The sequence below is a fragment of the Methylomagnum ishizawai genome, from assembly GCF_900155475.1.
Classification (GTDB): domain Bacteria; phylum Pseudomonadota; class Gammaproteobacteria; order Methylococcales; family Methylococcaceae; genus Methylomagnum; species Methylomagnum ishizawai_A.
The window spans coordinates 1-54014 of the sequence record NZ_FXAM01000001.1; the positions used below are offsets into that span (position 1 = coordinate 1).

62 protein-coding genes and 2 pseudogenes are annotated in these 54014 nt (G+C 63.5%); 13 read left to right on the forward strand and 51 right to left on the reverse strand.

The window, feature by feature from the left end; all coding sequences use genetic code 11:
• Both B9N93_RS25890 and B9N93_RS25895 read left to right on the forward strand, forming a co-directional pair.
• On the forward strand, positions 1-333 hold a 333-nt coding region (locus B9N93_RS25890; RefSeq protein WP_217807238.1), incomplete at its 5' end, for a hypothetical protein.
• Positions 334-901: 568 nt separating this feature from the next.
• A complete protein-coding gene (locus B9N93_RS25895) occupies positions 902-1453 on the forward strand; it encodes a HupE/UreJ family protein (protein ID WP_254899305.1) in 552 nt (183 codons plus the stop codon).
• 24 nt (positions 1454-1477) lie between these two features.
• On the opposite strand, the gene B9N93_RS00010 is transcribed toward B9N93_RS25895, so the two are convergent.
• The 7 genes and pseudogenes from B9N93_RS00010 to B9N93_RS00035 all read right to left on the reverse strand — a co-directional run bounded on the left by B9N93_RS00010 (position 1478) and on the right by B9N93_RS00035 (position 6426).
• Positions 1478-1834 carry a cupin domain-containing protein gene (locus tag B9N93_RS00010; protein WP_085209703.1) on the reverse strand — a complete coding sequence of 119 codons (357 nt, stop codon included), beginning with the start codon at positions 1832-1834 and terminating at the stop codon, positions 1478-1480.
• Positions 1835-1882: 48 nt separating this feature from the next.
• Positions 1883-2077: a hypothetical protein gene (locus tag B9N93_RS00015; protein ID WP_085209705.1), complete on the reverse strand. Its 195-nt coding sequence runs from the start codon at positions 2075-2077 to the stop codon at positions 1883-1885.
• Positions 2074-2382 (reverse strand): sigma-70 family RNA polymerase sigma factor, encoded by a 309-nt coding sequence (locus B9N93_RS00020; RefSeq protein ID WP_176225063.1) that lies wholly within the window; start codon positions 2380-2382, stop codon positions 2074-2076. The genes B9N93_RS00015 and B9N93_RS00020 overlap by 4 nt, the downstream gene beginning before the upstream one ends.
• Before the next feature lie 16 nt (positions 2383-2398).
• A pseudogene (locus tag B9N93_RS26770) lies at positions 2399-2653 on the reverse strand (sigma factor); the annotation flags it as partial.
• Positions 2654-2942: 289 nt separating this feature from the next.
• Positions 2943-3089, reverse strand: coding sequence for a hypothetical protein (locus B9N93_RS25225; protein WP_176225064.1), 147 nt, complete (start codon positions 3087-3089; stop codon positions 2943-2945).
• Between the two features lie 49 nt (positions 3090-3138).
• Positions 3139-5088, reverse strand: a complete 1950-nt coding sequence (locus B9N93_RS00030) for a hypothetical protein (protein ID WP_085209711.1) — start codon at positions 5086-5088, stop codon at positions 3139-3141.
• 291 nt (positions 5089-5379) lie between these two features.
• Positions 5380-6426 carry a lytic transglycosylase domain-containing protein gene (locus B9N93_RS00035; RefSeq protein ID WP_085209713.1) on the reverse strand — a complete coding sequence of 349 codons (1047 nt, stop codon included), beginning with the start codon at positions 6424-6426 and terminating at the stop codon, positions 5380-5382.
• Between the two features lie 283 nt (positions 6427-6709).
• Between B9N93_RS00035 and msrP the strand changes: the two genes are divergently transcribed.
• On the forward strand, positions 6710-7642 hold the full coding sequence (msrP, locus tag B9N93_RS00040) for a protein-methionine-sulfoxide reductase catalytic subunit MsrP (protein ID WP_125468768.1): 933 nt from the start codon (positions 6710-6712) through the stop codon (positions 7640-7642).
• A 108-nt stretch (positions 7643-7750) separates the two neighbouring features.
• A complete protein-coding gene (rimO, locus tag B9N93_RS00045) occupies positions 7751-9064 on the forward strand; it encodes a 30S ribosomal protein S12 methylthiotransferase RimO (RefSeq protein ID WP_085209716.1) in 1314 nt (437 codons plus the stop codon).
• Positions 9065-9108: 44 nt separating this feature from the next.
• Here rimO and B9N93_RS00050 read toward each other — a convergent pair whose 3' ends face one another.
• A complete protein-coding gene (locus tag B9N93_RS00050) occupies positions 9109-9591 on the reverse strand; it encodes an FKBP-type peptidyl-prolyl cis-trans isomerase (RefSeq protein ID WP_085209718.1) in 483 nt (160 codons plus the stop codon).
• Between the two features lie 88 nt (positions 9592-9679).
• Positions 9680-9880, reverse strand: coding sequence for a hypothetical protein (locus tag B9N93_RS00055; RefSeq protein ID WP_085209720.1), 201 nt, complete (start codon positions 9878-9880; stop codon positions 9680-9682).
• 124 nt (positions 9881-10004) lie between these two features.
• On the opposite strand from B9N93_RS00055, the gene pcnB reads away from it, so the two are divergent.
• The 3 genes from pcnB to panB are packed head-to-tail and all read left to right on the forward strand — an operon-like array spanning position 10005 to position 12736.
• A complete protein-coding gene (gene pcnB, locus B9N93_RS00060) occupies positions 10005-11444 on the forward strand; it encodes a polynucleotide adenylyltransferase PcnB (protein ID WP_085209722.1) in 1440 nt (479 codons plus the stop codon).
• A complete protein-coding gene (gene folK, locus B9N93_RS00065; protein WP_085209724.1) occupies positions 11422-11946 on the forward strand; it encodes a 2-amino-4-hydroxy-6-hydroxymethyldihydropteridine diphosphokinase in 525 nt (174 codons plus the stop codon). Before pcnB ends, folK begins: the two co-directional genes overlap by 23 nt.
• Positions 11939-12736, forward strand: a complete 798-nt coding sequence (panB, locus tag B9N93_RS00070) for a 3-methyl-2-oxobutanoate hydroxymethyltransferase (RefSeq protein ID WP_085209726.1) — start codon at positions 11939-11941, stop codon at positions 12734-12736. The genes folK and panB overlap by 8 nt, the downstream gene beginning before the upstream one ends.
• A 35-nt stretch (positions 12737-12771) precedes the next feature.
• Here panB and B9N93_RS25230 read toward each other — a convergent pair whose 3' ends face one another.
• Entirely contained in the window at positions 12772-12918 is a 147-nt protein-coding gene (locus B9N93_RS25230; RefSeq protein WP_176225065.1) for a hypothetical protein, read from the reverse strand.
• A gap of 59 nt (positions 12919-12977) precedes the next feature.
• On the opposite strand from B9N93_RS25230, the gene B9N93_RS00075 reads away from it, so the two are divergent.
• Both B9N93_RS00075 and B9N93_RS00080 read left to right on the forward strand, forming a co-directional pair.
• Positions 12978-14165, forward strand: a complete 1188-nt coding sequence (locus tag B9N93_RS00075) for a DNA phosphorothioation-associated putative methyltransferase (protein ID WP_176225066.1) — start codon at positions 12978-12980, stop codon at positions 14163-14165.
• Complete coding sequence (locus tag B9N93_RS00080; RefSeq protein ID WP_176225067.1) at positions 14162-14398, forward strand: hypothetical protein; 237 nt, start codon at positions 14162-14164, stop codon at positions 14396-14398. The genes B9N93_RS00075 and B9N93_RS00080 overlap by 4 nt, the downstream gene beginning before the upstream one ends.
• An 18-nt stretch (positions 14399-14416) precedes the next feature.
• Here the strand turns inward: B9N93_RS00080 and B9N93_RS00085 are convergent, their stop codons facing one another.
• The 7 genes from B9N93_RS00085 to B9N93_RS00115 form a co-directional block, all read right to left on the reverse strand.
• Positions 14417-14623, reverse strand: a complete 207-nt coding sequence (locus tag B9N93_RS00085) for an AbrB/MazE/SpoVT family DNA-binding domain-containing protein (protein ID WP_085209731.1) — start codon at positions 14621-14623, stop codon at positions 14417-14419.
• A 101-nt stretch (positions 14624-14724) separates the two neighbouring features.
• On the reverse strand, positions 14725-14946 hold the full coding sequence (locus B9N93_RS00090) for a hypothetical protein (RefSeq protein ID WP_085209733.1): 222 nt from the start codon (positions 14944-14946) through the stop codon (positions 14725-14727).
• 160 nt (positions 14947-15106) lie between these two features.
• A complete protein-coding gene (locus tag B9N93_RS00095; protein WP_085209735.1) occupies positions 15107-16075 on the reverse strand; it encodes an HNH endonuclease in 969 nt (322 codons plus the stop codon).
• Entirely contained in the window at positions 16072-16485 is a 414-nt protein-coding gene (locus tag B9N93_RS00100; RefSeq protein WP_254899307.1) for an HIT family protein, read from the reverse strand. The genes B9N93_RS00095 and B9N93_RS00100 overlap by 4 nt, the downstream gene beginning before the upstream one ends.
• Positions 16486-16568: 83 nt before the next feature.
• Complete coding sequence (glmS, locus tag B9N93_RS00105) at positions 16569-18401, reverse strand: glutamine--fructose-6-phosphate transaminase (isomerizing) (RefSeq protein ID WP_085209738.1); 1833 nt, start codon at positions 18399-18401, stop codon at positions 16569-16571.
• Positions 18402-18404: 3 nt separating this feature from the next.
• Positions 18405-19775, reverse strand: coding sequence for a bifunctional UDP-N-acetylglucosamine diphosphorylase/glucosamine-1-phosphate N-acetyltransferase GlmU (gene glmU / locus B9N93_RS00110; protein ID WP_085209740.1), 1371 nt, complete (start codon positions 19773-19775; stop codon positions 18405-18407).
• 208 nt (positions 19776-19983) lie between these two features.
• Positions 19984-20766: a hypothetical protein gene (locus B9N93_RS00115; RefSeq protein WP_125468769.1), complete on the reverse strand. Its 783-nt coding sequence runs from the start codon at positions 20764-20766 to the stop codon at positions 19984-19986.
• A gap of 183 nt (positions 20767-20949) precedes the next feature.
• Between B9N93_RS00115 and B9N93_RS24335 the strand changes: the two genes are divergently transcribed.
• Complete coding sequence (locus B9N93_RS24335) at positions 20950-21576, forward strand: PEP-CTERM sorting domain-containing protein (RefSeq protein WP_125468770.1); 627 nt, start codon at positions 20950-20952, stop codon at positions 21574-21576.
• Between the two features lie 38 nt (positions 21577-21614).
• Here the strand turns inward: B9N93_RS24335 and B9N93_RS00125 are convergent, their stop codons facing one another.
• The gene (locus B9N93_RS00125; RefSeq protein ID WP_085209746.1) at positions 21615-23150 is read right to left on the reverse strand and encodes a class I adenylate-forming enzyme family protein; all 1536 of its coding nucleotides are present in this window, start codon (positions 23148-23150) and stop codon (positions 21615-21617) included.
• 200 nt (positions 23151-23350) lie between these two features.
• On the opposite strand from B9N93_RS00125, the gene B9N93_RS00130 reads away from it, so the two are divergent.
• Positions 23351-24652: an AMP-binding protein gene (locus tag B9N93_RS00130; protein WP_085209748.1), complete on the forward strand. Its 1302-nt coding sequence runs from the start codon at positions 23351-23353 to the stop codon at positions 24650-24652.
• Position 24653: 1 nt separating this feature from the next.
• Here B9N93_RS00130 and B9N93_RS00135 read toward each other — a convergent pair whose 3' ends face one another.
• The 15 genes and pseudogenes from B9N93_RS00135 to B9N93_RS26775 form a co-directional block, all read right to left on the reverse strand.
• The gene (locus B9N93_RS00135; protein WP_085209750.1) at positions 24654-25928 is read right to left on the reverse strand and encodes a cation:proton antiporter; all 1275 of its coding nucleotides are present in this window, start codon (positions 25926-25928) and stop codon (positions 24654-24656) included.
• Positions 25925-26644, reverse strand: a complete 720-nt coding sequence (fabG, locus tag B9N93_RS00140; protein ID WP_085209752.1) for a 3-oxoacyl-ACP reductase FabG — start codon at positions 26642-26644, stop codon at positions 25925-25927. Before fabG ends, B9N93_RS00135 begins: the two co-directional genes overlap by 4 nt.
• Positions 26644-27078, reverse strand: coding sequence for a hotdog family protein (locus B9N93_RS00145; protein ID WP_085209754.1), 435 nt, complete (start codon positions 27076-27078; stop codon positions 26644-26646). The genes fabG and B9N93_RS00145 overlap by 1 nt, the downstream gene beginning before the upstream one ends.
• A complete protein-coding gene (locus B9N93_RS00150) occupies positions 27069-27863 on the reverse strand; it encodes a beta-ketoacyl synthase chain length factor (RefSeq protein ID WP_085209756.1) in 795 nt (264 codons plus the stop codon). Before B9N93_RS00150 ends, B9N93_RS00145 begins: the two co-directional genes overlap by 10 nt.
• The gene (locus B9N93_RS00155) at positions 27860-29101 is read right to left on the reverse strand and encodes a beta-ketoacyl-[acyl-carrier-protein] synthase family protein (protein ID WP_254899308.1); all 1242 of its coding nucleotides are present in this window, start codon (positions 29099-29101) and stop codon (positions 27860-27862) included. Before B9N93_RS00155 ends, B9N93_RS00150 begins: the two co-directional genes overlap by 4 nt.
• Before the next feature lie 7 nt (positions 29102-29108).
• Entirely contained in the window at positions 29109-31430 is a 2322-nt protein-coding gene (locus B9N93_RS00160) for an MMPL family transporter (RefSeq protein WP_125468771.1), read from the reverse strand.
• Complete coding sequence (locus tag B9N93_RS00165) at positions 31427-32029, reverse strand: LolA-related protein (protein ID WP_125468772.1); 603 nt, start codon at positions 32027-32029, stop codon at positions 31427-31429. Before B9N93_RS00165 ends, B9N93_RS00160 begins: the two co-directional genes overlap by 4 nt.
• Positions 32004-32903, reverse strand: coding sequence for an LpxL/LpxP family acyltransferase (locus B9N93_RS00170; RefSeq protein ID WP_085209762.1), 900 nt, complete (start codon positions 32901-32903; stop codon positions 32004-32006). The genes B9N93_RS00165 and B9N93_RS00170 overlap by 26 nt, the downstream gene beginning before the upstream one ends.
• A complete protein-coding gene (locus B9N93_RS00175) occupies positions 32900-33187 on the reverse strand; it encodes a hypothetical protein (protein WP_217807240.1) in 288 nt (95 codons plus the stop codon). Before B9N93_RS00175 ends, B9N93_RS00170 begins: the two co-directional genes overlap by 4 nt.
• A gap of 8 nt (positions 33188-33195) precedes the next feature.
• On the reverse strand, positions 33196-33870 hold the full coding sequence (locus B9N93_RS00180; RefSeq protein WP_085209767.1) for a COG4648 family protein: 675 nt from the start codon (positions 33868-33870) through the stop codon (positions 33196-33198).
• A 5-nt stretch (positions 33871-33875) separates the two neighbouring features.
• Positions 33876-34145, reverse strand: coding sequence for a phosphopantetheine-binding protein (locus tag B9N93_RS00185; RefSeq protein WP_085209769.1), 270 nt, complete (start codon positions 34143-34145; stop codon positions 33876-33878).
• A gap of 60 nt (positions 34146-34205) precedes the next feature.
• Positions 34206-35165, reverse strand: coding sequence for a chorismate transformation FkbO/Hyg5 family protein (locus B9N93_RS00190; protein ID WP_085209770.1), 960 nt, complete (start codon positions 35163-35165; stop codon positions 34206-34208).
• 77 nt (positions 35166-35242) lie between these two features.
• Complete coding sequence (locus tag B9N93_RS00195; protein ID WP_085209772.1) at positions 35243-36538, reverse strand: NAD(P)/FAD-dependent oxidoreductase; 1296 nt, start codon at positions 36536-36538, stop codon at positions 35243-35245.
• Between the two features lie 107 nt (positions 36539-36645).
• Positions 36646-36909 (reverse strand): hypothetical protein, encoded by a 264-nt coding sequence (locus B9N93_RS26130; protein ID WP_254899309.1) that lies wholly within the window; start codon positions 36907-36909, stop codon positions 36646-36648.
• Between the two features lie 20 nt (positions 36910-36929).
• A pseudogene (locus B9N93_RS26775) lies at positions 36930-37304 on the reverse strand (class I SAM-dependent methyltransferase); the annotation flags it as partial.
• 236 nt (positions 37305-37540) lie between these two features.
• On the opposite strand from B9N93_RS26775, the gene B9N93_RS00205 reads away from it, so the two are divergent.
• On the forward strand, positions 37541-38356 hold the full coding sequence (locus B9N93_RS00205) for a polysaccharide deacetylase family protein (protein ID WP_085209776.1): 816 nt from the start codon (positions 37541-37543) through the stop codon (positions 38354-38356).
• Entirely contained in the window at positions 38353-39096 is a 744-nt protein-coding gene (locus B9N93_RS00210) for a class I SAM-dependent methyltransferase (protein WP_085209777.1), read from the forward strand. Before B9N93_RS00205 ends, B9N93_RS00210 begins: the two co-directional genes overlap by 4 nt.
• Here B9N93_RS00210 and B9N93_RS00215 read toward each other — a convergent pair.
• From B9N93_RS00215 to B9N93_RS25900, 18 genes are all read right to left on the reverse strand, one after another.
• Positions 39044-39808 carry a glycosyltransferase family 2 protein gene (locus B9N93_RS00215; RefSeq protein ID WP_085209779.1) on the reverse strand — a complete coding sequence of 255 codons (765 nt, stop codon included), beginning with the start codon at positions 39806-39808 and terminating at the stop codon, positions 39044-39046. The genes B9N93_RS00210 and B9N93_RS00215 overlap by 53 nt on opposite strands.
• Positions 39792-40601, reverse strand: coding sequence for a lysophospholipid acyltransferase family protein (locus B9N93_RS00220; RefSeq protein WP_085209781.1), 810 nt, complete (start codon positions 40599-40601; stop codon positions 39792-39794). Before B9N93_RS00220 ends, B9N93_RS00215 begins: the two co-directional genes overlap by 17 nt.
• A 146-nt stretch (positions 40602-40747) precedes the next feature.
• A complete protein-coding gene (locus B9N93_RS00225; RefSeq protein WP_085209783.1) occupies positions 40748-41170 on the reverse strand; it encodes a F0F1 ATP synthase subunit epsilon in 423 nt (140 codons plus the stop codon).
• Positions 41171-41185: 15 nt separating this feature from the next.
• Positions 41186-42568 (reverse strand): F0F1 ATP synthase subunit beta, encoded by a 1383-nt coding sequence (gene atpD / locus B9N93_RS00230; RefSeq protein ID WP_085209785.1) that lies wholly within the window; start codon positions 42566-42568, stop codon positions 41186-41188.
• Positions 42569-42613: 45 nt separating this feature from the next.
• Positions 42614-43480, reverse strand: coding sequence for a F0F1 ATP synthase subunit gamma (atpG, locus tag B9N93_RS00235; RefSeq protein ID WP_085209786.1), 867 nt, complete (start codon positions 43478-43480; stop codon positions 42614-42616).
• Between the two features lie 10 nt (positions 43481-43490).
• The gene (gene atpA / locus B9N93_RS00240; protein WP_085209788.1) at positions 43491-45032 is read right to left on the reverse strand and encodes a F0F1 ATP synthase subunit alpha; all 1542 of its coding nucleotides are present in this window, start codon (positions 45030-45032) and stop codon (positions 43491-43493) included.
• Between the two features lie 16 nt (positions 45033-45048).
• Positions 45049-45585 carry a F0F1 ATP synthase subunit delta gene (locus B9N93_RS00245; RefSeq protein ID WP_085209790.1) on the reverse strand — a complete coding sequence of 179 codons (537 nt, stop codon included), beginning with the start codon at positions 45583-45585 and terminating at the stop codon, positions 45049-45051.
• Positions 45585-46064 carry a F0F1 ATP synthase subunit B gene (locus tag B9N93_RS00250; RefSeq protein ID WP_085209792.1) on the reverse strand — a complete coding sequence of 160 codons (480 nt, stop codon included), beginning with the start codon at positions 46062-46064 and terminating at the stop codon, positions 45585-45587. Before B9N93_RS00250 ends, B9N93_RS00245 begins: the two co-directional genes overlap by 1 nt.
• A gap of 54 nt (positions 46065-46118) precedes the next feature.
• Positions 46119-46391, reverse strand: a complete 273-nt coding sequence (gene atpE, locus B9N93_RS00255; RefSeq protein WP_085209794.1) for a F0F1 ATP synthase subunit C — start codon at positions 46389-46391, stop codon at positions 46119-46121.
• 45 nt (positions 46392-46436) lie between these two features.
• Entirely contained in the window at positions 46437-47213 is a 777-nt protein-coding gene (gene atpB / locus B9N93_RS00260) for a F0F1 ATP synthase subunit A (protein WP_085209795.1), read from the reverse strand.
• A 19-nt stretch (positions 47214-47232) separates the two neighbouring features.
• A complete protein-coding gene (locus B9N93_RS00265) occupies positions 47233-47556 on the reverse strand; it encodes an ATP synthase subunit I (protein WP_176225069.1) in 324 nt (107 codons plus the stop codon).
• Positions 47557-47670: 114 nt separating this feature from the next.
• A complete protein-coding gene (locus B9N93_RS00270; protein ID WP_085209799.1) occupies positions 47671-48531 on the reverse strand; it encodes a ParB/RepB/Spo0J family partition protein in 861 nt (286 codons plus the stop codon).
• Positions 48532-48784: 253 nt separating this feature from the next.
• Positions 48785-49876 carry a glycosyltransferase family 61 protein gene (locus B9N93_RS00275; protein ID WP_085209801.1) on the reverse strand — a complete coding sequence of 364 codons (1092 nt, stop codon included), beginning with the start codon at positions 49874-49876 and terminating at the stop codon, positions 48785-48787.
• Positions 49877-49967: 91 nt separating this feature from the next.
• Positions 49968-50231, reverse strand: coding sequence for a hypothetical protein (locus B9N93_RS00280; protein WP_125468774.1), 264 nt, complete (start codon positions 50229-50231; stop codon positions 49968-49970).
• Between the two features lie 92 nt (positions 50232-50323).
• On the reverse strand, positions 50324-51127 hold the full coding sequence (locus tag B9N93_RS00285; protein ID WP_085209805.1) for a ParA family protein: 804 nt from the start codon (positions 51125-51127) through the stop codon (positions 50324-50326).
• Entirely contained in the window at positions 51127-51750 is a 624-nt protein-coding gene (gene rsmG / locus B9N93_RS00290; RefSeq protein ID WP_085209807.1) for a 16S rRNA (guanine(527)-N(7))-methyltransferase RsmG, read from the reverse strand. The genes B9N93_RS00285 and rsmG overlap by 1 nt, the downstream gene beginning before the upstream one ends.
• Before the next feature lie 2 nt (positions 51751-51752).
• Positions 51753-53627: a tRNA uridine-5-carboxymethylaminomethyl(34) synthesis enzyme MnmG gene (mnmG, locus tag B9N93_RS00295; protein WP_085209809.1), complete on the reverse strand. Its 1875-nt coding sequence runs from the start codon at positions 53625-53627 to the stop codon at positions 51753-51755.
• A 49-nt stretch (positions 53628-53676) separates the two neighbouring features.
• Positions 53677-53907, reverse strand: a complete 231-nt coding sequence (locus tag B9N93_RS25900; protein ID WP_085209811.1) for a hypothetical protein — start codon at positions 53905-53907, stop codon at positions 53677-53679.
• Positions 53908-54014 lie beyond the last annotated feature (107 nt).

Below are 54014 nucleotides of genomic sequence, written 5' to 3' on the forward strand. Positions count from 1 at the left end.
CGAGCAACGCCTGGGGCGCTCGGCTTCGCGGGCCACGCGGCGGACCTCGCGGCCCGCTATGCCGCCAACCAAGCGCGGGCGATGCCAGCCATCTGGGCGAGGAATCGCGCTACGCCCTGCGGATCGGCCACGATCCCGGCGCGGCGCTGCGGCTGGCCCAGGCCAATTGGTCGGTCCAGCGTGAACCCGCGATGCGCGGGCGGTGTTGGAAGCGGCCCAGGCCGCCCGGCAACCGGAAGCGGCCCGGCCGTGTTGGATTTCCTGGCCCGCAGCGGACTCCAGGATGCCCGGCTCGCGCCCCTGGTCGCCGCCCTGGCGGGAGGTGCCCGATGATCCGGCTTATGGTTTGGGTATTCGCGCTCTGGCTGGTTGCCGCCGCCGCCCTGGCCCATAAGGCCAGTGACAGCTATTTGAGCTTGGAGACCACGGCGGCGGGCATTACGGGACGCTGGATATCGCTTTGCGCGACCTGGACGAGGCGGTGGGCTTGGATGGCGACGACGATGGCACGATCACCTGGGCGAGCTACGCCGCCGGGCGGCGGCGATCCAGTCCTACGCCCTGGCCGGCTCAAGCTGGAATCCGGGAACCGGCCTTGCCCGTTGGAACCGGGGAAAATACGGGTGGACCACCACAGCGACGGGGACTTATGCCGTGCTGGGCTTCGCCGCCCATTGCGCCGCCGGACCGGAGCGGCTGACGGTGGAATACCGGCTGTTGTTCGATCTGGACCCGCAGCACCGGGGCTTGCTGCGGCTGACGGCGGACGGAACCACGCAGACGGCGGTGTTCGCGCCCATGGCGCGCGGCAGGTGTTCGAACCCGCATCCACACCGTGGCGGGGCTTCGTCCAGTATGTGCGGAAGGGGTTTGGCATATCTGGACCGGCTACGACCACATCTTGTTTTTGTTGAGCCTGTTGCTGCCCGCCGTGCTGGTGCGCGAGGCGGGGGCGTGGCGACCCGCGCCCAGGTTCCGCGACGCGCTATGGGACGCGGTGCGGATCGTGACGGCCTTCACCCTGGCCCATTCCCTGACCTTGAGCCTCGCGGCGCTGGGGTATCTGGCCTTGCCCTCGCGTTGGGTGGAAGCGGCCATCGCCGCTTCGGTGGTCGCCGCCGCCTTGAACAATATCTTCCCGCTGCTGCATGGGCGGCGGACGCGGTTGGCGTTCTTGTTCGGCTGGGTGCATGGGCTGGGGTTCGCCAGCGTGTTGCTGGACCTGGCCTGCCCCGGCTGTGCGCTTGGTGGTTTGGCGGGGTTCAACCTGGGGGTGGAAGCAGGACAACTGGTCTTGGTGGCCGGATTCCTGCCCCTGGCCTATGGCCTGAGCCGTTCGCCCTGGTATCCACCCGCCGTCCTGCGCTGGGGTTCCGCCGCCATCGCGCTGTTGGCCGGTGTATGGCTGGTGGAGCGCGGCTTCGACCTCAAGCTTCTATCCTTCCCAAGTTAGGGCATTTTCGGTTTGGGCTTATGCTCAGCTTGGCGCGGGCGCGGGCCGGAACTGGTTGTCCAACCCGACCAAGGCCAGAAAGGTGCAGTCGGTCTCGGCATGGACTTCCTCGTGCAAGGTGCCGGGGTCGGCGCGGCAATAATCGCCGGGGCCGAGCCGGTACCCGGACAGGGTGATACTGCCGGACAACATCAAAAGCTCCTCGGTTTGGGCGTGCCAATGGCGGGGGTAGACGCTGCCCGCCGCCATGCTCACCAGATTGCTGGCGTAATTGCGGGCCGGATCGAAATGCAGGGTTTTCACCCGGATGCCGGGCAGGCCGGTCTCTTGCCAATCCATGCGCCCGGCGAAAACCACGGCGATGCCGGGACTCAGGGCCACCTGGGCGGGCGGGCTGCTTCGGCGCGGATGGCCGCCAACAGCCGTTTTTCAGGCGTGGCGGGGCGGCGACTCGGGCGCGAGCCCGCCCAGCGCGGCGGCGGCTTCGGCCAACCGGACCAGTTCGTCGCGGGCGGCGGCGTCGTCTTGCAAGCGGGATTCGAAGCGCGAGCGCTCCTCCCCGTCCAATAAACCCAGCGCATGCAGCGCGGCCAGACCGGCCCAATCGTCGGTGGTATCGCTCATAACAGCCCGTCCTCCCGCCCGCCAAGCAGTTCGCGCAGCCGGCCCAGCCCTTGGCGGATATGGGTTTTGACCGTGCCCAGCGGCAAGCGGCTATATTCGGCGATCTCGCTATGGCTCAAGCCCTGGAAGAAGGCCAGCGCCAGTAATTGGCGTTGGACCGGCGGCAATTGTTCCAGGCAGTTCCGCACCAGGGCTTGGCGCTGGTCGGCGGCGGCTTGTTCCTCGGGTGGGAACTGGTGGGGATCGGGCAGCGATTCCGAAGGCTCGTCGTCCAGGAGCGCGGTGTTGGACTTGTGCGAACGCAAGCGGTCGATGGGCCCGGCTGCGGGCGAGCAGGATGAGCCAGGCCCAGGGCGAACCCCGCGATGCGCGATAGCTGCCGGCCTCGCGCCAGATTTGCAGATAGGTGTCCAGGGTGGTTTCCTCCGCGAGGGCTTCGTCTTTCAGGATATGCTGGATCAAGCCGTGGACCTTGCCACTGGTGGCGTCGTAGAACGCGGCGAACGCGGCCTCATCGCCCTGGGCGATGGCCGCCAGCCAGCTTTGGAGTTCGGCGTCAGGGCGCGGTTCCGGCAAGTGCGTTCTCCTTGGATAAGCTTACGGACGCGGTGGCCGGTTGGATGTGGGAATCCAGCGGGCCGCCGTGGTCGGCCTAGTGTAAGCCAAGGAGGTGGGCCGGAATGCGACGCCGCGACGCTATCCCGGCGCTTCACGGCCCGCCGGTTTCGATCCGCACTTCCGCCGGCCATTCCCCGACCGTCACCGCGTCCGCCCGTGAAGGCCGGGCTGGGCCGGCCATTGATCCACACCGCCCGCACGGGCCGGTCCAGCGGCGGCCGGATGACGAACTTGCCGGGCGGCACGGTCATATCGCCGCCGAGCTGAGGCGCAATGTCCCATCGCCGCCGCGCTTGAGGGTGTAGTCGAGGACGCCGAATCCGGTCGGCAAGCGCCGCACGCCCACGCCGCTTTCACTTTCCAGCCAGTCCTTGGGGATGCCCGCCGCCAGCACCAGGCGTGGTCGCTGTCGCGTTCGTAGGCGTAAAAGCTCCGCACGGCCTTCACGAATTCCGCGCCGATCCAAGCATGGGGCATGTCGCCGATGAACTTGGCGCTTGAGGGTCGCGCCAGACCACTTCGGCCCACTGATTCCATGCCTTCGGACGCTGGCCGGCCAAAAGGAAATCCAGCACGGCCAAAGCCTGCTCGCGACGGCCCAGCCGCACCAGCGCCTCGACCGTCCGCACTTCGTAGGGGGTATAGGCGTCCCAGTCCAATTGACCGGCCCGGCGCTTCTGGAAATAGGCCCAATATTCGTCGAAGGTCTGGCGCAAGGCGTCTTGCGGCAGGTTCGGTACTTCGCTGCCCAGGTTCACGATCATGGCCGTGGCGTTGGAATCGAAATCCCCGAGTTCCACCGAACCCGGCAGGTAGCCGATATTGCGCCGTTCCATCGTGAGTTTCAGCGCCGCGTAGACGTCGGCCCGGAAAGCATCGCGCAAGGCGGCGAACCGGGCGGCTTCCGGGGCGTCCAAGCGCCGCGCCAGTTCGGTGGCGTCGGCCAGTCCGCGCAAGCCCCAGAAATCATCCCAGAACGAATGCACCGGACGGGCCGAATAACCCTCGTGGCTGATGGATTCCGGCAGCAGGCCGTAAAAGGCTTGCCGGTCGGGCGTCCGATAGTCCGGGACCAGGCGCTGGGCGCGCAAGGCTTCGATATAAGCCACGGTTTTGACCAGCGAGGGCCACAGGTCGCGCACCAAACCCAAGTCGTGGGTGTAGCGCTGGTATTCGTAGACCGCGTGGATGAATTCGCCGGGGCTGTCGTTCTCCGGCGTGGGGTCCGCGCCACGGCTGTCCACGCAACAGGGAATCTTGCCGTCCGGGTACTGGAATCCGGCATACCATGCCAGGAAACGCCGCACGGTGTCCGGGTAGCCCATGCCCAGCAGGGCCGAGGCCATCACGGTGGAATCCCGGACCCAACTGCGGGCATAGGCGCGGCTGCCGGGGAATAGCGCCGGGCCGTCGCGGTTGATGAGGATATAGGCCAGGTTGCTACGCACGGCGTCGAGCAGGCCGCGGGCTGCGGGCGGGCCGAGCAATTCGGCGCGGGAGAGCTTGGCCTGCCAATGGTCCAGGCTGGCTTGCAGGGCGGCGTGGGCGAAATCCCCGCCCCGGCCCGACCGCGCCTGGGCCGTGTCGGCGAAGGTGGCCGGGTCCAGGTCCGGTACGGCGAGATAAACGTCCCGCGCCGCGCCGGGCGCTAGGTCGAGATCGTATGCGAGGACGGCGGAAGCTTGGCCCTGGGGATCGTGGGCTTGGGTTCCACGCGGCGGCTTGTTCCGGGCCAGGGCGCGGATCAGCGGACCCGCCCCCTGGGCCATGGCTCCGAAACGGTCGGGCGGCGTCAGCGCCACCACGGTCCGCCCATCGACCCGGATCAACGGCCCTTCCCGCCGGATCGCGTGGATCGGAGCCACGCCGCCGACCATGTTCAGCGATTGCCAGGGCGGATTGACCTGGAAGGGTCGGAGCGCCAACCAAAGCTTTGCCCGTTGCCGCTCCTGGCCGGTGTTTTCGACCCGGTAGCGGGCGTAGAGCGCGGCTTCCGCGCCGTCTGTCGCGTAGGCGGTAATATCCAGGACGAGATTCCGCCCCCGCCAAGCCACCGAGGGCACCGGCAGATAGCCCAGCGCCAAGGAGGGGCTGGGCGCGGCCTCGTTCCAGGTCGTCAAAGTCCCTTGGGCATATAAAAACGGCTCGATGGAAAACGCCGCCCGGTCCACTTCCAAAGTCCCTTCCTTGTTCAGCAAACCTTCCCGATCGCCCGCGGCGGCACCGACCACGGTGAAATAGCTTTGCTCGCCCAGGAAATATCTGGGGTAGTGGCCGCGTGGAGCCCACCGGGCGGCGGCTTCGGCGGCAGTGTTGGACGGGGTGGCTCCGGTGGCGGTATTGATCGCAAGCGCCGCCAAAACCAGGAAACAACGGAGGGAGGATGCAGGCATGGTGATCGTTGGGGAAGCCGCGGGTCAGGCAAGGATAGGAAAGATGGGCCGGATTTGGCCAGGGCGTGGCGGGCAAACCGCCTGGGGCTACGGGCATGAAAAAGCCGGTTCCAAAGGGGGGCTGGAACCGGCCTAAACCCACCGTAGGTGCAGACGACGGTGGGATTAGGATAATCCTGTATAGCGCCGGGTCCGGTCAAACCCACTCTGTATCGGCTTGTATCGTCGATACAAAGCACAGTAATAAGGGGCTTTACCAAGCCGGGCGGCGGCGGGATTCGCCAATCCACCCTAGGGCTGGCTTTCCGCCGGGGTTTGGAGGCCCGGTGCCAATTCCGAGAAATAACGCTCGGGCTGGCTGGCGATTTCGCGGGCGGCCAGGAATTCGGCGTAATAATTGCGCGAAGCGAAGCCGAACAAGGGGCTGTCGTATTCTTCCACCATGCGCATGAAATCATGGCCGTAGCGGCCACGGGCGCGTTTCATGCCGTTGATGCCGTGGTTGTAGGAGGTGATCGCCATCGGCCAGTTGCCGATGTTGGCATAGGCGTATTTCAGGTACCGCGCCGCGCCCTGGGTGGAGGCGATGGGGTCGAGCCGGGGGTCGGCGGCACCGTTCACGGGCATGAATTTCTCCGCCGCGCCCTTGGTGAATTGCCAGATGCCGACCGCCCCCGCCGAGGACCGCGCCGCCGCCTGGAACGAGGACTCCACATGAGGCAGGTAGGCCAATTCCTCGGGCAGGCCGTTGTCGCGGAAAATCTTGCGGAACCGCGCCTCGTAGCGGGCGCCGATTTCCAGGCCGCGCCGGAAGCGCTCGCGCATCCCGCGCTGGGAGCGGATGCGCTTGGCGGCGTTGTGGGCCATGGCGCGGAGGTCGCGGCGCTGGCCGCCGGTCAGCAGGATGGCGGTGGCACGGTCTTCCGCGTCCAGGGCTGTGCCGGTATCCAGTTTGGTTTCCAGGGCGTACAGGCGGTCCTGCCAATAGCTGCGGCGGTTGGCGACCCAGGCTTTCTGGTCGGCGGTAAGGCTTTCCCCGACGGCGGGAAATTCCAGGACTTCGTAAATGGTGTCGAGATAACGGTCGTCGTGGATGACCACCACCGCACGGCCCCAGGTCGCATAGACATTGCGCCAGAACGCCACCTGGGCTTCCAGCGCGGCGGGCCTGGGAAAGACGCCGGAATGGCGGGTGTGGTCGGGCAGGGCGCGGTAGGGATTGGGGGGGTGGAGGATACCGACCGGGCTGGGTTTGGGCGCGGGGGTTTGATGGCCGCAAGCGGCCAGCAATAGCAGCAGCGTCGGCAAGAAGCCGTGGCGTAGATAGGCGGAAAGCATGGGGGTTCCCGGTATATCCCCATCCCGGAAGGCGTGGGTGGGGCTGATGGTTCTCGCGCCCGGAGGCGGTCTCGGTCGCACCCGGTGCCCCGCGTGGAAACGCCGATCAGCCGGTTGCTCGCCGGGACAATTCTAGTGCTTGCCCGGCGGCCGGTAAATTACGGACGGGGCTTGTCGCGCCCTTTTGCTGGAGCCGCCACGGCCATGGGAAACTCACGCCGCCCGGTTGTTGTCCCAATCGTCCTGAAGCGCCCCTTTCCCCCATCCCCGAGGCCCGATCCCTATGCTGATCCAACGCCCCTCCGACATCCGTTCTTCGGAAATCACCCCCCCGGAATTGTTCCATGACCGCAGGCGTTTCCTGCAAATGACCCTGGGCGCCACGGCGCTGGCGGCGCTGCCCCCGGTCTTCGCGGCGGGCCTTCCCCTGGCGGGGATCAGGAAGAGCCAGTACACCGTGGACGACAAACCCACGCCCTACGAATCCGTCACCACCTATAACAATTTCTACGAATTCGGCACGGCCAAGGAAGACCCGGCCCAATACGCCGGTGGCCTGAAAACCCGGCCCTGGACCATCGCGGTGGAGGGCGAGGTCCACAAGGCCCAGGCTTTCGATATCGAGGATATCCTGAAAATGGCACCCTTGGAGGAACGCATCTACCGGCTGCGCTGCGTGGAGGCGTGGTCGATGGTCGTGCCCTGGGTGGGGTTTCCCTTGGCGGAATTGCTCAAGCGGGTGGAGCCGACCGGCAATGCCAAATTCGTGGAATTCACCACGCTGCAAGACGCCGCCCAAATGCCGGGGCAGCGCACCCGCGTGTTGGATTGGCCGTATCGGGAAGGCTTGCGGATGGACGAGGCCATGCATCCCTTGACCTTGCTGACGGTGGGGCTCTACGGCGAAGTCCTGCCTAACCAGAACGGCGCCCCGGTGCGGATCGTAGTGCCGTGGAAATATGGCTTCAAGAGCGCCAAATCCATCGTCAGGATCAGGCTGGTCGAGCAGCAGCCCCAGACCACCTGGAACGACGCCGCGCCGGGCGAATATGGGTTCTATGCCAACGTCAACCCGGCGGTGGACCATCCGCGCTGGAGCCAGGCCAAGGAGCGCCGCATCGGCGAGTTCTTGAAGCGCCCCAGCTTGCCATTCAATGGCTATGCCGAACAGGTCGCCCCGCTTTATGGCGGGATGGACCTGAAGAAATATTTCTAGCGGCACGCGGCTTCCCATGCTCCGTTTGGGAAGCCGCCAGGGATTCCCCTGCGTTCCGTCCGGGCGGCGGGCTAGAATAGCCGCCTTTTCCCTCCGTATCCCACGCCCATGAAAACACCCCGCATCGGATTCGTCAGCCTCGGTTGCCCCAAAGCCCTGGTCGATAGCGAACGCATCCTCACCCAGCTCCGCGCCGAAGGCTACGAACTCTCCCCCACCTATCAAGATGCCGACCTGGTGGTGGTCAATACCTGCGGCTTCATCGACGCCGCCGTCGAGGAATCCTTGGATGCCATCGGCGAAGCCCTGGCCGAGAACGGCAAGGTCATCGTCACCGGCTGCCTGGGCGAACGCGCCGACGAAATCCGCGCCCGCCATCCACAAGTCCTCGGCATCACGGGTGCCCACGCCTACGAGGCCGTGGTCGGGACCGTGCATGAGCATTTGCCGCCCTTGCACGATCCTTTCGTCGATCTGGTGCCGCCCGAGGGCATCAAACTCACCCCGCGCCATTACGCCTATCTCAAGATTTCGGAGGGCTGTAACCACCGTTGCTCGTTCTGCATCATCCCGTCGCTGCGCGGCGATCTGCTCAGCCGCCCCATCGGCGAAGTGATGGGCGAGGCCGAGCGCCTGGTCGCCGCCGGGGTGAAGGAATTGCTGGTAGTGTCGCAGGACACCAGCGCCTATGGCGTCGATCTGAAATACCGCACCGACTTCTGGGGCGGCAAGCCGCTCAAGACCCGCTTCCGCGATCTGGCCCAGGCTTTGGGCGGATTGGGTGTGTGGGTACGGCTGCATTATGTCTACCCTTACCCGCATGTGGACGAAGTGATTCCGCTGATGGCCGAGGGGAAAATCCTGCCCTATCTGGATATTCCGTTCCAGCACGCCAACCCGCGTCTCCTCAAGCTGATGAAGCGCCCGGCGGCGGCGGAAGATGTGCTGATGCGGATCGAACGCTGGCGCGGCCTGTGCCCGGACCTAACTTTGCGCAGCACCTTCATCGTCGGCTTTCCCGGCGAGACCGAGGAGGAATTCGAGGAATTACTGGATTTCCTGGAGGAAGCCCAACTCGACCGGGTGGGCTGCTTCGCCTATTCGCCGGTGGAGGGGGCCGCCGCCAACGCCTTGCCCGACCCGGTGCCGGAAGCCGTCAAACAAGACCGGCTGGCCCGCTTCATGGAAGTGCAGGAACGCATCAGCGCCGAACGCCTACAGGCACGGGTCGGAGGCCGGGAAATGGTGCTGATCGACGAAGTGGTGGAAGAAGGCGCGGTCGCCCGCAGCCGGGCCGACGCCCCGGAAATCGATGGGCAGGTGTTCATCGATGGCGCGACCCAGCTCAAGGTCGGTGAGTTCGTCGAGGTGGTGATCGAGGAAGCCGACGAACACGATATGTGGGCGCATCTCGACGGCTAGGACAGGACGGCGGACGGCCCGGAGGACCGTCCGCGCGGCGGGGCTCAGTGATGATGACCACCGCCACCATGGACATGGCCATGGTCGAGTTCTTCGGCGGTGGCATCGCGGATGTCGGTGATTTCCACATCGAAGGTCAGGGCGATGCCGGCCATGGGGTGGTTGCCGTCCAGGATGACCTCGTCTTCGTCCACGCCCAGGACGGTCAGGAGTTGCAGCCCTTCCGGGGATTGGGCTTGGAACTGCATCCCCGGCAAGATTTCATCGACGCCCTGGAAGGCGCTCTTCGGCACCGATTGCACCAGGTCGTCGTCGCGGAGGCCATAGGCGTCCTCGGGCGCGATGGTGATCTTGAAGCTATCGCCGACCACGCGGTCGGTCAGGGCGTTTTCCAGGCCTGGAATGATGTTCCCCGCGCCATGCAGATAGGCCAAGGGGCCGTGGTCGCGGGAGGAATCGAGGACTTCGCCCTCGTCGTTGGTCAGGGTGTAGTGGATATGCACTACCTTTTGGGTCGCGATCCGCATGGGAAATTCCTTGATTTGAAAGTTAAAATTTCATCATAACGGGTTTTCCCTCGGCTAAACAGCGCTTCCCGGTGACGGGAAGCGGTTTTCAGGCCAGGAAATGGGTATCGGACCGGGATTCGCGCCGGGGCGGGGCCGGAGCGGGTTCGGTATAGACCCGATAGAGGAAATAACCCATCAGCACGGTGAGCAACCCGCATTTCAGGCGCAATAAGAGGCCCAAATACGCGATCCAATGCGGATGGGTGTGCAGGAAATGGTTGATCGGCTCGAACCCGTTTTCGATCATGGCGCTATCCTCCCAAGATGAAGCGGTCTGTCCAGGTTTGGCGCCTCCCCTGGGCCGGGATTCTCCGGGGGGTGGCCGCCTTGGCTCCAAAGATGCGTTGAGCGGGTCGGCGGGCTAGGGTAATATGCCGCCTTCCTGCCGTTCCCACCAGCGCGTTACTCCTCTGGCAATCATCGACTTCGTCAAAAAGCTGTTCAGCCCCCCGCCACCGCCGCGACCCGAGCCGGAACCCGAGCCCGTGGCGCCGACCTGGCCCAGGGTCTATCCGCGTCCCGAGCATATCATTTCGCGCAGCCATATCAGCGACAATGCGCTCAAGGTCTTGGGCCGCTTGCGCCAGTCCGGCTATCAGGCCTATCTGGTGGGCGGTTGCGTGCGCGACTTGCTGCTGGGGCGCGAACCCAAGGATTTCGACGTGGTGACCGACGCCCGGCCCGAGGAAGTGCGCGAGGTGTTCCGCAATTGCCGCTTGGTGGGGCGTAGGTTCCGGCTGGCCCATGTCTATTTCGGCGACGAGATCGTCGAGGTGGCGACCTTCCGCAGCATGAGCGGCGAGGATTCCCAAGGCGCCCATGTCCGTGCCAATGGCCGCATCCTCCGCGACAACGCCTACGGCAACATCGAGGACGACGCCTTCCGCCGCGATTTCACCGTCAACGCGCTGTATTACAACATCGAGGATTTCTCGGTGGTCGATTATGTCGGCGGCATGGACGACCACAAGGCCGCCATCCTGCGCTTGATCGGCGACGACCCCGAACAGCGCTACCGCGAAGACCCGGTGCGGATGCTGAGGGCGGTGCGGTTCGCGGTCAAGCTGGGCTTCAGCATCCATCCCGATTGCGCCGAACCCATGCCCCGGCTGGCCCGGCTGCTCGGCGAAATCCCGCCCGCCCGGCTCTACGACGAAATGCTCAAGCTGTTCCTGGGCGGCTACGCCGTGCAGACCTTCGAGCAATTGCGCCAGCACGGGCTATTCGCCGCCCTGTTCCCCGACACCGAGCGTTGCCTGGGGCGGGAGCCGGAAGGCTTCCCCTTGACCTTCCTGGCGAAATCCCTGGAGAACACCGACCAGCGCATCGGCGCGGGCAAGCCGGTCACGCCCTATTTCCTGTTCGCGGCCCTGCTGTGGGAGCCGACGCGGGCGCGGGCCGAATCCCTGATCGCGGGCGGCCAGAACCCGCTGCTGGCCTATCAGGACGCTGCCGGCGAAGTCATCGCCCGCCAAGTCCAGCGCATCGCCATCCCGCGCACCCTCACCCTGCCCATCCGCGAACTGTGGTCCTTGCAACCGCGGCTGGAAAACACCACGGGCCGCGCCTTCCGCATGCTCGGCCATCCGCGCTTCCGCGCCGCCTACGATTTCCTGGTGTTGCGGGCCGCGACCGGCGAGGCCGATCCCGATCTCGCCGATTGGTGGACCCGCTTCCAAACCGCCTCCGAAGCCGAGCAAAAAGCCATGACCCGCACCGGCCGCCGTCAGGCTTCGGCCCGTTCCAAACCCCGCAAGCGACGGAACCGCGCCAAATCGCGTAAACAGGATGCCTCAACCCCAACCCCTTGAACCCGTCCTCGCCTATATCGGCTTCGGCGGCAACCTGGGCGATCCCGTCGAACGCCTGAAGGCGGCGCGGCGCGAGGTCGCGGCCATTCCCGGCGTGCGCGAGACGGCGTTTTCCAGCCTGTACCACAGCGCCCCGATGGGTCCGCAGGATCAACCCGAATACGTGAACGCCGCGATGGCGATCCGCACGACCCTGGCCCCCTTGGAGTTGCTGCGCGAATTGCAGGCCGTGGAGGCCCGGTTCGGGCGGGTGCGCGGCGTCGGCGAGCGCTGGGGGCCGCGGACCCTGGATTTGGACCTGTTACTCTATGGTCAGCAAGCCTTGGAGTGCGACCGCCTCGCCGTGCCCCATCCGGGCTTGGCCGAACGCGAATTCGTCCTCTATCCCTTGCTGGAAATCGCCCCCGGCTTGGAAGTTCCGGGTTTGGGTCCGCTGGCCGAATTGGCGCGGCATTGTCCTTTGCGGGGTTTGACCCGGATCGAGGAGGAACACCATGGATAAACCGTTGACTATCCCCGCCCTGCTCGCCATGAAGGCGCGGGGGGAAAAAATTGCCACCCTCACCGCCTACGACGCCGCGTTCGCCGCCGTGATGGACGCGGCGGGGGTGGATTTGATCCTGGTCGGCGATTCCCTGGGGATGGTGGTGCAGGGCCATTCCGGCACCTTGCCCGTGACCCTGGACCAGATGGTGTACCACGCGGCCTGCGCGGCGCGGGGCGTGCGGCGGGCGGTGTTGGCGGCGGATTTGCCGTTCATGTCTTATGCCAGCATCGGGCAGGCGCTGGACAGCGCGGCCCGGCTGGTGCGCGAGGCGGGCGTGCAGATGGTGAAGCTGGAAGGCGGGCGCAAGCGCCTGGAAGTCGTCCGCGCCCTGGCCGGGGAGGATATTCCGGTCTGCGCCCATCTCGGGCTGTTGCCGCAGTCGGTGCATAAGCTGGGCGGCTATCTGGTGCAGGGCCGCGACGAGCGTGCGGCCCAGACCCTGCTCGAAGACGCCATCCTGCTGCAAGAAGCCGGTGCCAATCTGTTGGTGCTGGAATGCATCCCGGCGGCGCTGGCCGGGGAAATCACCGCCGCGCTATCGATTCCCACCATCGGCATCGGGGCCGGTCCCGCTTGCGATGGCCAAATCCTGGTCTGCTACGACATGCTCGGCATTACGCCTGGCCACCGCCCCAAATTCTCCAAGGATTTCCTTGCGGGCGCGGATGGCGTCGCCGGGGCGGTGCGGTGCTATGTGGCCGAGGTGCGGGAAGGCCGGTTTCCCGGCCCGGAGCATAGTTTCTAGTGCCTGTTATGTAACCCGCTTGCTAACCAGCCAATCTAAGCGATAAATCCGAGGGCGCAGGCGATGACGAAACAGCCGACCTTCAATTCGAAGCCCTGCGCAGTAATGGAATGGATGTTCTTGGGCAACAGACACCCGACCAGGCTGCCCGTGGTTTCGACGAACTTGCGTGTCCTGGCCATCAAGTAGGTCAGAGCGGGCTCCAAGGCTCGCGGGCAAGCAGGTCGCTGGTCACAGCTATTTGCACATCAGCGCCCTGGCCACAGCCGAAACCGATAGCCAGGCGCGGGTGTCCCGCGCCGCCGACATTGCCGGCATTCAAGAAACCCAAGACTTCAATGTGGTGAAGTTCGGCCCGGACGCTTCCCGGTTGACCTTGCTCGATTATCCCGGCTTTTTCGAGCAGGGGTTTCCCATCCTGCGCCGTTACTGGACCGTCGATCTCGCTACCCGCTCCGCCCACTTCCGCACCTACGAAAGCTCGCTGAACCCGCCCATCCTGCACCGCAAGGAACTATTGCTCGCGCCGGACGACCCGCACTGGGCGGAATTCGCCGCGCTCACCGCCGCCGCCGAGCAAATCGGCCTGTTCGAGGACACCACGCGCATCGGTTTCCAACGGGCCTGGGACGCGCTACTCGCGCAAAAGGGCTACCAGGTGGTTGGCCAATCCCTGGTCCCCGTCGGTAACGACGAGACTGGTGACGATGGCGGCCCCGGTGAACCACAAGGCTCCGGGGTCGCCCGGCACCTGACCGCGCTCAGGCGGTACGGCTACTCCGCGCCGGTCCAGACCCTGGCCCGCTTCGGCTTCCTGGACGGCTCCAAAACCCTGTTCGATTACGGCTGCGGGCGCGGCGACGACCTGCGCGGCCTGCTCGAAAACGGCATCGAGGCGGCGGGCTGGGACCCCTATTACGCGCCGGACCGGGACAAGCGCCCGGCCCATATCGTCAACCTGGGCTTCGTCATCAACGTGATCGAGGACCGCGGGGAGCGCCGGGAAGCCGTGCTGGGTGCCTATGCCCTGGCGCGGGAACTCCTGGTGGTCTCGGCCATGCTGGCGAACCCGGAAGCGGTGCGGGGCACGCCCTATGGCGATGGCGTCCTGACCTCGCGCAACACCTTCCAGAAATACCACACCCAGCCCGAACTCCGTGCCTATCTGGCCGAGGTGCTGGACGAGGAGCCGGTGGCGGTGGGGCCGGGCATCTTCTACGTCTTCAAGGACAAGGACGCCGAGCAGCGCTTCCTGAGCGGCAGGCAGGAAAACCGCCGCAACGTGCTGCGCCTCGCCCATCTGTCGCGCCCGGAACGGCAGGCCAAGCCCGCCCGTCGCGACCAGGCCGAGGAGAAATACCAGCGGCATCGGGAATTGCTCGAATCCTTATCGCGCCGGAACTGGACCAACACGCCGCCCATGAGTTGAACCGGCGCGGCAAGCCGGTCTGTCCGAGGCTGGGCGCGGCGGTGGACTTTATCGTGGAGGATGAGGATATGGCGGAGGTGGCCCGCTGGATCATGGCGAACCTGCCGTTCGACCGGCTGTATTTCTATGGGAAGGAGCGGCCCATCCATGTGAGCTATTCGGCGGAGCCTGTGGGGGAGGCTTATGAGATGAGGAAGGTGGGTGGGCGGCGGGTGCCTCGGCGGTTCGGGTAGCGCCGTAAGGACTGCGGTTCAACTGCGGTCCCGGTATCCGGTCGGGTCAGCCCCCTTGAACATGCCCCGAGCCTCGCCGATGGAGCGCAAGGGGACCAATTCGATGACGCCACCTTTGATAAGCAAGGTGAAGCGTTGCCCGGCCCGCAAGCCCAATTCATCGCAAGTGGCCGCGGGGATGGGGATGAGTAATTCGGATTCAGTGCCAAGGATCGCGGTTTGCATTTGGATTCCTGTGGTTTAAGGGGTAAGGCCGTGGAATAGCCAATACCCCGGTGTTTTTCGCCGCAAGGGGCGCGGTTCGACATTCGACGGAATAGGCTGCGTTATTCCGCGTGGGCTAGGCAGACCGGGGCGACGATATCTCCCAAGGTTTTGCTTTTGCCCGCAATATCGGGATGGGGGCGGCGGCGCGGCAGGCTGGGCGCGGAACCCGCTTCGTCCAAGGTCAAGGCGATGATTTCCACGCGATGGTTTATGAACGACTCGGGAAGTTCGATCACTACCCGGCGGCTGGTTGCTTCTAGGATTTGCCGTTGGACTTGCATTAGTTACTCCGTTTTTGGGATAAGGTTGCTGGTCCGATGCCGAGGTTCTTAATAAGGCGCTAGGCAGGGGGCGGAGTTGGTTTAGGCGGTGTTTAGAGTGTCGAGTGGGGTGTAATCCATGGCAGGCTTCCGGCTGCTGAAATTATCGGATTAGTGTTTCTTAGAAGCTCCACTTGGAGCGATGCCACCGCAAATTTTCCTGCTTCGGCCAAAGCATCTTATCAGATGGGCCAACAATACCGCGACCGGATAAGGTTCCAAGCAAACCCGCCGCGTTCGGATACTGACCTAGCTGCTCTGACAATAACACCGTAAATGATTTTGACACACCCATTAATCCCTCATCGAAAGCCCAATGGCAAAGCTTGCATAGAGCCATGCCGTTGCCAATATCATCGTTGCGGCTTTCTCTCCAAGGCACGATATGGGCGGCATCCACGGCGCTCCTGCCTTCTGGCGTAATAATCCTGACTCCGCATAATGCGCAACGGTGTTCATAGCTTTTCACGACGATGCGCCGGAATCCCTGGTTTCTTGCCGCATCCCTGTATTTGTCGAACAAGAAAATATCGGAAATCTTTTTTCCATGGGCTTTTTCTTCCAGTAGCGTGCTGTATTGGAATGCTTGTTCATGGAAAACATAAACCTCGGCCAAGGCTTGGCGGGCGCTCGCTGAAAAGCAAGATTGAAATAGGCATTGCGCCAACGCCTCCCGCGATTGTGGATACTGCATAAAGGCAAAAAGCGCATCGTCCAGCCTTGCCCCTAAAACATATTCTCGTAGCTTTTTTACTGTCGATATATCTGGCAATGCGTCTTTTCCAGGCTTAATGACAAGCTCCCAAAACGGCTCGTTCTTCAGGCGAAAAAACGGAAACGCGATGCTGCTTTTGTGTCCGCCGGGCAAAATGCGGTTCCAATAATCCGTGAAAAGCTCGTCCAGTTCGTCCAAGTCGCCCTGAATATCGATAAAGCGTGTGGTAATGGCCTCCCGCCTCACCAAGTCCATGATGGCGAGCAATAAGAAAGGCTTATGCGGTGCCCGGTGATGGGTGGCTTCTCCCCATATATTGCCGGGCGCACGGGTCAAGCTGGAAAATTGGGTGCAGTATTCTTGGAGGCTTTTCATCGGTTTGTCCAGTAGTCGGCTTTCTCTGGGATAATCCACCGCACTCCACCGCGAGGGTCTTGACAATCTCTCAAATAGCGGGGTATCAAATGTATATGCAGATGAGGCACGGTTTGGCCCGCCGCTGCTCCGTCATTGATGCCTATATTAAACCCATCGGGTTTGAATTCATCTTGCAGCTTTGCCCGTGCCATTTTCAATAACCCAAGCAAACTAGTCATTTCATCGTCGGTCGCCTCGAAGAATGACCCGATATGCCTCCTTGGCAAAATCAGCGTATGGCCGGGAGAAATAGGAAAGCCATCCCGGATGGCGAGCGCCAACGGATCGCTATCGATAATCCGTATGGGCGATAAGCTGCAAAACGGGCATTCGGTCATTGTCTGGGTATCCATATCGAATTTTGGCATTGCAAAATCCGGCGGTTTTCGCAAAGAAAAAGGCTTGCAGGAAAACCCATGCAAGCCTTCGTGGCTATCGCCCCCGCCCCGCCCTACTCCACCGTCACCGACTTCGCCAAATTACGCGGCTGATCGACATCGGTGCCCTTGATCAAGGCGACGTGATAGGCCAGCATCTGCAAGGGCACGGTATAGACGATGGGCGCGACCACCTCGTCGGTTGCGGCCACCCTGAGCAGTTTCACCCCCGGCACGTTCTCCATCGGCGCATCGACATCGGCGAACACATACAGCTGTCCGCCGCGGGCGTGGACTTCCTGGAGATTGGACTTGAGCTTTTCCAGCAGCTCGTTGTTGGGCGCGACCGCCACCACCGGCATTTGATCGTCGATCAAGGCCAGCGGGCCGTGCTTCAACTCGCCGGACGGATAGGCCTCGGCGTGGATGTAGGAAATTTCCTTGAGCTTCAGCGCCCCTTCCATCGCCACCGGATATTGCGCCCCCCGACCCAGGTACAGCGCGTGCTGCTTGTCGCCGAATTGCTCGGCCCAGGCTTGAATTTCGTCCTCCAGGCGCAGGACGTGGCGGATTTGCTCGGGCAGGGATTCCAGTTCCTTGACGATCTTGGCCTCCTGCCCGGCACTGAGGGCGTTGCGCTTGCCCAGGGCCACCACCAGCAACAGCAAGGCGGTCAACTGGGTGGTGAACGCCTTGGTCGAGGCCACGCCGACTTCGAGACCGGCGCGGGTCATCAGGGTGGATTCGGATTCGCGGACGATGGAGCTTTCCGGCACGTTGCAAATCGCCAGGGTGTGGACATAGCCCAGGTGCTTGGCTTCCTTGAGCGCGGCCAGGGTGTCGGCGGTTTCGCCCGATTGCGAGATGCTGACAAACAAGGTGCCGGGCGGCACCACGTGCTTGCGGTAACGGAACTCGCTGGCGACTTCCACGCTGCACGGCAGCCCGGCGATGGCCTCCATCCAATACCGCGCCACCATCCCGGCGTGGTAGCTGGTGCCGCAAGCCACGATCTGCACCGAGCGGATGTGGTCGAACGCCTTCTCGGCCAGGGGACCGAAGGCGGCGTCCAGCACATGCCCGGCGCGGATGCGGCCATCCAGGGTTTTCTCGATAGCGACCGGCTGCTCGTGGATTTCCTTCTGCATGTAATGGCGGTATTCGCCGCGTTCCACGGCATCGACCACCAGTTTGGTCTCGTGGACCGGGCGTTGCGCGGGCTGCTGGTCGCGGTCGTAGACCTGGACGGTCTCGGTGGTCAGTTCGACGTTATCGCCGTCTTCCAGGAAGATGAAGCGCTGGGTTTCCCCGACCAGGGCGAAGATATCGGAAGCGACGAAATTCTCGCTTTCGCCCAAACCCACCACCAAGGGACTGCCATGGCGGGCGGCAACCAAGCGGCCCGGCGTCCGGCTGCTGATGACGGCGATGGCATAGGCGCCTTCCAGGATGGCGCAAGTCCTCAGCACCGCCTTGCGCAAATCCAACCCGGCTTCCAGGAATTCGTGGACCTGATGCACGATCACCTCGGTATCGGTCTCGGACTCGAATTCATAGCCCTTGAGCATGAGTTTGCGGCGCAATGCGTCGTGGTTCTCGATGATGCCGTTATGCACCACGGCCACGGTGTCCCGGCAGACATGGGGATGGGCGTTGCGCTCGGACGGCACGCCATGGGTGGCCCAGCGGGTATGGGCGATGCCGATCTTGCCCTCGGCGTAGTGGGTTTCCAGGGCGGTTTCCAAAGCCTTGATCTTGCCCTGCTTGCGGACCCGTTGCAGTTGCTCCGAGTCGTCCAGGACGGCGATACCCGCCGAGTCGTAGCCGCGGTATTCCAAGCGGCGCAGTCCTTCCAACAACACGGGGGTAACGATGCGGTGCGCGACCGCGCCTACGATGCCACACATGGTTCAACTCCTTGCTTTGGTGGGCCGTTGCCAGCCCGCGATAGTGACCTGCTTGGCGCGGGTCAGGGTCAGTTGCCCTTGGGGGGCTTCCTTGGTGATGACCGAACCGGCCCCGATGGTGGCGTCCTTGCCGATACGCACCGGAGCCACCAGCGAGGAATCCGAGCCGACGAAAACGCCATCCTCGATGATGGTCCGATGCTTGTTGACCCCGTCGTAATTGCAGGTGATGGTGCCCGCGCCGATGTTGACGCCCGCGCCCATGTCGGTGTCGCCGATATAGCTCAGGTGGTTGGCCTTGGAACCCTGGGCGATGGTGGATTTCTTGATCTCGACGAAATTGCCGATGTGGACTTCCTCGGCCAGGCGGGTTTCCGGGCGCAATCGGGCGTAGGGTCCGATGCGGCTGGCGCGGCCCACCACGGCGTCTTCCAGCACGCAATTGGCGAAAATTTCCACGTCGTCGCCGATCTCGCAATCGCGGATCAAGGTGTTGGGGCCGATCTTCACCCGGTCGCCGAGCTTGACCCGGCCTTCCAGGATCACATTGACATCGATTTCCACATCTCGGCCCAGCGCGACGATCTCGCCGCGCAGGTCGAAACGGGCCGGATCGCGCAGCGTGGCCCCGGCCAGCAGCAGGGCTTCCGCTTGTTCGGCCTGGAACACCCGTTCCAGATGGGCCAATTGCTGGCGGTTGTTGACGCCCAGGACTTCGTCCATCGAGGCGGGTTGGGCGGTCGCCACGGTACAACCTTCGGCCACGGCCAGGGCGATGACATCGGTCAGGTAATATTCGCCCTGGGCGTTGTCGGTGCCGAGCCGTCCCAGCCAGGATTTGAGCCGCCGACCGTTGAGCGCGAGGATGCCGGTATTGCCTTCGGTGATGGCGCGTTCTTGGGGGTTGGCGTCTTTTTCTTCGACGATACGCAGCACCCGGCCCGTCTCGTCGCGGACGATGCGGCCATAGCCGTGGGGGTCGTCGAGTTCCACCGTGAGCAGGCCCAGGCTGTCGGGGCCGACCAGGGGCAGGAGTTTTTCGACCGTGGTTTTTTTGAGCAGCGGCACATCGCCGTAGAGGATCAGCACGGTGGCGTCGTCGCCGATGCCGTCGGCCACTTGCATCACGGCATGGCCGGTGCCGAGTTGCTGTTTTTGTTCGGCCCAAACGGCGTCGAGCCGGGCCAGGGTTCGCGGCACCTGTTCGCCGCCATGGCCGTAGATGATACTGATTTGGTCGGGGGACAAGGACGCCGCCAGGGCGTGGACATGTTCGAGCAGGGATTTCGACCCGACTTTGTGCAGGACTTTGGGGAGGGCGGAACGCATACGGGTTCCCTGGCCTGCGGCCAAGATGATGATTTCCAAGGGCATTGGGTGGGTTCCTGTGGAACGGGAGCTACGGGGGTGGGAAGCGCGACCATTCCGCCGCGCCGGGACATTCTAGCCGTGGGTTGGGAGCGTAGGCTATCGGTGGAGTTACGCGGCGGAACCGCTGGGCGGTAGCCGTAGCCCACCACTTTTGGACGATCCCGGTGGACACGGAATACATACCCCACCCTACGCATGAGGTGAAAATGCCCTAGATTTTCCCCGCGCCCGCCGGTCCCGGCCCGGCGCAAAACTCCAGTTCCATACCCAATGCCAGACGGGCTACCTTGGTATGAAACGAACCATCATGCCTATTTGCCACTGGATGGTCATAGACCAATTGATACTTAGGCCATTGCTTGGCGAAGTCCCATAATTGCCGATGTATCGATTCCACGGCCTGCCGGTTTTCCAGTCCGATAGAATAATGCTGGATGGTATCGTTCGCGAATACCGCGCTCGCCACCCGTGGGCAAGCAATATCCAGCGCATCGGCCTCCACGAACATCGGGATTTCCAGGCAATCCACGGGCCGGGCGATATTGAATAATTCCAGTATCGATACTTGTCCATCCAAACACAGTTTTAAACACAGGATTTCGGTATAGGCACCGACCCGCCGCCGCAAAGCCGGAGAGGCCGGGAAGCGCGATATAGGCTCGACCTGTACGGGTCGCCCTACAATCCGATTCAAACCATCACTCCAATCGTCGAGACAGTGCAGCAACACATCGAAGGGCTGGTGGATTTCCAAGCCCATATGATTCAGCCATGGCCAGGGGGCGAGGGCCAAAACCGCTTGCGCCAGATCGGCATGACCCTCGAAAAAAACCTCGCGCAGCAGGCTATCGACCCGTATGGAGCGGACTTTGGCGACAGCCCGGATAAACTTGCCAAAATCGTAGCGCTGGACCGCGAGCAGTTTATCCCCGTCTTCGATGCGCTTGGCCCGCAAGTGCCGCCCGTGGATACGCCACAAACTTGGGAAGTCCAAGGGCCTCCCCGGAGGTTGAAGATTATAGCTCCCGTCCACGGCATATCCCCGTTCGCCCGCCGTCCCATCAGAATTCAAACCCATCGCCAGGTGATACGCGGAAAGTATTATCGTATCATCGGCATTCCCCGCCAAACTCTTGGCGCGGGGCAACCCAACACTCATCACAGGAAACATCCAGAAATGAAAAATCCAAGCTTGTTCAACACGGCCAGCGCCGCGCTGTCGGTGGCCGCATCGCTCTGGGGCATGGATGCCCAGGCCGGCTTCATCTCGCTGAACGTAAATTACTCGCCGGATGGGGACCACATCACCAGCGTGACCGACGGTTATCTCCATAACACCTTCACCGCCAGTTCAACCGCGTCTAACGGTCAATGGCAGGCATTCGCCATATACAATACCGGCAGTAGTTGTGGCGGTACCTCTTGGGATGGCACAAACTTCTCGCTGGGCACATGCAGCGGCGCTTTTGCCATCAGGACGGACGCCACCCCCACCAACATGGATGTTTATCTCGTCTCGCAGGCGGCCTCTCAATCAGACCTGAACGCCTTCTACACAGATACCCTCTCATTTACCGGCGGTATCGACAGCAGTTTAAATATTTATCAAATAGAAGACGTGGGTGGCACCCAGAATATTTCTACTTCGGGAGGTTCTTTTAATTTGGTATCCGCCGCCTTATTCGGAACGGACGCCGTGGTGACGCTGACCACCCCCGCCAGCGTGCCCGAACCGGCCAGCCTGGCCCTGCTGACCGCTGGCTTGGCCGGCCTGGTCGGCACCCGCCGCCGCAAGCTCCACTAAGCCCGGTCCCGCGCCCGCCCGGCCACGGGCGGGCCGCTTCAATCCTCCCCATCGGCGGGCCGTAAGCTCTCCAACAATGCCTCCACCTGCGCCCTGAGGGCCGGGCGGTCGATCTTCCCCACCGGCGTCTTCTTGATCGACGGCGCGGCCAGGAAGCCCAGGGGCCGCTGTTCGGGCGGCAGGCTCACGGCGCAATAGGACGCCAGGAATTCATGGCGCAAGGGTTCGTCCGCAACCACCACGGCGATGGGCTCCTCGCCCGGCCCTTCCTTGGCGGGCAGGCCGATCACCGCCGCCTCCTTGATCCCCGGCAAGGCCATCAGCACGGCCTCGATTTCGTAGGGGTAGATTTCCACCCCGGCGCGGACGATCAAATCGGTCTTCCGCCCTTTCAAATGGACCCAACCCCCGGCGTCGATGGCGGCCAGATCGCCGGGATAATACCAGTCCTCCCGGAACGCCTCGGGACCGCAGGCGGCGTCTTCCTCCAACAGGAAACCCTCGGCCACGGTCGCGCTACGACAGCGCAAATGCCCGGTGGCCCCGGACGCCAACCGCATCCCGGCGGCATCGACCACTTCGAGGACGGCACCGGGCGCGGCCCGGCCCACCGTCCCGGCCTGGGCGGCGATATCGCCGGGCCGCAGCCCCGAAATCATGCCGAAGCCGGACGCACCGTAGATTTCATGGAACTCCGGGGTCACGCGTTCCCGCAAGGCCCGTTTTTCCGGCGGCGACAAAGGCAGGCCCAGGGACACCAAAGCCCGCAGTTTGGGCAGGAAAGGCCCGTCCTCCCGGTCGCAACTCGCCAGGAGGGCGCGGCACATGTTCGCCGTGGCGAAGCACACCGCGTCCTCGTAGGCGGCGAGGGCGCGGGCGAATTGGTTGAGGCGGTCGAAGCCGGGCAGGAGGTGTAAGGTTCCGCCGAACAATATCTGGTTGATGGCGAATTCGTGGAAAGCGGCGTTGCTGACCGGGGCTTTGAGCAAGGCATGGCCCGGATCGTCTGGCGTCCAACGCCCGCCTAGGAATTCGGCATAGACCGGGGCGCGGGCTAGGCGCTGGCGGTGGGTGGTGACGGTGGCCTTGGGCGGTCCCGAACTGCCGGAGGTGAGGATCACCAGCCGGTTGTCCCCGGCCCGCTGATCGCAACGGGCATCCCCGGCATGACCTTCCAGCACGCGCCGCCACCCCGCCCCGACGGCCACCCGGATCGGCAACCCCCCACCCGCCGCCGTGCCATATTCCAGGAATAACGCCTTGATAGCACAACGCTGGATGACCGCGTCCTGCATCGACAGCGGTAGGTCGGTGGAAATTTCGATGGGCGTCGCCCCGATCCGCATCAGGGCGAAGGCCAGGATGAAATGGTCGGTATGGTTGTCGAGGATCAAGCCCACGCGGTCCCCAGCCTCCACCCCCAGCCCGCACAAATAACGGCTGGCCGCACCGACCCAGGCGGCGAATTCCCCATAGTCCAGGGTGGCCGGGCCTTCCACCAGGGCGGGAACCAGGGGGCGGCGCTCCGCGTAATGGAAGATCGCATCGGAAAGGTTTTCCCAGGCGGGCAGCATATTTCCTCCGGTGGATGGATAAGGGCGGGTTTGGCGCTTCCAGGGCCGGGCAGGGTGTCCACTCGGGCAGCAAGGCTGCTTCGGCTCCAAACCGGGGATGGCTTACCCCACGCCCCGCAGCATCATTTTAACCGGCGGAGCGTTTAAACTTAGTGTCCCGCTAGCCCAGCAATCCCGCAACCCGCCACCGATCCAAAGACGTGTCACCCGATTCCCCTTTCGCGGCCCATCGCGGCCAAACCATCCCGTTGCAGCGCTTCCAGGCCCAGGTCGCGGCCTTGGCCGAACACCTGCCCGACGCTCCTTATGCCGTGAATTTTTGCGAGGACCGCTACCACTTCTGCGTGGCTTTCGCGGCCTGTCTGGCACGGGGCATCGTCACGCTCGCCCCGCCCGACCGCAGCCCGCGCAATCTGGCCTTGCTCGAACAAGGCTATCCGGGCGCGTTGCGCCTGATCGACGGCGCCACACCCTGCGCCCTGGGCGCGGACGGCTACCGGATCGACCTCGGAACCCTGCCGCCACCGGCCCATCCGGTCCCGGCCACGATCCCGCCGGAACGCTTGGCCTTGATCGCCTTCACCTCGGGCAGCACCGGCGAACCCCAGGCCCACGCCAAAACCTGGGCTTCCCTCTGCCAAAGCGCCCGCTTGATCGAGCAAGCGCTGGGTTCGGTGCGGGGCAAGCGCATCGTCGCCACCGTGCCGCCCCAGCATATGTACGGCCTGGAACTCAGTATCCTGCTACCGCTGTGCCGGGGCGGGGTGTTGGACGCGGCCAAAACCTTCTTCCCCGGCGATATCGCGCAAGCCCTGGCCGCAGCCCCCGGTCCCAAAATCCTGGTGACAACGCCCATCCACCTGCGGGCCATGATGGACGCAGCCGAGACCTGGCCCGCGCTGGATCGGATCGTATCCGCCACGGCACCGCTGGATGCCGGGCTGGCCGGGGAATGCGAGCGCCGCTTCCGCGCCCCGCTCATCGAAATCTACGGCTGCACCGAGGCGGGTTCCATCGCCAGCCGGAGGACGGTCGAGGGTGCCGCATGGACTTGGTTCAAGGGCATCGCCTGGGCCGGGGACGGCGAGTCCGGGCATCTGCACGCGGCGCACCTGGCAGCCCCGATCCCGCTCAACGATATCATCGAGCCGCAAGGGCAACGCCATTTCCTGCTACGGGGCCGCACCGCCGACCTCTTGAACATCGCGGGCAAACGCAATTCTATCGGTGCCTTGAACCGGGCCTTGCTGGACATCGACGGCGTGGTGGACGGGGCGTTCTTCCTGCCCGACGAGACAGATGGAAAAACCGCCCGCTTGGTCGCTTTCGCCGTGGCCCCCGGCCTGAGCGCCGCGGTCCTGCTCCGCCGTTTGCGGGAGCAACTCGACCCGGCCTTCGTACCGCGCACAGTCCATTTGCTGGACGCCCTGCCCCGCAACGAGACCGGCAAGCTGCCACGGCACAAACTGGCGGAACTGCTGCGGGAGCGCTCGGGCGGCTAACTCAAGCGCCCCGCCCGCCCGGAATCCGGTGCCCAGCGGCGGGCAACCACAGGCGCAGGCCGGGCGCGGTCATCAGGGTGCTGGCGACGGCCATCAGCACCAACATGGTGAACACGGGCCGGGTGATGAGTCCCAGGTCATAGCCCAGGTTGACCACGATCAATTCCATCAGGGCGCGAGTGTTCATCATGATGGCGATATTGCGCGATTCCGCCGCCGAGAGACCGGCCCACCGCGCCGCCAGGTAGCAGCCGCCGAATTTCCCCAGCACCGCCAATCCGATCAACAGCCCGCACCAGACCCACAACTCGGCGCTGGCCAAGCTCCCGATATCGGTCCTCAATCCGGTGTAGGTGAAAAAGATCGGCAGGAAAAACACCATGATCAGGTTCTCCACCTGATGCTTCCAGGCGCTCACCAAATCGTGCCGGTCGTGCAGCAACACCCCGACCGTGAAGCCGCCGAAAATGGCGAAAATCCCCAATTGGCTGGTCAGCAGCGCCGAACCGAACACCACGACCAACAGCAGCGCCAACAAATCCTGCGGTAGGCTGTCCGGCCCATGGGGAAACCAGCGCAGCACGCGCCGCAATACGGGCCGCAGGACGAACCAGGACGCCAGCAGATAGGCCAACAGCCCGCCGATTTGGATGGCGGTCGCGGTCCAGGAAAACCGGCTCGCGGCCACCGCCGCCACCAAGGCCAGCAACACCCAGCCCACCGCGTCGCTGACCGCCGCCGCCGCGATGGTGATGACGCCCAGACGGTGCCGGGTCAGGCCGAATTCGATCATGATGCGCCCGAGGATGGGCACGGCGGTGATCGACAGGGCGACGCCGATCAGCAGGCTATAGGCCAAGGGCGGGATGCCGGGTGCGAGGACCGGGGCCGAAGCCCAGCCGAAGCCCAGGCCCAACGCGAAGGGCACAGCGATGCCCGCCAGCGTGACGAGGACCATCGCCCGGCGGTTGCGCCGCTCCCCCAGATGGGAAAAATCGAATTCCAGCCCGACCTGGAACATCAACAGGATCAAGCCGACCTGGCTCATAATGGTCAGCGGCGCGGCATCCACCGAGCGGAACAGCCAGCGGAAAGCGTCCGGGGCCACAGCACCGAACAGCGACGGCCCCAGCATCAAGCCCGCCACGATCTCGCCCACGGCGCGGGGTTGCCCCAGCCTCCGCGCGGCATGACCGGCCACACGCGCCGCCACGATAATCAAGCCGATTTGCAACAGGGTGAAACACAGCAGGGTTTCCGCGCCCTGCGCCTTCATACCATGCCCCCGTTGACCCCGAACACCTGCCCGGTGATATAGGACGCCCGTTCCGAAACCAGGAAAGCGACCAAATCGGCCACCTCCTCGGGCCGACCGGCCCGCTTCATGGGCACCAAGGCCGCGATGCGCCCGGCGTCGAACGCCGCCCCGCTCATGGCGCTCTCGATGATGCCAGGCGCCACCACGTTGACCAGCACATTGCGCGACGCCAGTTCGATGGCCAGCGACTTGCTGGCCCCGATCAATCCGGCCTTGGCGGCGGCGTAATTGGCCTGCCCCCGGTTGCCGGTCAGGGCCGCGACCGAGGCGATATTCACCACCCGGCCCCAGCGGGTCCGCAGCATCGGCATCAACAAGGGCCGGGTGACGTTGAAGAACCCGTTCAGGGACACATCGATCACCCGGTCCCATTGGTCGCGGCTCATGCCCACCATGGGGGCGTCCTCGTGCGACCCGGCGTTGTTGACCACGACCTGTATGGGCCGGGCCTCGCTCCGTTCTCCCAGGATACGGGCGCAGGCTTCGGCGTCGGTCACATCGAAAGCCAAGGTTTCGGCGGAACCGCCGGTTTGGTGGATTGCCCCGGCCAGCGCCTCCGCCCGTTCCGGGTTGCGGTAGGCGTGGATCAGCACATGCAAGCCCTCCGCCGCCAGCGCCCGCACAATCGCCGCGCCGATAGCACCGCTGCCTCCCGTCACCAAAGCCTGTTTCATCACCCTGTTTCCCCTGGAAAAAACACCGCCACCCGCCCCGCGACCAAGACCCGGCCCAGGGCGGCGAGGCTGAATCCGTACATCGCGCTATCGGCCCGCAGCGCCAGTTGATGGATGTGAATATCCAGGTCCGCGGGAATATCGTCCAGGCGAACCACGGTCCAGGTGATTTCCCGCGCCAGGGCCAAAAACCCCTGCCGCGCCGCGCCCCCGCCCGCCAACAAAGCGCCATGCACGGCCATGGCCTGGGCGGCGTATTCGATCCCGGCGCAGGGGGACAACACGCCTTCGCGCCGGAGCGGATTATCCGCCGCGCGATGGCTTTGGGCCGTCGCATGCAGGCGCTCGGCATCGTAGGTCAACACCCGGTCCAACAGGCTCATGGACCCGGCGTGGGGAAGCCACTGGGCGAATTCGGAGCGGCTCAAAGCCATGGCCGCACCTCCAGGCGCAGGCAACCGCCCATGCCGCAGCCGAGCCGGATTTCCGTGTCCAGACCACGGGCCAAGGCGGCCAATAAAGGCAGGCCGCGGGCGGCGGGGTTGCCCAGCCTGAGGCTTTCCAAGCCCGGATCGTCCAAGCGCGTGGCGGGCAAGCCCTCCGGCAGGAAACCGCCCCGCAGTTCAGCGAAAACACCCGGCGCGGCGCTGACCCGCAACAGCAAAGCCATCCCGAACGGGGCCGACAACGGCCTGAATTCCGCGACCGGGAACGGCGGTGGCAGGTCGTAGGCCACCAATAACACATCCCTGCCCTCCTGGCCGCAGCGCAGCAAAGCCTCGGCCAGCCCGGAACCAAAGCTATCGTCGTAGCCGCACAGACTATCGACCGCGCCCCGGCAGCCGGTGGCGATGCTCCAATAGCCCGAGGCGGCGTTATGCACGGAATTATGGAACGCCGTGGGCGAAAGGCGGCGGTCGGTCCCGGCCAGTTGCTCGAAGATGCCATGGATCACCTCGACCTCGCCGCCCGAGGAGGCGAACACCGCCACGATATTGCCAGGGTCGGCCCCGCCCAGGGCCGCGCCCGCCACATCCACGGCCAGGCGCGTCACCAGGGTCGAGCGGCGGCGCTCGGTGGCGGGCAGGCCGGTCCCGGTCGGGCGGGACAGCGCGGCGGGCGCATAGGGTTCGATCCCGGCCAGGATGGCCCGGCTCGCCGCCCAGCCTTCGAGTCCCGGTCCCGACACGCCGATCCCGGCGATATACACGCGCCTCATGGTCCCAACCTCCCGAGCAACAGGCTGGCATTGTTGCCACCGAAACCGAAGGCATTGCACAGGACGGCGTTCATGGGGCGGTAGCGGGGTTCGAGCAGGATATGGGCGGAAAAATCGGGATCGACCCGCCGGGTTTGGAGGCTGTGCGGCGCGAAGCCCTCCTCCAGGCACAGGCAGGCGACCAGCGCGTTGAGGATGCCCGCCGCGCCCAGGGTGTGGCCGGTCCAGCCCTTGATAGAACTGCACGGAGCGCCCGGACCCAGCACCGTATGCAGCGCCCGGTCCTCGGCGCTGTCGTTGCCACGGGTGGCGGTGCCGTGCAGCACGGTGTAATCGACCGCGCCCGGTCCCAGCCCGGCGCGGCCCAGGCATTCGGCCATGGCGACCGCCGCGCCCGCGCCTTCCGGGTGCGGCGAGGACATATGGTAGGCATCGGCGCTTTCGCCATAACCCAGCAAGGCCAGGCCGGACCCGCCCCCGGCCCGCTCCAACAACGCGAACCCGGCCCCTTCGCCGATGGAAATGCCTTTGCGTAGCACGTCCGCCGGGCGGCAAGGCTCGTCCGAGACCAGTTCCAGCGCCGCGAAGCCGTACAGGGTCGTGAGGCATAGGCTGTCGGCCCCGCCCACCACCACCGCATCGCACCAATCCGCCGCCAACCAGCGGGCCGCGCTGGCGAAGACCTTGGCGCTGGACGAGCAAGCCGTCGATATCGCCACGGCGGGACCGGCGAGCCCTAGGTAATCGCGGACGAAATCGGCGAGGGCGAAAGTATTCTGGACCTGCCGGTAGCGGAAACCGCGGGGCAGACGGCCTTGGGCATCGCGGTCGCGGTAGGCCGCTTCGGTTTCGAGGATGCCGGAAGTGCTGGTGCCGACGATCACGCCGACGCGCCCGGCACCATAATGCTCGCAAGCCGCCGCCACCCGGTCGGCGAAGCCATCGCATTCCAGGGCCATCCGGGCCAGGCGGTGGTTGCGGCATTCGTAGCGCGCCCAACGTGCGGGCAGGGGGAGCGCTTCGACGCCCTCGACCCGCCCGATCCAGGTGGCAAGATCGGTCCCTGGGAAATCGCAGGGTCGCAGCCCCGAACGCCCGGAGCGCAAGGCCGCCAGCGTCGCGGTCCGGCCCAGCCCCAAGGCGTTGACCAGGGCGTAGGCGCGGATGGCGATGGGGGACATGGGCGGGGAGACAGCCAATGCCGAAGCTTGGGCTTGGGTTTCTAATTCCAAAAACATAGGGAAATTATCGCGGAACGGGACGCGGTTGGGCCAGCCATGCGGCGAAGGCGATGGCGAGCAAGGCACCCAAGGCCACCGTGGACCCGATGGAACGGAGGATATTGATGTCCGACAGCGCCAGCGTGCCGAACGCCAGTACCGAACTCAGGCCACAAACCAACAGGGATAACAGGGTGCGGCGGCGCTCTTCCGGGTCGGCGGCGTCGCGGTTGAAGAACAAAGCCTGATCCAGGCTCAGCCCCATCACCAACAGCAAGGACACCAGATGATAAAGGGTCAAGCCATGGAACAGCACGGCCATGGCCAGCCCGGTACACAGCCCGGCGGTCAGGACCGGAGCCAACACCCGCACAGCCAGGGGCAAGGAGCGCAAACCCAGCCCCAGCAACAGGACGATGGCGGCGAGGCTTCCGGCCAGCAAGGCGATGGCCTCGCGCCGGTAGTCGCGGACTATGCGGGTGGATTCCTCGCGCAGGTCGAGGTCATACACCCCCCGCTCCCGCCAGGGCGCGAGCCGGGCGGCGATGGCGGCAGGGTCGGCGATGCCGCTCAAGGGGATCAAAGCCACCCAGCGGTCTTGCAACGGCAGCAACAAGCTATCGACCTGGGCGGCGAACGGGGTATCGGCCAGGTCGGCGCGGCTCAACGGGGCTTGCCGGCGGGCGGCTTCGACCCCGTCCAGGAACGGCTGGAACGCCTCCGGCTTGAACGGCAGCCCGCGCAAGGCTTCGCGCAGGTTCGCGGCCAACTCCGGCCCCGGTGGCAACGCCGCCAACCGCCTGGCCTGGGCGGCGCGGCTGGGCAGGAAGCGGGCGGCCAGTTCGTAGCCGCCCAAGGCGTGGTCGCGCTTCAAGGCTTCGAGATCGACGGCGACGGCTTCCGACAAGCGCAGGGCGGCCTCGGCATCCGGCCCGGTCGCCAGCACCAGCTTGCGTAGGTCCGGCACGCCGAAATCGCGGCGCAAGGCTTCGTCCAGCGCCTGCCGTTCCGCCGGGACCGGGTTGAGGGCAGCGATATCATCGTTCCACAAGGGCGAACCGCCCAGCATGAACAGCGCCGCCAGCAGCAGCGTCAGCCCGAAGGGCAGCCAGCGCCAGCGCGGAAACCCAGGCCATGAAAACCCCGCGCCCCGCTCCACCCAAGCGGGCAAGCGCACCGTCCCATCTCCCGCCAACACCGGCAACACCCAGCGCGTCGCCAAGCCCGCCGCCAGCAGCCCGCCGCCCGCGAACACCGCAAGTTGGGCCAGCCCCGCGAACCCCGAGAACAGCATCGCCGCGAACCCCGCGACATTGGTCAACAGCCCCAGTCGCAACGTGGGCCAAATCCGGGCCATGGCGCGGGCGGGTGGTTCGCGTGGCGACAAATGGGTGAAGAAATGATTGGGATAATCCGCCGCCACCCCGACCAGGGTCGCCCCGAAGCCCAAGGTGATGCCGTGGACCTCGCCGAAGGCCCAACGGGTCGCCGCCGCCCCCGACACCACCCCGGTCAAGAGCGGCACCAAGCCCAGTCCCAACACCCGCAACGAGCGGTACACCCCGAACAACAGCAGCATGACCAAGCCGCTGTTCAGCCCCGAAAGCCAAGCGGCGTCGTGGGTGATGCGGCGGTTGGATTCCACCGAGAGCGGTCCCGGCCCCCCCAGCACCAGCCGCATGGCGGGATCGGTGCGCAGGGTTTGGAAGCGTTCCCGCACCCGTTCCAGCGCCTCGGCCTGGGCGGCGATATCGAAGCCGGACGCACGGGTCCGCGCCAACAGCAAAGCCCGCCGCCCCTCCCGCGCGAACCAGACCCCGCGCCGCGCCACCGGCCCCCGCTCAACCAGCCAGCCCTGCAATAGGCGTTGCCATGCCCCGGTGGGATCGCGGGTCAGCCAGGCTTTTTGCAGCATCCCCGTGGGCGAGGCCAATTCGGCCAAGCGGGCTTGCAGCGCGGTATGCAGGGCGGCGGCGGTGAATGGTTCCGGCCCCGGCTCCGGGTCCAGCCCATAGCGGTGGGCGAACAAGTGCTGTTCCAGGGTGGCGAGACCCGCCCCGACCGCGCCATTGTCCACCCGCTCGAAGCGCGGATCGGACGCCAAGTTTGCCGCGAGTTGGCGGCTGGTGGCGGCCAGCGCGGCCTCGTCGGCATTTTCCAGGGCGATCATCAATACGCGGGATGCCGGTCCCTCGCGCATCTGCTGCACCAGCACCGCATCCAGGAACCCGGCATCGCGGGGCAGGAAGAAAGTCAGGTCGGTGGTGATGGCGGTGCGGAATAGCAGCCACCATGCGCACAACGCCAGCCACAAGAGCCACAGCAGCAGCGGTGCCTTAGCCCTCACGGAAGCGGCTCGAAGCTGAGGGAAGCATGGTCGCCGCCCGCCTCTTCGATCTCCATGCGGAGCAGCCGGTCGTCCTCACCTTCCAGGCGGACGCCACGGATCACCGCCACCAATTCCGGGCGGACCGGGGCCAGGGCCAGCAGCCAACGCTTGCGCGATCCGCCCAGGCTGGGACGCCAATAGCGCGACAACCCCGCCAGATCGCCCGCCAAAGGTGCGCGGAGGCTCTCGGCGAAAGCCTCCAGCGCCGGATAATCCGCCAGGGCCAATTCGATCTTCTGGCCCGCAGCGGGCTTGCTCACGGTCACGCTGCCGCCATCGATGAGGTAATCCTCCGGCGCGGGCCGTTCCACATGCTTGGCGAGGTAGGCGGGCCGGCGGAATTCGAGCGTACCTTCGAGCCGCAGCGGTGTTTTCAGCACGGCCAGGGTCTTGGTTTCCACGAAACGGGCGCGCATATGGGAGCGGGCGGCGAGGCGGGCGAACAAATCCGGCAGCGTCAGCGCGGGGGGCGGCCCGGCGGCGTGGACCACGCCCGCCGACAACAACACCAGCAAGACCAAACCGCCGCCCCTAATCTTCGATCCGCCAAAAATCATGGAAGTTGAACCAGTTATAAGGGGCCAAACGGCAGTAATGCTCCAAGCGCCCGGCATAGCGCTGCATGATGTCGCGTACCGCCGTTTCGCGCTCCCCGCGTGGCAAGCTGGGCGGCGCGTCGGTCAAGGTCTCGAAATAGACCTCGTAGCGGCCCCAGCCCCGGTGCAGGCAGACGAACAGCAGCAAGGGCGCTTGCAGTATCTGCCCCAGCAAGACCGGCGCTTGCGGGAAATAAGCCGGTACCCCCAGGAAATCGCATAACACGCGCTTATCGCCATGGAGTGCGCGGTCGCCCAGCAAAGCCACCCATCCGCCCCCGGCGATATGCTCATCCAGCCCCAGCAGCGAGCTTGGATTGCCCATATCGACAATATCCTCGTGCAAGGCCGGATTGAGCCTGCGATACAGCCCCGCGATCAAGGGCGTGCGCTCGCCATGCACCAGGGCTTTGACCTTGAAGCCACCCCGGACCCGGCCCACGGCCCGGATGATTTCGAAACTGCCCAGATGCGCCCCCACCAAGATGCAACCCCGCCCCGACCGCGCCCGGCTTTCCAAAAGTTCCAGGCCATGCACCCGGATATCCAAGCGCCGATCCTGCCCGGCCAGCACATAGACCCGGTCCAACAAGGTGCAGGCGAAGGTATGGTAATGTCGGAAGCGCTCGGCGAGTCCCGGTTCCCGCGCCAAAATCCGCCGCAGATACGCCGTGGACGCCGCGCCGGTGCGGTTGGCGAACAGCAGGAAATACGCAGTGATGGGATAGAGCAACAACCAAGCCAGCCCGCGCCCCAACCGCAGCGCGATCCAAACGATGGCCCGCAGCCAGAACAGGCTGCTGCGCTCGGGAATATTGAGCCAAGCCTCGGTCATGGCGGGAGCAGGGCCAGGAGGCCGGACGCGATGGGCCGTCCCGCCGCCACACAGATGAAACGCACACCACCATCGGCGCGAGGTTCGAATTCCACCCGGCAGGCTTCGCCCGGTGCCAGAATCCCCGTGAATTTGGCGCTGACGATCCCGGACACCCGGCGGGCCGGTTCGATCCGGGCCAGGAGCGCCAGCACCTCGTCCAGGACGACCACGCCGGGCACGATGGGCCGTCCTGGGAAATGCCCGGCCAAGGCGGGATGCTGCTGCGGGATGGTGAATTCCACGGGCGGACTCAAGACCGTTGCGAAACGGCGTCGGTGCGGGGCGCGGGTGGGTTCTCCCGCGCCAGCCAGCCATGCCGGAGCAAGGTGCGGATCACCTGCGACAGGCCGACATGGCGGTAATCGCGGTAACGGCGGCGGCGGTAGAGGTATTCGCCCAGGAAGAACAAGGCCATCAGCGCGTAATCCAGGGTATTGCCGAACAACACCACGGTCCGGGTCGAGGTGAACACGGCCAGCGCCGTGGCATTCAGCGCCAATAGGCAGAACAACCCAGCCCAGGCGGCGGTCAGGCGGCGGGTATAAAGCAGCAAGGCGTCCGCCATGGGTTCGCCATTGCGGGCCAAGCGGGCGATGCGGGTGATCAAGGGTTCGTGCCCGCGCCGCAAGGTGGACAGGAACAGCCAGCCCACCAATAGGTTCACCACCACCGGAAACACCGCCACCGCATCACCGGGCCACAAGGCCAGCCCGGCCGAAGCCAGCCCCGCGCCCATGCCGATGGCCACCGCCCGGACCCAAGCCGCGCCCTCGACGCACAATCCCAGCAACAAGCCCAGGGCCAACACGCCATTGGGCAGGCCCAGCCAGACCGGCGGCAACAGGCCGGATTGCAGCAGCGCGAAGGACAGCAGCGGAAACCCCAACGCCAAGGCGGTGAACAGGGGCAAGCGGGCTTGGGCCATGGCGCTCAATCGAGGGTGCGGCGGGTCGCCACGGTGGCGGCCAGCGCCCCCAGCGAGGAGAAGATGCGGGTGATATCGGGATCGTCCGATTTGATCTGGAACCCGTAGCGCTTGGAAACCACCACCGACAGTTCCAGCAGGTCGATGGAATCCAAACCCAGGCCTTCGCGGTATAAAGGCGCGGCGGGGTCGATGGACCCGGCTTCGGTATCCAGGTTCAAGGCATCGACCATCAGCCGCGCCAGTTCGAGTTCTAACGGATTCAATGCGGACATCGGGAAATTCTCTACGGAAAGCGTGGGTATAGCAGTGTAGCCGCGTGGCTTGGGCGGTGCCTAGCGGAGGCGGACGACGCCTTCGATCTCGACCAACAGATCGCCCCGGCAAATATCCCCGGCCAGATAGAGGACGGGGCTGGCGGGATGCAACGCATCGACAAGAGCATCACGCACCGCCCCGTAATCGCCGGGATGGCGGAGATAAACCTTCCAGGTGGCGGCGTCCCCCAGGCGGGCTAGGTCATCGGCTCCCGCCCGCGCCAGGATGGCCCTAAGGTTCGCCAGCGTGGTCCGGCATTGTCCGAGGAGATCGCCCGGATGCACGGTCTTGTGTCCGACAATGCTGGCGGTGCCGGAAATGAACAAGGTCCGCCCGAACACCATCGCCCGCGAAAACGAAGGACTGCGCGGCCCGTAGACCGGCGGGTAGCGGTAGGCGCTGATCTGGCGCGGATTCTCGATCTGGGTCGCGCCGCCCTTCCCGGCCAGGAACACCACCCACAAATCATCGCGTCCCGAGCCGATGGCGCTGGCGGCCGGCAAATCCTCGCCCAAGGCGGAACCCGCCTCCGCGAACGCCTGATAGCGCCCGACGCAGAACCGCCGATAACGCTCCAGCCCGAACTGCTCGCGGTTGATATCGGGCAGGTAGTTCCACATCCGCACCAGGGTCGGATAACCCAGCGCCCGCGCCAATGCGACGATGCGGCGGTAGGCACCCTGCGCGGCGGCGTCGGGTTCCGCAGCATCGACCCGGACCCTGCCGAACAGCAACTCGCCATTCAAGGCATAGCGGATACCCCCAACCTCGCCATATTCCACCGGACCCGGCGCATACCAAGCCTCCAGGAAAGCGGGACCGCCCAAGGCTTGCAGCGGGATATCAGCCCTGGGCAGGGCGGACGGTTCCAGGCCGCCCGGCCAAACCCCATAACCGATCACGCCCAGCAGCGCCTCGCCCGCCCCGGCGAACGGGAGCCGGTCGGCGGGCGCATAGGCGAGGCGGAGACCGGACATCCAGGAAGCAGGATGGGAAGGAGCGGCTATCGTGGAAGAAACACAGCGCATGGGAAAAGCGATCAGCAAAGGGAAACTCAAGGTCCGGCATCGACCAGGGCCGGACCCGGTGGCGTAGCCGCCCCACGCCAGCGCATCCACAGGCTATTGATGCGGTAAACCCAGCGGAAGGCGAACAAGGGTAGCATGAGCGGCGTATTGCGGAAGATATCCCCGGCCAGCAGCGAAATCACAGCCTCCTGCATACGGAAGGCGTTTTGGGGGTGCATGAACAAATCGCGGATGGCGGGCGTGGTGACGCGGTAGATGAACCAAGAGAAGGTCTTGAGACCGCGCTTGATCGAACGCTCGAAGCGGGCCAGCCGCGCCTGGGCCGAAGCCGGGTCTTTCAGGAGGCCGTCCACCGCCTCGGCCCCCAGGAAGGCGCTGTTCAAGGCCAGATGCACCCCGCTGGAAAACACCGGATCGATGAAGGCATAGGCATCGCCCACCAGGATAAAATTGCGGCCCGTCATGCGCCGGGATTGGTAGGAATAATTGCCGGTGGCGGTGACGCCGCCCACGAGGCTGGCGCTTTGCAAACGCGCCGCCACGCCGGGGCACAAGGCGATGGTATCGCGGAAGAATTGTTCCACCGGCACGGCGCGGCTTTTCAGGTATTCGGGGCGACAGACCGCGCCCACGCTCATAGTGCCGTCGCGTAGCGGGATCATCCAAAACCAGCCGTGATCGAACCAATAGATGCTGATATTGCCCTCGTCGCGGCCCGTCCAGCGCTCGGCCCCTTGGAAATGGCCATACAAGGCGGCGCTGCGGTGGCGGGGGTTGGCCTCTTTCACGCCCAGGTGGTCGGCCAGCAAGGTATCGCGGCCGGTCGCATCGACATAGAACCGCGCCGTCCAGTTCTGCCGCCCGCCCCGGTCGTCCACGGCGCTCACGGCGGCGATGGCGTCGTCGGCGTATTCGATGCCGTCCACCCGGCAGCCCTCGTGGACTTCGGCCCCCTGGGCCGCGCAATTCCTGAGCAACAGATGGTCGAACTCCGAACGCCGCACCTCGTAGGCATAGGGATAGGATTTATCGATGGCGTCGCCGAACTGGAAGGCCACATGCTTGCCGTGATACACGGAATGGAATTCGGCGGCGTATTTCTTCAGCCCGATCCGGTCGAGTTCCTCGCGCACGCCGAGTTGCTCGAAATAAGGCAGGCTCAGCGGCAACAGGCTTTCGCCGATGTGGAAGCGCGGATGGCGGTCCTTATCCAGCACGACCGTATGCCAGCCGCGCCGGGCCAACAAGGTGCCGATAGCGGCACCAGCGGGACCGCCGCCGATGACGAGGACGTCGCAGCTGCGGGGGGTTGCGTTCTGCATCAGGGCAAACCTCTTGGAGTTCCGTGGTATCCGAAGGATACCGTTTTTCGCCGGGACGGACCTGGATGTAGTTGACAAAATCCATACCAAAGCGCGAAAGCCCGCACTCACCGGGCCGCTTTGAGCGCCGTGTATTCGCTGAAGATGCGGGCTTCCACATGGCGGTGCGGCCGCTCGAAACCCGCGAGCGCCAGGGCTTCCAGGACGCGGGCCGATTCCACCATCGAATCCAGGGTTTCCCAGTAATATTCCATGAGATAGCGGGCCTTGCGGCTGCCGGTGACGAACTGGGTGCAACGCGGCATGAAATCGCGGAAATACAGCCGGGCCCAGGCTTGGGCGATGGGACCGTCCGGCTTGGTGATATCCATGATGAGCAGCCGCCCCCCGGCGTCAGCACACGGTGGAATTCGCGGAACGCGGTCGCCAGATTCTCCACATGGCACAGGGCGAACCCCATGCTGAGGAAATCAAAGCCATCCCCAGCCAGAAGCACCGCATCCGCCGTGCCGAGGACATGCTGGGCGGCGGGCAAGCGCCAGGCCGCTTCCCGGAGCATCCCGAGGCTAGGCTCGACGCAGGCGATCCGGGCGGCATCGCCCAGGATATAGGCGGCGGCGCGGGCGGTGAGGCCCGTCCCTACGGCGATATCCACCACCGCCATCCCCGGTGCCGAAAAACCCCCAACCCGCCACCCGTTCATAATAGGGAGCGGACTGGTCGAAAACCCGGCGCAGGAAGGCTTGCTTCTCCACGCTGGAGGCATAATGGGGCGCAAGTACGGGATGCGGCGCGAATCGGTGATCGGCGTTCATGGTTCCGGGATGCGGCAAACTGGGATCGATGGGCCGGAAAGTAGTTTCAGCGATTCCGCCGGATCGCGGCATCCCACCGGATTGAATAGCGAGTTTCGGTTTATTATCCCTGCGGAATGGCGTCCCGGACCATATCCCCCATGCGCGGACCGTCAAAGAACCCACCGCCCAGCCAGCCAACCCGTCCATGACCGACACCGATACCCCTAGCCCCTGGCATCCCCCTCCCTTCATCGTCCTGTCCGTCCTGGCGCATCTCGGCGCGGCCGCGGTGTGGCTGTGGCGACCCGACCTGTGGGCTTGGAGCCTGGGGATCGTCGCCGCCGACCAAGCCGTGCTAAGCCTGGCCGGCCTATGGCCCCGCAGCCGCCTACTCGGCCCGAACTGGACCGCCCTACCCCGCGCCGCCGCCCTCCGGGGCGAAATCGCCATCACCCTGGACGATGGGCCCGATCCCGCAATCACCCCCGCCGTGCTGGACCTGCTCGACCGCCACGGCGCGAAGGCGACCTTCTTTTGCATCGGCGAGCGGGTTTTGCGCCACCCGGAACTGTGCCGGGACATCGCCCGCCGCGGCCATGCGCTCGGCAACCACAGCCACCGCCACACCCCCGGTTTCGCCGCCTCGGGCTGGGCCGGCTTCACCCAGGAATTAGCCTTGGCACAGGCCGCCTTGACCCAGGCCACCGGCTGCCGCCCGTGTTTTTTCCGGGCACCCTTCGGCCTGCGCAATCCCCTGCTCGATCCGGCCCTGGCCCGGTTCGGCCTGACCTTGGCGAGTTGGACCCGCCGGGGTTTCGATACCCGCGAGCGCGACCCGGCGCGGGTGGTCCGCAGGCTGCTGCGCGGGCTCAAGGCCGGGGACATCTTGCTGCTGCACGATGGCAACGCGGGCCGGACGGCGGCGGGCGAACCCGTGGTCCTGGCGGCGCTGCCGCCCTTGCTGGACGCCATCGCCGCCGCCGGACTGCGACCCGTGACCTTGGAGGAAGCCCGCCGATGACCGCCCGCCACCTCTCCGAATTGGTGGCAACCGCCGCCGCCCGTTACCGTCCGGCGGGGCGTTTCGCTTGGCATTTCGCACAGGGCAAATTGGCGGGCGATCCCGTGTTCGCGGGCCTTTTGGCGCGGGGCTTGATCGCCGACCACGCGGATATCCTCGACCTGGGCTGCGGCCAAGGCTTGCTCGCGGCTTGGCTCCAGGCCGCCAGGGAGCGCCATGGCTGCGGCGCTTGGCCCGACGCTTGGCCCCCTCCGCCGCGTATCCGCGCCTACCGGGGCATCGAACTCATGCCCGCCGACGCCCACCGCGCCCGCACCACCCTGGGCGCGGACGCGGACATTGTTACCGGCGATATCCGCGCTGCCGACCTCGGCACGCCCGATACCGTGGTCATCCTCGATGTGCTGCATTTCATCGGCCACGCGGATCAAGCCGCCTTGCTGGCCCGCATCCACGCGGCCCTAACCCCTGGCGGAACCCTGCTGCTCAGGATCGGAGACGCTGCGGGCGGCGCGAAGTTTGGGTTCGGTCTTTGGGTGGACCGCTGGGTTGCCTTCGTCCGGGGCCATGGACTGGCCCGGCTGCATTGCCGGACCTTGCGCGATTGGGTGGCGTTGCTGGAAAGACTGGGTTTCGCGGTGGAAGTCCTACCGATGGCCCAAGGCACGCCCTTCGCCAATCAATTGCTCATCGCCCGCAAACCAACCGCCGCCACAACAGGACCGGCAGCCGGAGCATGAAACCGAACACCAAGCGGATATGCATCCAGGTCAGCAGGCGGTTATCCCGCCAATAATCGAAATGGGAAACGCCGCCTTCTTCCCGGCTCCAATATTTCACCGGCGCGGGCAGGTTGACCGCCTCGACCCCCAGCCAGCGCAGACGCACCGCCGCTTCCGGGTCGAAATCGAACCCCCGCATCCAGCGCCGCCCCGCCATCACCCGGCGTAGCGGCGCGATGGGATAGACCCGGAAGCCGAACAGCGAATCGCCGATGCCGCTCCACAGGGTTTCGAGGTTGGCCCACCAGTTCGAGATTCTCCTGCCCTTGACCCGCAAGGCCGGGGCGCTGGCATCGAACACGGGGACACCAAGGATCATGGCGTCCGGCTCCCTCATTGACGCCGCCATGAACTCCGGGATCGAGGCGGCGGGATGCTGGCCGTCCGAATCCATGGTCAGGGCGTGGCTAAACCCCGCCTGTGCCGCCAATTCGATCCCATGCAATACCGCCGCGCCCTTGCCGCGGTTTTCCGGCAGGACGATCACCACCAAGCCCGGATCATGGGCCGCCAACGCCGCGAGGCTTGCCGCCGTGCCATCGGTGCTGCCATCGACCACCACCCAGACCGGACTCCAATAGCGCCGCGCCTCGGCCACGGTCGCGTGGACCTTGGGACCGGGGTTGTAGCTGGGGATCAAAACCAGATGGGTATCAAAGGGAGGATTCATCGGCGGTTTCCTGGCGGGTCCGTGGGTATCCCGGCACGGCGGGCCGGCGGGCGGATAGGGGGTTCACGCCGAGTTCGGCGGCGAAATAGGTTTCGAGTACGCGGGTGAAGCCGCGGATATCCTCGGGCGGATCGAACCGCCGCCCCAAGCGCACGCGGTAGCTGAGCGGCAAATCCGGGCGGCGGTGCAAAGGCCAACGCTTGCCCAGGAAGGGCGAATCGGTCTCGATGAACACCGTTTGTACCGGCACCCGCGCGTGATGTGCGATCAGCCCCGTGCTGCCCTTGAAGGCGTTGACCGGCGGACGGGTGGTGCGGGTGCCTTCGGGAAACAGCAGGAGGTGGCTGCCATCGTCCAAGGCCCGCACCGCCCGCTTGATCATCGCATGGCCCGTATCGTTGCGGATATAGCAGGCCAGCCGCGCCCCGGCCCCGAACAGCAGATTATCCATCAGGCTGGCCTTGAGGATGCAGGCCACATCCGGCAGGCGGGACAAAATCATCACGGCGTCGAGCAGGCCGGGATGGTTGGGCGCGAGAATCAGGGCCGGTCCGCCACGCAGGGCATCCAAGGCCGAAAGATCGAAACGGCACGCGCCGATCCAGCCCAGCACGGCAAGATAGAGCCGGAACCCCGCCATGATGACCCAGCGCCCGAGTTGTCGGCCCCGGCGTTCCGGCAAGCAGCGGCACAGCGTCGCCGCCAGCAGCGACCAGGCGATGCACAAGCCAGCCAGGAACGCCAATCCGAAGCACAGCGCGGCGTATTCGTAGAGGATTTTGAGCTTCCGCATGGGGTAGGCCGTGGAGGGTTCTTCCTGAAAATCCACACGATGGCGCGTGGGGGCCGACCCCGATTGTACGTGGGAATCGTGGCAATAAAAAAACCCGGCGGAACATCGCTGCTCCGCCGGGTTTTTCCGTACTGGGTGGGATCGCGTCAGCCGCGGCCTTTCCGGTATTTCTCCAAGGTCCGCAACTGCGCCATGGCATCGACCAACTGGGCTTGGGCCTGGGCGTAATCGAGCTTGCCGGATTTATCGGCCAGCATATCCTCGGCTTGGCGCTTGGCCTCCAGCGCCGCCATCTCGTCGATGTCGCGGGCGCGGATGGCGGAATCGGCCAGGATCGTCACGAGATGCGGCTGTACCTCGATCATTCCGCCGGAGATATAGAACGGATGGACCTCGTCGGCGCTGACTTTCACGCGAACCTCGCCCGGCTTCAACCGGCTGAGGAAGGGCGCGTGGCGGGCGGCGATACCGACTTCGCCCATTTCGGCCGGAGCCACCACCAGTTCCGCTTGGCCCGAATAAATCGCGGCTTCCGCGCTCACGATGTCCACATGGATCGTCATCGCCATGATGTCTTACCCCTATCAGGCAGCCAAACGCTTGGCTTTTTCCAAGGCTTCGTCGATGCTGCCGACCATGTAGAACGCCTGTTCCGGCACGTCGTCGAATTCGCCTTCGACGATGCCCTTGAACCCGGCGATGGTGTCCTTCAGCGACACGTACTTGCCGGGCGAGCCGGTGAAGACTTCAGCCACGAAGAACGGTTGCGACAGGAAGCGCTGAATCTTGCGGGCGCGGGACACGGTGAGCTTGTCTTCCTCGGACAGTTCGTCCATGCCCAGGATCGCGATGATGTCGCGCAGTTCCTTGTAGCGCTGCAAGGTGGACTGCACCCGGCGGGCGGTTTGGTAATGCTCTTGGCCCACGACCAGCGGGTCGAGCTGGCGGCTGGTGGAGTCCAGCGGGTCCACGGCGGGATAGATGCCCAGTTCCGCGATCTGACGCGACAACACCACGGTGGCGTCCAAGTGGGCGAAGGTGGTCGCCGGGGACGGGTCGGTCAAGTCGTCGGCGGGCACGTACACGGCCTGGATGGAGGTAATGGAACCGATCTTGGTGGAGGTGATGCGCTCTTGCAGCACGCCCATTTCTTCGGCCAGGGTCGGCTGATAACCCACGGCGGAAGGCATACGGCCTAACAGCGCCGACACTTCGGTACCGGCCAGGGTGTAGCGGTAGATGTTGTCGATGAACAGCAGCACGTCACGGCCTTCGTCGCGGAAATATTCCGCCATGGTCAGGCCGGTCAGCGCCACGCGCAGACGGTTGCCCGGCGGCTCGTTCATCTGGCCGTAGACCAGCGACACCTTGTCGAGTACGCCGCCTTCGCTCATTTCGTGGTAGAAGTCGTTGCCTTCGCGGGTACGTTCGCCCACACCGGCGAACACGGAGTAACCGCTATGCTCGATGGCGATGTTGCGGATCAATTCCATCATATTGACGGTCTTGCCCACGCCCGCGCCCCCGAACAAACCGACCTTGCCGCCCTTGGCGAAGGGGCAAACCAAGTCGATCACTTTGATGCCGGTTTCCAACAGCTCGTTGGCGGCGGCTTGTTCCTCGAAGCTCGGCGCTTTGCGGTGGATACCCCAGCGGGCTTGTTCGCCGATGGGGCCTTTTTCGTCGATGGGGTTGCCCAAGACGTCCATGATGCGGCCCAGGGTTTCCTTGCCGACCGGCACGGAAATCGCCGCGCCGGTGTCGGCGACCGCGAGGCCGCGCTTCAAACCGTCGGTGCTGCCCATGGCGATGGTCCTGACCACGCCGTCGCCCAACTGTTGTTGGACTTCCAACACGGTTTTGCTTTCTTGGACGTTTAGCGCGTTGTATACCTTCGGCAGCACCTCGCGCGGAAATTCCACGTCCACGACGGCGCCGATAATCTGAACGATTTTGCCCGAACTCATTGTTGTCCTCTTAAAATCTTTTGGGGTGATGCGTGATCGGCCCGTTTAGACGGCGGCCGCGCCGCCGACGATTTCCGCGATTTCCTGGGTGATGGCCGCTTGCCGCGCCTTGTTGTAGATCAACTGCAACTCTTTGATGAGCTTGCCGGCGTTGTCGGAAGCGCTCTTCATCGCCACCATCCGGGCGGCTTGTTCGCAAGCGTTGTTCTCGACCAGCCCCTGGAACACGATGGATTCGACGTACCGGACCAGAAGCTGGTCCAGCACTTCCTTGGCGTCCGGCTCGTACAGGTAGTCCCATTGGCCCTTGTTCGGCTCTTCGCTGAGTTCGCCGGCGTTGATCGGGAGCAATTGGACCAGGTTGGGCTTCTGGGTCATGGTGTTCACGAACTCGTTGTGGAGTACGTACAACTGGTCGATCTTGCCTTCGTTGTACTCGTCCAGCATGACCTTGATGACGCCGATGATATTCTCCAAGTGGGGCCGGTCACCCAGCTTGGTGGCCTGGGCGACGATGTCGGCACCGACCGAATTGAAGAACACCGAACCCTTCTGGCCGATGGTGCAGAGCTTGACGCCGGTGCCGTCCTCGGTCCAGCCGCGCAGCTTACGCAGGGCCAGACGGAATAGGTTGGCGTTCAAGCCACCGCACAAACCACGGTCGGAGGAAATCAGGATCACGCCCACCTTCTTCACATCGCGCTCGACCATGAACGGATGTTTATATTCCGGGTTAGCGGTCGCCAGATGCTGGATGATCTGGGCGATCTTCCGGGAATACGGGCGGGTGGCCTGCATCCTATCCTGGGTCTTGCGCATCTTGCTGGCGGCGACCATTTCCATGGCGCGGGTGATCTTCTGAGTATTCTTGATACTCGCGATCTTCAGGCGGATTTCTTTGCCGACGGCCATCGCTTTAACCTTACCAGGTGTGGGTTGCTTTGAACTGGGTCAGCGCGTTGCGCAAGCCCGCCTGGATCTCGTCGTTGTAGTCGCCGGTCGCGTTGATCTGGTCCATGAGGGCCGCCTGGGCGGACTTCATGTAGCCTTGCAGGGCGTCTTCGAAATCACGGACTTTATTGACCGGCACGTCATCCACGAAGCCTTCGTTGGCCGCGAACAACGACACCGCGATCTGGGCGACGCTGTAGGGGGCATATTGGCTTTGCTTCATCAGTTCGGTCACGCGCTGGCCGCGTTCGATCTGCTTGCGGGTGGCTTCGTCGAGATCGGAAGCGAACTGGGCGAAAGCCGCCAATTCACGGAACTGCGCCAAGTCGAGACGGATACCGCCGCCAAGCTTCTTGATGATCTTGGTCTGGGCCGCACCACCGACGCGGGACACCGAGAGACCGGCGTTCACGGCGGGGCGGACGCCCGCGTTGAACAGGTTGGTTTCCAGGTAAATCTGGCCGTCGGTGATGGAGATCACGTTGGTCGGCACGAAGGCGGACACGTCGCCAGCCTGGGTTTCGATGATCGGCAGGGCGGTGAGTGAGCCGGTCTGGCCGGTCACGGCACCATTGGTGAGCTTCGTAACTTCTTCGGCGTTGATGCGGGAAGCGCGCTCCAGCAAACGGGAATGCAGATAGAACACGTCACCCGGATAGGCTTCGCGCCCCGGCGGGCGGCGCAGCAGCAAGGAAATCTGCCGGTAGGCCCAAGCTTGCTTGGTCAAATCGTCATAGATGATGAGCGCGTCTTCGCCGCGGTCGCGGAAAAATTCGCCCATGGAGCAACCGGAGTACGGCGCGATGAATTGCAGCGCGGCGGATTCGGAAGCGGAGGCGGCGACGATGATGGTGTGTTCCATCGCGCCATGTTCTTCCAGCTTGCGCACCACGTTGGCGATGGACGACTGCTTCTGGCCGATGGCGACGTAGATGCACTTAACGCCGGTGCCCTTCTGATTGATGATGGCATCGATGGCGATGGCGGTCTTGCCGGTCTGGCGGTCGCCGATGATCAACTCACGCTGGCCGCGACCCACCGGGATCATGGAGTCGATGGACTTCAAGCCGGTTTGCAGCGGCTGACTGACCGATTGACGGGCGATTACGCCGGGGGCGATTTTTTCGATGGGGGAACGTTCTTCGAAGTAGATCGGGCCTTTGCCATCGATGGGATTGCCCAAGGCATCGACCACACGACCCAACAAGCCACGGCCCACCGGCACATCCAAGATGCGGCCGGTACAACGTACGGTGTCGCCTTCGGCCAAATGCTCGTACGGTCCCAAGACCACGGCACCGACCGAATCGCGTTCCAAGTTCAAAGCCATACCGTAGCTATTGCCGGGGAATTCAACCATTTCCCCCTGCATCACATCGGTCAGGCCATGGACGCGCACGATGCCGTCGGTGACGCTGACGATGGTGCCTTCGGTGCGCGACTCTACGCCCAGATCGAAATTCTGGATGCGCGCCTTGATGAGTTCACTGATTTCTGATGGATTCAGCTGCATGATTCTTTATCTCGCTCTAGTTCCAGAGGCTCTTAGTCAAGCGCTCGATCTGGCCGCGCACGGAAGCGTCGATCACGCGGTCCCCGGCGCGGATGTAGACGCCACCGATCAAGGCGGCATCGACCGTGACCCGCAAATGGGCTTTCTTCTTCAAGAAGCCTTCGACCGCGGCGACCACTTTGGATTGTTCGGACTCCTCCAAGGGATACGCCGACGCGACATCGACCTCGACATAACCCTCGTCTTCCGCCTTGTATTCCCGGAATTGCTCGGCGATGTATTTGACCAGCCCGAGACGCCGGTTCTGGATGAGCAACCGGACGAAGTTCCCGGTTTCTCCCTCCAACTGGCCTTGGCACAGGTCGAGGAACGCGCGGGTGAAAGCCTCGCGCTGGGTTTTCGGATTCGTGGCGGCCGCCAGGATGCGCTGGTCATCCATCACGGCGGCGACGAAGGCCAAGGCATCCGCCCATTGCGCGGCGGTTCCAGTTTCCTTGGCCCGCTGGTAAGCGGCGACGGCGTAAGGCCGGGCCAATGTCGTTAGTTCGGCCATTATGCTTGACCCAATTCCTTAGCCAAGTTGTCGATGATGTCCCTGTGCTTGTCCTGGTCGACTTCCTTTTGCAGGATTTGTCCGGCGGCGGCGATGGCCAGTTCGGCGACCTGCAAGCGCAAGCCTTCTTTCGCCTTCTGGATTTCGCGTTCGACCTCGGCCTGGGCGGCGGTTTTGATCCGGTCGCCTTCGACCTTGGCCTGTTGCTTGGATTCATCGACCAGTTCGTTGGCCCGCTTCTGGGCCAGACTCACGAGGTCGGCGGCTTGATCCTTGGCTTCACGCAGCAAAGTGGTCGCACGCTTTTCGGCCAGTTCCATCTCGTGCTTGCCTTTGTCCGCGGCGGCGAGGCCGTCGGCGATCTTCTTCTTGCGCTCTTCCAGGGCTTGCATCAAGGGTGGCCACACGTACTTCATGGTGAACCACACCAGAAGCGCGAACGTGATCATCTGGCCGATCAGAGTGGCGTTAATACTCACAGCGCTTGTCCTCTTGAATTAATCCGTAGTGGCGGCTTCCGGTTTGGAAGCGCATTAACCCTTGAGGGCCGACAGGAACGGGTTGGCGAAGGTGAAGAACAGGGCCAAACCCACGCCGATCATGGTCACGGCGTCCAACAAACCGGCGACAATGAACATTTTCACTTGCAGCATCGGCACCATTTCCGGCTGGCGGGCCGCGCCTTCCAAGAACTTGCCGCCCAGGAGGCCAAAGCCGATGGCGGTGCCCAGAGCGCCCATGCCCAGAATGATACCGACGGCGATGGCGGTCAGACCTTGAACGCTAGCGATAGATGCGATTTCCATTTTTCTCCTCCAGAACGAGAGTGTGTGGGTTAAGTTAAATAGGGATTAGTGATCTTCGTGGGCCAAGCTCAAATAGACGATGGTCAGCACCATGAATATGAAAGCTTGCAGGGTAATAATCAGGATATGGAATACCGCCCAGGGGAAACTCAGCAAGGGCTGGATAAACCAAGGCAGCAAGGCGATGAGGATGAAGATCAACTCGCCCGCATACATATTGCCGAAAAGTCGCAGCGCGAGAGAAACCGGACGGGCGATTTCTTCCACAACTTTGAGCAAAAGGTTGAAAGGAATCATCCATTTCCCGAACGGGGTTAACGCTAATTCCTTGGCGAAACCTATCGGACCCTTGACCTTGACGCTATAGAACAGGATCAAGAAGAACACCGAGATGGACATGCCGAAAGTCGCGTTCAAATCGGTGCTGGGCACGACACGCATATATTCGAGTCCCATCGCCGAACCGATCAGCGGCAGCAAATCGACAGGGATCAAGTCCATAAAGTTCATGAGCCAAATCCACACGAAAATCGTGAGGGACAGCGGGGCGATGACTTTGCTATCACCGTGGAAGGCATCCTTGACTTGGCCGTCCACGAACTCGACCAGCATTTCCGCGAAATTCTGCAAGGGTCCGGGAACGCCGGTGGTCGCTTCCACCGCGGCTTTGCGGAATAAAATCAAGAAGAAAGCGCCTAGCGCGGCGGAGAAGAAGAGGGTATCCCAATGGAAGGTCCAGAAGCCTTCGCCGGAAGACAGGGGGGTCAAGTGATGGACGATGTAGCCGGTGGCTCCGCCAGAACCGTGTGCCTCGGTTGCCATAGTATTCTCTCTATAATCCTTAACCACGCGCCAAAAGCGCAAACCAAAATACCGCTAATACCGATCCGAAGCCGGTGAATAACGGGGCAAACATAATATCAGGCAATTGGAAGATGAAAACAAACAGTACGGCGGTTGTAATTAATTTTATGGTTTCGCCGTAGTAGAACCGTTTTACGATGTCCTTGGCCGTCCGGGTGGAATCGGGTGATCCGAATTTGACGGCGAAGTAAGCGTTCGGCAGGAAAGCGGTCATACCGCCCAAAAATGCCGATCTGGCGGGCATCCAACCCCACACGGCCCAGACCACAAGGGTAATCAGGGCGACCGCTAATAACTGCATTCGGAGTATCCATCCCACAACAGGGAAGAGGGAATTCGGACCCATTCAGCTTACCCGATGCAAATTCCGACGTATGCTATCAACCGCACTTGTAAAGATCAATGCGCGTGGTATTCAACGGAGTCTTTCCAGAACGCCTTCCAGTTGATCGAGGCTATCGTATTGGATGATGAGCTTGCCGGTCCCTTGTTTGCCATGGCGGATCGAGACCGGGGCACCGATGCTCATGGCGATGTTTTCTTCCAATTGGCGGATATCAGGGTCTTTGGGCGCGGGCGGCTTGGGTGCGGACTTGATGCCTGCTTTGGCTTGTTGCACCAGGGCTTCGGTGGCGCGGACGCTGAGTTGCTTGGCCGCGACCTGCTGGGCTATATCCGCTTGTAGCGCCGTATCCAGGCCGAGCAAGGCGCGGGCATGACCCATTTCCAGAGAACCGGCCAGCAATAGCTGTTTGACTTCGGGATGCAGTTCGTTCAGGCGCAGCAAATTGGTCACGGCGGCCCGCGACTTGCCCACGGCGTCGGCGAGTTGCTGATGGGTCATGCCGTATTCGTCGAGCAGGCGCTTGAGCGCCTCGGCCTCTTCCAAAGGATTCAGGTCTTGGCGCTGGATGTTCTCGATCAAGGCGATGGCCATCGCCGCCTGGTCGGTCACGTCGCGCACCACCACCGGCACTTCCCGCAGCCCGGCCAATTGCGCGGCCCGCCAGCGGCGTTCGCCGGCGATGATCTCGTAGCGGCCCTCACCCACGGTACGGGCCACCACCGGCTGTACCAAGCCCTGGGCGCTGATGGAATCGGCCAACTCTTGGAGTTTGGCCGGGTCGATGTCCTTGCGGGGCTGAAACCGGCTGGGCTGTAATCGCTCCACCGCCACCGTCTTCATTTTTTCCAGGGCCACCACTTCCAATTGGGTACCACCCCCACCGAGCAAGGCGTCCAGCCCCCGGCCTAATCCTCGTTTTTTCACGCTCATAGTGTTTGGCGTTTGAATGAATCCGCAGTCGTGGCGAGCCGCCGCATAATATGCTATAGCCAGGAAACCCTATAATAGGCGGCGGATTGAATAAGCCGACGGCTTTCCAATCTTCCAAGCCCATCGTCCGCTAGCGCATTTTCACGTTATTTGTAGAGTGGGACGTATTCCGTGCCCACCAGGATAGCTAGGAAGCGGTGTGCATAGGTACATGCCCACCCTACGACCGAGCACATACCCAAATCGAAATACCCTAGCACACCATATTTTTGACGAAACGCTCAAAAGCTTTGATATTCACCAGAACATTCCGCTTATTGTAAAGCTTGCCCTGATGCTTCCAGCCTGCGTAATCCGGTTTAGGAAATTCTTTATCCTCGGCAATGAACGCACCGTACTCAAAACCCAAGGCATTGCTCAACACCCAATAAGCGCGGGTAGCGCAGAGCGGCGGAAGAATCTCCCCGACCCTGGTATTCTTAGGGCCGCAGAATAGGATGTTGGTCAACCCCGCGCCATGAACCCCGATCACCGCATTGGCGCTCTTGAATATGGCCACCTGTTCGGCGAACCTGAAATCTTCCAAAAACACGGTTTTGAAATCATATTTTTCGAGAACCTTGTTCACTTCGTCTTGATTGAGAATTTTCCTGGTAAGCGCCTTGTTCCTGGAAATAAAAATCCTTTGCCCAACTCCAGCCGGAGCCGGTTGGGAAGGTTCTGCGCCGCCCTCCGTCTCGACAAAGGATTTCCGCAGGAAATCGATAGCCCAAGGTGCGCCTACATGGGCGGGATGCCTCAAGCCACTGTGCTTGATTTTGAACGAATTACTGGAAACATATAGCTCTGGAATTCTTATCGATATTTTCCTAACGCCCTTCTTGGCCATATCCAAGAATGGACTGAACACCCGCCTACCCAACTTCGCAAACACATCCTCTACATATTGATTACGGGAGAAACAAAGATAAATATCGGGCTTCACCGACTCAAACAAAGGTATTCTGGTTATCTTATCCAATAAAAAATGACAAACATTGAAGATATTGAATTTGTCATCTATAAGCGCCAAACGCCCGGAATCGAAATCCTGGACTTCATCCAAAATGAACGGCTCGGTACCATGACTGAATTTGAGATTCCTATCCTGATCGAAGATATAAAACTTTATATTGCTTCTATTGGTACAGTCCGCAGATAAAATAGCCGATGGAATAAAGTGCAGCTCAACACTAGGCACATCCCCGGTTTTGGTAGAAAAAATATAGTGTTCGCCTCCAGACACCGGCGCGGACAAATTGAAAGTCCGAGGGGGAACCACTAGGATAGAGCTATCTGCCGTCATAAGAATATTTTCCACCTGTAAAATCAATCATGAAGTCCATAGCCAAAACCTGCCGACTTAAATTTCGATACCCAGCATAGCAAGCTACATTTTATTGGCTTTCATGCCCGTCTAGATAGTCATCCTCGATATACCGATTGCCACTGTCGCCACTTCTGGCCCTGGAACCCATATCTTCATGCAAGATATACCATAACAAGCCAACTCCAACCACAGGGAAAAACCAAATAAACCATATCGAAGCCTTTTTTTGTAAAGGCTCAAATAGTTCACTACGAGCCGTAGCGATTGTGACCATTATATTTGCGACGACCAGCAGTAACGCCAAAAAAGCGATTAAAGCACTGATAATCATATCATCCACCCCGGAAAATCCAGCCGGGATAACTTCAAAGCCGGTTTTGCCTGCCCAATCGTGGGCTAAACAGCGAGCGATTCAGCGTCCAATCAAGCCGCGCTCTTAGCGCCCTTCCCTGCTTTGGCCTTTCCTTGGTTACGCCGCGCAATTTCCCCGGCCAAGGCCAGATAGGCAAGCGCCCCCTTGGAAGCCTTGTCATACTTCATCACCGGCAAGCCATGGCTAGGTGCTTCGGCCAATCGGATATTACGTGGAATCACCGTGCGGAAAACCTGCTCGCCGAAATGCTCCAATAATTGCTCGGATACCTCCCCGGCCAAGCGGCTGCGGGTATCGTGCATGGTCCTCAGCAAGCCTTCGATCTGCAAATGTGGATTCACGGTTTCGCGCACATTCCGCAAGGTATCCATCAAGTCAGATAAGCCTTCCAGCGCGTAGTATTCGCATTGCACCGGAATCAGCACGCTATCCGCCGCCACCAGGGCGTTCAAAGTCAGGATATTCAGCGAAGGCGGGCAATCGATGACGACGAAGTGATACTCGGCGCGGGTGATCGCCAAGGCATCGGTCAGGGCGCATTCGCGGCGGTCGCGCTGCATCAATTCCACTTGGGCGGCGGTCAGGTCGGAATTGCCGGGCAGCACGTCCAAGCCGACCTCCTTGATGGAAAGAATGGCGTCGCGGGCATGGACCTGGCCCGATAGCACCTCGTAGGCCGAGGGCGACACGGTTTTCTTATTCACGCCGCAACCCATGGTCGCGTTGCCCTGCGGGTCCAGATCGACCAGCAACACCTTGTGCCGGGTCGCCGCCAGCGAGGCCGCGAGATTGACGCTGGTGGTGGTCTTGCCCACACCGCCTTTTTGGTTGGCTACCGCGATGATTTTTCCCATTAGCTATCCGCCATGATTTCGACCAAATGCCGCTCCACGTCCAGACCCGGAATCGCCAGCTTATGGACGCGGACGCCGCGGCCCTTGAGGGTTTCGATTTCTTGCTGGGGCCAAACGCCCTTTTGCGCCAGAATCCGGCCACTGGGGGCCAATAGCCGCGCCGTGGTCGCCACGATGTCTCCCAAACTGGCGAAGGCGCGGGCCAGCACGGTGTCGAACCCCCGTTCGGGGCGGTATTGTTCCACCCGCGCCGTGATGACGTCCACGTTTTTCAGCCCGAGTTCGATGACGGCCTGTTGCACGAAACGGGTTTTTTTGGCGTTGCTGTCGAGCAGGGCGAAGGCTTTATCCGGGCACAGGATCGCCAGGGGAATGCCGGGCAAACCCGCGCCGGTGCCCACGTCGAGGATGGTTTTACCATGCAGATAAGGCGTGGCGGTCAGGCTGTCCAGCAAATGCAGGTCCACCGCCGTATTGAGGTCGCGGATGGCGGTGAGGTTGTAGGTGCGGTTCCATTTCTGCATTAGATTCAGGAAAGCCAGCAGCTTAGTCCGCTGTCCAGGGGTATGGGATAACGCGAGGGTTTCCATGCCCGCGGCGAGGCGGCGGTCGAGGGTTTCCATGCTCAGGCGCTCAGCTTCTTGATATGCACCAACAGCAAGGAAATCGCCGCCGGGGTCACCCCAGGAATCCGCGCCGCCTGCCCCACGGTTTCCGGGCGCTGTTGCCTGAGCTTGTCGCGCACCTCGGCGGACAGGCCGACCACGTTGGCGTAATCGAATTGCTCGGGCAAGCGCCAATGCTCATAGCGGCGGGTGCGGTCGATTTCGGCCTGCTGGCGGTCGATGTAGCCCTGATACTTGGCCTGGATTTCCACTTGTTCCAAAGCCTGCGGATCGTTCACCGCCGCCAGCGCCGGGCAGATATCGCGCAGATGTTCGGCACGGACTTCCGGGCGGCGCAGCAATTCGAGCAAGCGGGCTTCGCGGGTCAAGGGACTGGTCAGGATCGGTTCCAGGCTCAAAGCCTCGGGCGAATTAGGGCGGATTTCCCGTTCGGCCAGCTCGGTTTGCATCCTGGCAATCGCCGCTTGCTTGGCCTCGAACCGCCGCCAATGTTCGTCCTCCACCACGCCCAGTTCGCGGCCCTTGGGCGTCAGGCGCAAATCGGCGTTGTCCTCGCGCAGCAGCAGCCGGTATTCGGCGCGGCTGGTGAACATGCGGTAAGGCTCGGACGTGCCACGGGTGATGAGGTCGTCGATCATCACGCCCATGTAAGCCTCGTCGCGGCTGGGGGACCAGGATTCGCGGCCCTGGGCCTTGAGCGCGGCGTTCAGCCCGGCGATCAAGCCTTGGGCGGCAGCTTCCTCATAACCCGTCGTGCCGTTGATCTGGCCCGCAAAGAACAGGCCGTCCATGGGCTTGGTTTCCAGCGAGGCTTTCAAATCGCGGGGATCGAAGAAATCGTATTCGATGGCGTAGCCGGGCCGGGTGATATGGGCGTTCTCGAAACCCCGGATCGAGCGCACCAGCGCATATTGCACATCGAACGGCAAGCTGGTGGAAATGCCGTTCGGATAGATTTCATGGGTTTCCAACCCTTCCGGCTCGACGAAAATCTGGTGCGAATCCTTGTCGGCGAAACGCACGATCTTGTCCTCGATGGACGGGCAATAGCGCGGCCCCACGCCTTCGATCACGCCCGTGTACATGGGCGAGCGATCCAGCCCGCCATGGATGATATCGTGGGTGCGTCCGTTGGTGCGGGTGATGAAACAGGACACCTGCCGGGGATGCTGTTCCGGCGCACCCAGGAAGGAAAACACCGGCACCGGATCGTCGCCCGGCTGCGCTTCCATCACCGAGTAATCGAGGGTGCGCCCATCGATGCGCGGCGGCGTGCCGGTCTTGAGCCGCGCCACCCGGAACGGCAATTCCCGCAGGCGCAACGCCAAAGCGTTCGAGGCCGGATCGCCCGCCCGGCCCCCTTCGTAATTTTCGAGGCCCACATGGATGCGCCCGGCCAGGAACGTCCCCACCGTCAGCACCACGCACCGCGCCCGGAATTTCAAACCCATCTGGGTCACGACGCCCGCAGCCTTGCCCTGTTCGACGATGAGGTCGGCCACTTGCTGCTGGAACAGGGCGAGATTGGGCTGGGTTTCCAGCTTGCGGCGCACCACGGCCTTGTACAAGGCGCGGTCGGCTTGGGCGCGGGTGGCGCGGACCGCCGGACCTTTGCTGGCGTTCAACACCCGGAAATGGATGCCGGCCCGGTCCGCCGCCTGGGCCATGAAGCCGCCGAGGGCGTCGATTTCCTTGACCAGATGGCCCTTGCCGATACCGCCGATGGCGGGATTGCAACTCATCTGGCCCAGGGTTTCGATGCTCTGGGTCAGGAGCAGGGTTTTCGCGCCGACGCGGGCCGAGGCCAGGGCCGCTTCGGTCCCGGCGTGACCGCCGCCGACCACGATGACATCGAAGGTTTCGGAGAAGAACATGGTGGGAAAGCGCGTGGCGCTGGGTGGTGCTGGATAGAAGCCGCCTAGCTTACACCATTGCAAGCGGAATCGGCGTCCCGGCCCCGCCACCGATCCTCAGTGGGAAGACCCCGCCGCCCGGCGCAGGCTGGCATGTTCGGGCGCGTTCAACCAAGACATAGTAAGCGTTGAGCCGTTCCAGCGTGGCGAAGTCCAGCCTTTCCACCCAATCGCCGGGCAGCAGGTCGGCGACCATTTCGGGGTGGGAGAATAGGAGTTTGTAGGTGTGGTCATGGTCCATGGAGGGAATTTACCAAGGCGGAACATCGGTCCTGGCTTCGAGAGGGAGTGGGTACAGGCTTCGCCGACACCTATGTAAAATATAAGAGTCGCCCATGCAAGATTGAT

What these genes read in the sequence shown, in the direction of transcription:
- B9N93_RS00015 (WP_085209705.1), bottom strand. Translation starts at nt 2,077, where the DNA reads ATGAGCGATACCACCGACGATTGGGCCGGTCTGGCCGCGCTGCATGCG.
- B9N93_RS00030 (WP_085209711.1), bottom strand. Translation starts at nt 5,088, where the DNA reads ATGCCTGCATCCTCCCTCCGTTGTTTCCTGGTTTTGGCGGCGCTTGCG.
- B9N93_RS00035 (WP_085209713.1), bottom strand. Translation starts at nt 6,426, where the DNA reads ATGCTTTCCGCCTATCTACGCCACGGCTTCTTGCCGACGCTGCTGCTA.
- msrP (WP_125468768.1), top strand. Translation starts at nt 6,710, where the DNA reads ATGCTGATCCAACGCCCCTCCGACATCCGTTCTTCGGAAATCACCCCC.
- rimO (WP_085209716.1), top strand. Translation starts at nt 7,751, where the DNA reads ATGAAAACACCCCGCATCGGATTCGTCAGCCTCGGTTGCCCCAAAGCC.
- B9N93_RS00050 (WP_085209718.1), bottom strand. Translation starts at nt 9,591, where the DNA reads ATGCGGATCGCGACCCAAAAGGTAGTGCATATCCACTACACCCTGACC.
- B9N93_RS00055 (WP_085209720.1), bottom strand. Translation starts at nt 9,880, where the DNA reads ATGATCGAAAACGGGTTCGAGCCGATCAACCATTTCCTGCACACCCAT.
- pcnB (WP_085209722.1), top strand. Translation starts at nt 10,005, where the DNA reads ATGCCGCCTTCCTGCCGTTCCCACCAGCGCGTTACTCCTCTGGCAATC.
- folK (WP_085209724.1), top strand. Translation starts at nt 11,422, where the DNA reads ATGCCTCAACCCCAACCCCTTGAACCCGTCCTCGCCTATATCGGCTTC.
- panB (WP_085209726.1), top strand. Translation starts at nt 11,939, where the DNA reads ATGGATAAACCGTTGACTATCCCCGCCCTGCTCGCCATGAAGGCGCGG.
- B9N93_RS25230 (WP_176225065.1), bottom strand. Translation starts at nt 12,918, where the DNA reads ATGGCCAGGACACGCAAGTTCGTCGAAACCACGGGCAGCCTGGTCGGG.
- B9N93_RS00085 (WP_085209731.1), bottom strand. Translation starts at nt 14,623, where the DNA reads ATGCAAACCGCGATCCTTGGCACTGAATCCGAATTACTCATCCCCATC.
- B9N93_RS00090 (WP_085209733.1), bottom strand. Translation starts at nt 14,946, where the DNA reads ATGCAAGTCCAACGGCAAATCCTAGAAGCAACCAGCCGCCGGGTAGTG.
- B9N93_RS00095 (WP_085209735.1), bottom strand. Translation starts at nt 16,075, where the DNA reads ATGAAAAGCCTCCAAGAATACTGCACCCAATTTTCCAGCTTGACCCGT.
- B9N93_RS00100 (WP_254899307.1), bottom strand. Translation starts at nt 16,485, where the DNA reads ATGCCAAAATTCGATATGGATACCCAGACAATGACCGAATGCCCGTTT.
- glmS (WP_085209738.1), bottom strand. Translation starts at nt 18,401, where the DNA reads ATGTGTGGCATCGTAGGCGCGGTCGCGCACCGCATCGTTACCCCCGTG.
- glmU (WP_085209740.1), bottom strand. Translation starts at nt 19,775, where the DNA reads ATGCCCTTGGAAATCATCATCTTGGCCGCAGGCCAGGGAACCCGTATG.
- B9N93_RS24335 (WP_125468770.1), top strand. Translation starts at nt 20,950, where the DNA reads ATGAAAAATCCAAGCTTGTTCAACACGGCCAGCGCCGCGCTGTCGGTG.
- B9N93_RS00125 (WP_085209746.1), bottom strand. Translation starts at nt 23,150, where the DNA reads ATGCTGCCCGCCTGGGAAAACCTTTCCGATGCGATCTTCCATTACGCG.
- B9N93_RS00135 (WP_085209750.1), bottom strand. Translation starts at nt 25,928, where the DNA reads ATGAAGGCGCAGGGCGCGGAAACCCTGCTGTGTTTCACCCTGTTGCAA.
- fabG (WP_085209752.1), bottom strand. Translation starts at nt 26,644, where the DNA reads ATGAAACAGGCTTTGGTGACGGGAGGCAGCGGTGCTATCGGCGCGGCG.
- B9N93_RS00145 (WP_085209754.1), bottom strand. Translation starts at nt 27,078, where the DNA reads ATGGCTTTGAGCCGCTCCGAATTCGCCCAGTGGCTTCCCCACGCCGGG.
- B9N93_RS00150 (WP_085209756.1), bottom strand. Translation starts at nt 27,863, where the DNA reads ATGAGGCGCGTGTATATCGCCGGGATCGGCGTGTCGGGACCGGGACTC.
- B9N93_RS00155 (WP_254899308.1), bottom strand. Translation starts at nt 29,101, where the DNA reads ATGTTTTTGGAATTAGAAACCCAAGCCCAAGCTTCGGCATTGGCTGTC.
- B9N93_RS00165 (WP_125468772.1), bottom strand. Translation starts at nt 32,029, where the DNA reads ATGATTTTTGGCGGATCGAAGATTAGGGGCGGCGGTTTGGTCTTGCTG.
- B9N93_RS00170 (WP_085209762.1), bottom strand. Translation starts at nt 32,903, where the DNA reads ATGACCGAGGCTTGGCTCAATATTCCCGAGCGCAGCAGCCTGTTCTGG.
- B9N93_RS00180 (WP_085209767.1), bottom strand. Translation starts at nt 33,870, where the DNA reads ATGGCCCAAGCCCGCTTGCCCCTGTTCACCGCCTTGGCGTTGGGGTTT.
- B9N93_RS00185 (WP_085209769.1), bottom strand. Translation starts at nt 34,145, where the DNA reads ATGTCCGCATTGAATCCGTTAGAACTCGAACTGGCGCGGCTGATGGTC.
- B9N93_RS00190 (WP_085209770.1), bottom strand. Translation starts at nt 35,165, where the DNA reads ATGTCCGGTCTCCGCCTCGCCTATGCGCCCGCCGACCGGCTCCCGTTC.
- B9N93_RS00195 (WP_085209772.1), bottom strand. Translation starts at nt 36,538, where the DNA reads ATGCAGAACGCAACCCCCCGCAGCTGCGACGTCCTCGTCATCGGCGGC.
- B9N93_RS26130 (WP_254899309.1), bottom strand. Translation starts at nt 36,909, where the DNA reads ATGGATATCACCAAGCCGGACGGTCCCATCGCCCAAGCCTGGGCCCGG.
- B9N93_RS00205 (WP_085209776.1), top strand. Translation starts at nt 37,541, where the DNA reads ATGACCGACACCGATACCCCTAGCCCCTGGCATCCCCCTCCCTTCATC.
- B9N93_RS00210 (WP_085209777.1), top strand. Translation starts at nt 38,353, where the DNA reads ATGACCGCCCGCCACCTCTCCGAATTGGTGGCAACCGCCGCCGCCCGT.
- B9N93_RS00215 (WP_085209779.1), bottom strand. Translation starts at nt 39,808, where the DNA reads ATGAATCCTCCCTTTGATACCCATCTGGTTTTGATCCCCAGCTACAAC.
- B9N93_RS00220 (WP_085209781.1), bottom strand. Translation starts at nt 40,601, where the DNA reads ATGCGGAAGCTCAAAATCCTCTACGAATACGCCGCGCTGTGCTTCGGA.
- B9N93_RS00225 (WP_085209783.1), bottom strand. Translation starts at nt 41,170, where the DNA reads ATGGCGATGACGATCCATGTGGACATCGTGAGCGCGGAAGCCGCGATT.
- atpD (WP_085209785.1), bottom strand. Translation starts at nt 42,568, where the DNA reads ATGAGTTCGGGCAAAATCGTTCAGATTATCGGCGCCGTCGTGGACGTG.
- atpG (WP_085209786.1), bottom strand. Translation starts at nt 43,480, where the DNA reads ATGGCCGTCGGCAAAGAAATCCGCCTGAAGATCGCGAGTATCAAGAAT.
- atpA (WP_085209788.1), bottom strand. Translation starts at nt 45,032, where the DNA reads ATGCAGCTGAATCCATCAGAAATCAGTGAACTCATCAAGGCGCGCATC.
- B9N93_RS00245 (WP_085209790.1), bottom strand. Translation starts at nt 45,585, where the DNA reads ATGGCCGAACTAACGACATTGGCCCGGCCTTACGCCGTCGCCGCTTAC.
- atpE (WP_085209794.1), bottom strand. Translation starts at nt 46,391, where the DNA reads ATGGAAATCGCATCTATCGCTAGCGTTCAAGGTCTGACCGCCATCGCC.
- atpB (WP_085209795.1), bottom strand. Translation starts at nt 47,213, where the DNA reads ATGGCAACCGAGGCACACGGTTCTGGCGGAGCCACCGGCTACATCGTC.
- B9N93_RS00265 (WP_176225069.1), bottom strand. Translation starts at nt 47,556, where the DNA reads ATGCAGTTATTAGCGGTCGCCCTGATTACCCTTGTGGTCTGGGCCGTG.
- B9N93_RS00270 (WP_085209799.1), bottom strand. Translation starts at nt 48,531, where the DNA reads ATGAGCGTGAAAAAACGAGGATTAGGCCGGGGGCTGGACGCCTTGCTC.
- B9N93_RS00275 (WP_085209801.1), bottom strand. Translation starts at nt 49,876, where the DNA reads ATGACGGCAGATAGCTCTATCCTAGTGGTTCCCCCTCGGACTTTCAAT.
- B9N93_RS00280 (WP_125468774.1), bottom strand. Translation starts at nt 50,231, where the DNA reads ATGATTATCAGTGCTTTAATCGCTTTTTTGGCGTTACTGCTGGTCGTC.
- B9N93_RS00285 (WP_085209805.1), bottom strand. Translation starts at nt 51,127, where the DNA reads ATGGGAAAAATCATCGCGGTAGCCAACCAAAAAGGCGGTGTGGGCAAG.
- rsmG (WP_085209807.1), bottom strand. Translation starts at nt 51,750, where the DNA reads ATGGAAACCCTCGACCGCCGCCTCGCCGCGGGCATGGAAACCCTCGCG.
- mnmG (WP_085209809.1), bottom strand. Translation starts at nt 53,627, where the DNA reads ATGTTCTTCTCCGAAACCTTCGATGTCATCGTGGTCGGCGGCGGTCAC.
- B9N93_RS25900 (WP_085209811.1), bottom strand. Translation starts at nt 53,907, where the DNA reads ATGGACCATGACCACACCTACAAACTCCTATTCTCCCACCCCGAAATG.